This window comes from Pseudomonas ulcerans, assembly GCF_036324125.1.
GTDB classification, from domain to species: domain Bacteria; phylum Pseudomonadota; class Gammaproteobacteria; order Pseudomonadales; family Pseudomonadaceae; genus Aquipseudomonas; species Aquipseudomonas ulcerans.
The window spans coordinates 1-43,442 of sequence record NZ_JAZDQN010000049.1; the positions used below are offsets into that span (position 1 = coordinate 1).

Consider the following 43,442-nt stretch of genomic DNA (forward strand, 5'->3'; position numbering starts at 1 on the left):
TTTTTTGCTAGCCCGGGCGGTGCTCACTCCCGGCGCCGCCACGGCCCCGCGGCCCGGGGGGGCGGGGGTTCACCCGCGATGGCGTCGGTGATGCCACCATCGTAATCGCGGGTGAACCCGCTCCCACAGGGTACGCATTGCCCTTCACTTGACTGCGACAAGCCCGGTGCCGACCTCAGAACGTCCCCTTCAACGTCACCATGAAGTTACGCGGCTCGCCGTAGAAATTCCCCCACGAAACCGCCCCCACGCTCTGGTAGTACTTCTTGTCGAACAGGTTGCTGCCGTTGAGCGCCAGCGACCAGTGATCGTCGATGCGGTAGCCGATGCGCCCGCTCCAGATCGCATACCCGGCCTGGAACGATTCCACCGCCGGCCGCACGTTCGCATCGCGCACCGACACTTCGCTCTGCGCGGTCACCCCGGCGCCCACGCTGAAGCGCTCCAGCGCCCCGCCCAGCTGGTAGTCCGACCAGACCCGGAACAGGTGCCGCGGGAAGTAGCTGACGGTGAAGGTCGGTTCCTGCGGATTGCTGCTGGCGCTTTCCAGGTACCTGGTCTGGGTGTAGGTGTACCCCGCCAGCACCTGCAGCCGGTCGATGACCTCGCCGCTGATTTCCGCCTCGAAGCCCTGCGCCCGCACCTTGCCGGCATCGGTGTAGCAATAGCCGTCCGACGACCCCGGGCATTCGGTGTTGTAGTTGGCCTCGGCGCGATGTTCCTCGGTGGTGCGGAACAGGTTGAAGGCGGTGTTGACCCGGCCTTCCATCAGCTCACCCTTGATCCCCACCTCGTAGCTGCTGCCGGTCTTGGGCTGGATCGGGCTGCCGGACGCATCGGTGTAGGTGCTCTGTGGCTGGAAGATATCGGCGTAGCTGGTGTAGACCGACCACTGTTCATCGAGGTCGTAGATCAGCGCGGCATACGGCGTGACCTGGCCGTTTTCCTGGCTGCGATCGTGCTGCCAGTAGTCCCAGGCCTGGGTGTAGGAGTCGCGGCTGTTGCGGTACCAGCTGACCCGGGTGCCGAGCACGGCGGTCAGGGGCTCCGCCAGCTTCAGGCGCAGGGTCGCGTAGGTGCCGAACTGGCGGGTGTCCGACTCGGTCGGGTACGGGCCACCACGGTAGGAGTTGGGCGCGTAGTAGCTGTCCGGCGGCTCAGGGATGTCGTGGTTGGGGTTGAGCGGATCCTGGCGCGTGCCGAGCAGGCCGGTCATGTTGATCAGCGCCCAGTGATCGCGGGTCTGCGCACGGCTGGCGTTGGCGCCGACGATCAGCTCATGGCGCAGGCCGAAGGCGTCGAACTTGCCGTCCAGGTAGGCATCGAAGCCGTAGTCGGTCTGGTCATAGTCGAACACCCCGGAATACACCCCGGATGGCGCCGTGGTCGCCCCTGGCCTGACACCGCCGCTGGTTTCCGAGAGGGCGTACTTCATGTCCTGATCGTTGTGGGTCCAGACGCCGGCGAACTTTGCCGTCCAGTCGTCGTTCAGGCGGTGCGAGACGTCGGCGAACACCGTGGTGCGCTCGCTTTCCCAGTTGTTCCAGGAGGCACCGAGGCAGGTGGAGCGGCTCAGCTTGAGGTCATTGCCGTTGCTGTAGCGCGGCAGGCCGTGCCAGCACGGCGTGGCGTCGAGCCGTTCGTAGGCGACGCCCAGGCCCAGGGTAGTGTCCGGGGTGATGTCGTAGTCCAGGGCGCCGTAGAGGATCTGGTCGTCGCGCTGACCGAGGTCGTAGAAATACTGGCGATCCTGCAGCGCCACCACCGCACGGCCGCGCAGGGTCCCCGATTCGTTGAGCGGGCCACCGGTGTCCACCTGCCCGCGGTAGTTGTCCCAGGAGCCGGCCGACAGGGTCACGCTGGTGCTGGGCGTTTCCTGCCCGCGCTTGCGCACGAAATTGACCCCGCCTGCCGAACTGCCGGTGCCCTTCATCATCCCCGCCGTGCCCTTGAGCACCTCGACCCGGTCATAGAAGGCCATGTCGCCGGAGAAGCTGTTGGCCTGCACGTACTCGCCGCCGACATCCAGCGGCACGCCGTCGTACTGGTACTGGCCCTGCATCATGAAGCCGCGGGAATAGAAGTACTTGCCGCCCATGGGCGACTCGTACACCGCGATGCCCGGGGTCTTCTCCATGGCCTGGTCGATGGTGGTGACGTTCTGGTCGTCCATGTACTGGCGGGTGAGGACGGTCACCGACTGCGGGGTCTCGCGCAGGGTGTGGGTGCCCTTGCCGATGGTCAGGGCCCGGGCGGCGTAGGCGTTGGTGCCTTCGCTGGTGGCATCCAGGCGCTGGCTGTTGACGGTGGTGGCGTCCAGCTCCAGGGCACCCTGCGCGCTCGGCAGCGGGCGCAAGGCGTAGCTGCCGTTGCTCTGTGGCACGGCCTGCAGGCCGGTGCCCTGCAGCAGCACGGCAAAACCGCGGGCGACGCTGTAGCGACCCTCGAGGCCCTTGGACTGGCGGCCCTGGATCAGCGCGGCATCGAACGACAGGGCATTGCCGGACGCCGAGGCAAAGGCGCTGAGCACTGCGGTCAGGCTACCGGCGGGAATGTGGTAGGACTGCTCGGCGCTGGTCTCGGCGGCGCTGGCGACGCCCGGCAGAGCGGCCGCGCCAAGGGCGCAGAAGGTCAGGCGGATGGCGATCGCGACGGGCGTGAGCCGGCGGGCATGCGGGTACTTCATGGTGTTCCTCCCCAGGATGAAAATGTGCAAACGGCACATATCTGAGGATTGGCCGAGCGGGATGGGCAAACAGTGCAACGCGAACGAGAATTTTTTTCGCGCGGCTTCAGCCTTGGGCCGGCAGCACGCTGACCCAGTAGTCGGTACGCCGCACGATACGCAGGCCGAAACCGCTTTCCAGCGCCGCCAGGGCGCGGTCGGTGTCATCCAGGGGGAAGGCGCCGGAAATCTTCAGCCCGGCGATGGCAGGATCGCAGCGCAGCCAGCCCCGGCGGTAACGCGACAGCTCGTCGAGCAGCTCGCCGAGGGGGCGCTGGATGGCGATCAGGCTGCCACTGCGCCAGGACGCCACCGAGGCATCGCTGGGCCAGGGCGCGCCAAGCCGCGCAGCGTCGAAACGCACCTGCTGACCCGCCTCCAGGCGCAGCACCTGGTCGCTGTCGGCGGGACGCACTTCCACGGCCTTCTCCAGTACCGCCACTTCGCAGAACGGCGCTTCGGTCTGCACGGTGAAGCGGGTGCCCAGTGCGCGCACCGTGCCCTGCGGGATCTGCACAAGGAACGGCCGGCCGAGCGGGTCGGCGGCCGTCTGCACCAGCACCCGGCCACTGAGCAGGCGCAGCAGGCGGCGCTCATTGTCGAACTGCACGTCCAGCGCCGAGTGGCTGTCCAGCAGCAACTGGCTGCCATCGGCGAGCCGCAGCGCGCGCTGCTCGCCGACCTCGGTGTAGTGGCTGGCCCGCAGCGCCCGGCCCCATTGGCTGTCCCAGCCGCTCCAGCCCAGGGTGCCGACACCGGTCAGCACCAGCAGCTGGCGCAGGACCCGACGACGGGACTCGCGGGACTGCTGCAGCGCCGACGCCGCCACCCTGCCCGGCACGCCCTCGACCATCTGCCGTACCGCCTCGACCTGTTCCCAGGCCTGGCGGTGCAACGGGTCGGCGTTGTGCCAGTGCTGCCAGCGGCTGCGCTCGGCCTCGCTGTCCATCCCGGAGGACAGCCGCGCATACCACTGCGCCGCGCTGCGCAGCGCCTCGCGCTCGGCCGGTGCCAGTGGCGGCGTCACAGCAGGCCCATCCGGATCAGGCAGCAATGCTCCATGGCCTTGGCCATATGGTTGTTCACCGTGCGCAGGGAGATGCCCAGGCGCTCGGCGATCCTGGGATAACTCAGGCCCTCGAACTGGGACAGGATGAAGGTCTGGCGCACGGTATCGCCGAGGCTGTCGAGCATGCGGTCGATGTCCATCAGGGTTTCCAGGACGATGGCCTGGGTTTCCTGCGACGGATAGGCGTCCTCGGGCAAGGCGGCCAGGGCTTCGAGGTAGCTCTGTTCCAGGGCGCGGCGACGGAACAGGTCGATCACCAGACCCTTGGCCACGGTGCTCAGGTACTGCCGCGGCTGGCGGATCTCCAGGGCCTGGCGTGCCTTGATCACCCGCACGAAGGTGTCCTGGACCAGGTCGGCGGCATCGCTGCCGCAGTCCAGGCGCTTGCGCAACCAGCCACGCAGCCAGCCGCTGTGGGTCGCGTAGAGGTCGTGGGTGGCGGAGCGCAGGGCGAGGTCGTCGGCGGACATGGGAACAGGTCACTAATGAGAATTAGTTGCAATTTGACCTTTTTGTATCGGGTTTGGCAATGGGGGATGTAGGGCAACGCGGTCAGTGTAGGAGCGGATTCACCGGAACGCCGGACCGCCGCGATCGGCGGCGAAGCCGTCGTAAATCCTGAGTCCCGGTTTTGTCTGATGCACCGAAGAGGCAGGTTTTATGGCCGCTTCGCGGCCAATCGCGGATAAATCCGCTCCTACAGGGTTGTGAGCTGCTCCGGCGTGAATCAGGGCGTCCAGTCCACCTGATGCTCTTCCAGATACACATCCACCGCCGCTCCCACCGTCGGCTGGAACACGTCCCGGCCGATCCGCGCCAGCACTTCCAGGCGCTGCAGCTTGTCCTTCACTGGGTCCTTGACCTCGGCGAAACGCAGCTCGATGCCGTCGGCGCGAAGGATCTGCTCCAGCTCGATGAGCATGTCCGCCGAAGTCACGTCCACGCTGGTCATCGGTTCCGCGGCGATGACGATGCGCCGCACCTGGTCCGGCGCCTGCTGCACCGCGCGCAGCACGCATTTCTGGAACAGGTCGGCGTTGGCGAAGAACAGCGGCGCGTCCCAGCGGAACAGCACCAGCCCGGGCACCCGCCGGGCATGGGGGTGACGGCTGATGTCGTGGTAGCCGCGAATGCCCTCGACCCGGCCCAGGATCGCCGAGTGTGGCCGCCAGCCGTCCCAGAGGAACTCGATCACCGCGATCACCACCGCCAGGCCGATCCCCGGCACCGCGCCGAGCACCACGACGCCGACGAAACAGCTTATCGACAGCCAGAACTCCCATTGCTGGATGCGGTAGATGCGCCGCAGGTCCTTGAACTCGAACAGGCCGATGGCGGCGGCGATCACCACCGCAGCCAGGGCGCTGGTAGGCAGGTGCTTGAGCAGGTCCGGGCCGAACAGCAGCAACAGGGCCACGCCGAGCGCACCAAAGACCCCGGCCAGCTGGGTGCGGGCGCCGGCCGCTTCGGCCACCGGCGTGCGCGACGAACTGCTACTCACCGGAATGCCCTGGAACAGCCCGGTGGCCAGGTTGGCCATGCCCAGGCCGATCATTTCCTGGTTGGCGTTCACCGGGGTGCGGGTCTTTGCCGCGTAGGTGCGCGACAGCACGCTGGTGTCGGCGAAGGACACCAGGGCCACGGCAAAACCACCGACCAGCACGGCCTGCAGGTCATCGAAGCTGATAAGCGGCAAGGCGAATCCCGGCAGCCCCTGCGGCAACGAGCCGGTGACCTTGACCCCGTGCTCGGCCTCCAGCCTGAACAGCCACGCGGCCAGCGTCGCGACCACCACCGCGATGAGAATGCCCGGCACACGCTCGAAGCGCTTGAGCAGGAGAATGATCGCCAGGCTGCCGCCGCCGATAGCGAAGGCATGCCAGTTGGCCTGGCCATCCAGCAGCGCGCGCAGCAGGTGCCAGACATCCTGCAGCGGGCCGTCGCTCTCAACGGAAATGCCGAACAGCCTGGGGGTTTGACTGATCAGCACGGTCAAGGCGATGCCATTCATGTAGCCATAACGGATCGGCTTGGACAGCAACTCGGTGATGAAGCCCAGGCGCAGCAGGCCCGCCCCCAGGCAGACGAGACCGGAGACCAGGGCCATGGCGCTGGCAAGGACGATGGCGCGCTGCGGGTCGCCGCCGGACAGCGGCAGGATCACGGCGAGGATGATCGCCACCAATGCCGAATCGGGCCCCAGCACGAGGATGCGGCTGGGGCCGAACAGCGCGTAGGCCAGCAGCGGCACGATGGTCGCGTACAGGCCGTAGATCCCCGGTACGCCCGAGGCCTCGGCGTAGGCGATGCCCACCGGCACCAGCATGGCGGTGAGCACCAGGCCGGCGAGCAGGTCCTTCGGCAGCCAGGTGGGCGAGTAGCCCTTGAGCAATTGCAATCCCGGCAGCCAGCGGCGCCAGTCGCGCAGGGACGGGGGAACGGACGGTGGGTGATCCATTGGCACTTCCTTGGCAGCACGGAAACAGTCCCTGAATCTAGCAAGGATCCCCTGCCCCTCGCACCCGCCGATTGTTCTACAGCGGCGGGCGAGCCTTGTTCACCCACTCCTGCACCGACGGCCGCTGCCATTGCCGCTCGGCATAGGCCTTGAGCCGCGCCGGGAGCGGATCACCATTGAGGACCAGGCGGTTGAGCATGACCGCCAGTTCCACATCGGCGATCGACCAGTGCCCGGCCAGGTGATCGGTGCCCTCCGGCAGCAGCGCCTCGGCCGCGGCGATCAGCTTGCGTGCCGCGGCCTGGCCGGCAGCGGACAGCGGGCCGGCCTTGACCCCGCAGAACACCACCATGGTCGAGCGCTGCTCGCGGATCGGTACCAGGTCGCTGCGCAGCCAGGCCTGGACCTGGCGCACCCGGGCGCGTTCCTGCGGGTCGCGCGGGTACACCGGATGGCCTGGGTAGAGGTCTTCCAAATACTCGGTGATGGCAGAGGATTCGGACAGGGCGAAGCCGTTGTGCAGCAGGGTCGGGACCCGTTGGGTCAAGGACAGCCGGGCGTAGTCGTCGGCCTGGTTGGCGCCGTCATCGAGGTCGACCAGCACGGTGTCGAAGTCGAGACCTTTCTCCCGGAGGGTGATGTACACCGACATGGCATAGGGACTGACATGGCGGGCGTCGACATACAGGCGGAACTGACTCATGGCGCGATCTCCTTGGTTGAGGTGACCACGCTATGAGGTTTGCGAGGGGAAATACAATCCAACGTTTTCATGGGGGTATTCCAGGGCGGAATACCCACAGGCACCTTCAGGCCTGATCCCGCCAGGTCGTGCATCGCCAGGATGCCGGCGCGCAGCGACGATCCCCGTCGAACAGACGGCCTCCCTGCAGCGCGAGTTCGGCTTCAGCCAGATCGATGAGCAGCGCCGTATCGCCCCCCGTGAACAGGGCACGGAAGGCTGCGTCGAAGCGATCGCCCAGGGACGCGTCCAGTTCGTTCAAGAGACGGGGTGCCCATTTGCCGGTGCCATACCAGCGCCCTCTGCCGCGCAATGCCAGCTCGACCAGCCGGGGGTGGAGCATGGCGCCGATGGCCAGGATCTCGCTGGCGGGCCGATCACCCTGCAAGTCATCCAGCGCATCGGTGATTTCATAGCGCAGCGTGTCCAGGGCCGTGGATGCCAGCGGTGCAGGCCCTGCGGCCAGCAGCGCCGAGGCATGATCGCGCAAGGCTTGCGCAGTACTGCCCTCCTCACCGATGACAACGCCCTCCACGACCATGTTGAGCATGCTCGGGCGCCCTCGTTTTGCATCTTCCTGGATGAACCAGGCGAGGGTTTGCGGATCGTGGACGAATGCCTCGACCGGCACCCCGTCGACCAGGAAGGACTCCCGGTACGCCGCCTCCAGCCGGTCGAACACCACCACAAGATCGATATCGGAGAAGCGGGTACCCTGCCCCCGCATGATCGAGCCCGCAACATAAGCGAACGCCGCCTCGGGATAGCGTGCTTGTACAACCGCCCCGGCAACGGCCAGTGCTTCGCCGGGGGTAAGGGTCTCCTGCTTCATCATCGAGTCGTGTCCATACGTGTGAAAGGTCCAGGGCGCACTATGCACTATCTCCGTGCCGACCGGCCCAGCGCTTTCAGCCTCGGACCACCCCCGAAGCGTCGAAATTGTCCCTAACGCGACGATCGCTGTCCCTCACGCGTTAGACGGGCAGCAGGGCGCCCCGCATCATGGACGCCCCTGTCCGTCACCCGCCCTGTCCCGCCGCCATGAACAGTCCGACGCTGCACCCGCACGACCTTTCGCTGGATGTCCTGACCCAGCTCAAACGCATCGCCGACGCCCTGGAGCGTGCCTATCCGCCGGAAGCGGCGCGGACCTTCGACCCCGACGTGATCGCCTGGCAATGGCAATACCGCCTGCGCCAGGGCGTCAGCCAGGCCACCCTGCTGCCGGTGGCACAGCCGGGGCTGATCGCCTTCGAGCAGTTGCAGAACATCGAGCGGCAGAAGGATCTGATCCGCCGCAACACCCTGCAGTTCCTCCAGGGCAAGCCGGCCAACAACGTGCTGCTGACCGGCTCGCGGGGGACCGGCAAGTCCTCCCTGGTCAAGGCCTGCCTCAACGAATTCCACCCCCAGGGCCTGCGCCTGGTGGAGATCGACAAGGAAAACATCGGCGACCTGCCGGAAGTGATCGAGATCGTCGCGCGCCAGCCAGGACGCTTCATCCTGTTCTGCGACGACCTGTCGTTCGAGGAAGGCGATATCGGCTACAAGCGCCTGAAAACCGTGCTGGACGGTTCCGTGGCCGGCCAGGCGTCCAACTCGCTGATCTACGCCACCTCCAACCGTCGCCACCTGATCGCCGAACGGGCCTCGGACAACCTGTCCATGACCCGTGGCGAAAACGGCGCGCTGCACCCGGGCGAAGAAGTCGAGGAAAAGATCTCGCTGTCCGAGCGTTTCGGCCTGTGGATTTCCATCTACAGCTTCTCGCCGGACGAGTACCTGGCAGCGGTCAACCACTGGCTGGCCAGCTACGGCGTGCCCGAGGACGCGTTCGAGGACGCCCATGTCCACGCCACCCGCTGGGCGATCCAGCGCGGCTCGCGCTCGGGGCGCATCGCCGCGCAGTTCGCCCGGGACTACGCCGGGCGGTTCGCCGGATAGGCCACGGCCCGGCGCGGACTCAGAACTTCAGCTGCCACTGCCCCACGACCGCATGGTTGCGGCTGTTGCTGCCCAGTTCGCCGTTGTAGCCCAGGCTTACCGACTGGGTCGCACTGACACCCAGCTCCAGCCCGGCCTCGACCACCAGGCTGTCGCGGTCCAGCGCGCTGCCTTCGACGCTGAAGGCATCGCCACCGGCGATGAACGCCTGGCGGGTACGGGTATCGACATTGCCGTAGACATGCCGCCAGCCCAGGCTCGCCCGCGGGGTCAGGCTCATGCCGTTGTCCAGTTGCCCCAGGTGCGCGATGCGCACGCCGAAGGTGCTGGTGACGTTGTCCTGGGTATCGCTGTCCACCGCCAGCGCGGCATCCCCGCCCTTCTCCCGGTAGCCATCACGGTGATAACGCTGGTAGCCGAGGTTGGCGAACGGTTCGGCGCTGAAGCGCCCGCTGCCCAGGGCGTAGCCCAGTTCGGCGAAGGCCTGCTGGCTGTCGGCGTCGTAGTCGCCCTTGAGGCGCTCGTTGAAGCCACTGAAGGCCACGTCGCGCTTGCTGTCGCCATCGTGGGCGCTGTACGCCGCACCCAGGCGCAGGGCCAGCGCACCGCTCTGCCGCACCCCGTAGACACCGGCGTGCCAGCTATTGACCTTGCCATCCAGCCCGGTGGCATCCAGCCGCGTGCGCGAATAGCCGCCGAGCACACCCAGGCGCCAGTCGCTGCCGAGCGCCCAGTCCAGGCCCATCACCGCACCGCCGGTGCGCTGCTCCAGCGCACTGCCGCCATGGCTGCCGTCGACCTTGCCGTAGCTGCCCAGGGCCTGGACCCAGAGGCGACCGCGGGCATTCGGGTCGTTGAGGTTGCGCACGCCCTGCGGCAGGCCGGTGGCGGCCAGGACCGGCGTGTCCTCTTCGTTCAGCCCCACCAGCAGCCCGGCATTGCTGCCCATCGACTGCATGGCGCCGAGCATCGTGCCGGCGACCTGGGCGCTGCCGCTCATGGTCGCCGCCGCCAGGTTGGCGGTGTTGCTGCCGGACAACTGCTCGATGGCGCTGCTGGCCGTGCCGGTGGAGGTGTTCAGCAGGGCGTTGTACAGCTTGCTGTCGTTGCCCAGGCTGCCCAGTGCACGGGCCGCGGCACCACCGTTGGCGGTCTGGCTGTAGTGCTCGAAGGCCACGTCGTTGCGGGTGTAGGTGAGGCCGACCGAGGTGGCGTTGTAGCTCAGGGTCGGGGTCAGGAACGCGTAGTCGCTGGTGACCTTGCCGAAGGTGCCATCCACCGCGCCGGCAGTCAGCACGGTGTACTGGCTCTTCCACGGGTACTCGCCCGCCGAAGGCTGTACGTTCAGGGTGGCGCCATTGAGATGGGCAGTACCGGTGACGCTGATCGGCGCACTGCTGCCGTCGGCGTTGACGCCGTACATCAGGCTGGCACCGCTGCCGAAGGACAGATCGCCATTGACCTTGGCCACGCCCAGGCCGGTGTTGGTCAGCAGGCTGCCGTTGACGGTCAGCCCGCCCACCGAACCACCGCCGGCATAGACGCCCCCGGCATCCACCACCATGGCGCCAAGGATGCTGCCCTGGTTGACCAGGGTCGCACCGGCCAGGACGCTGCCCCCCTGGCTGAAATCGTTGACGCTGCTGAGGGTCCAGCGGCCACCGCTGACCACCAGTTTCTCGAAGTTGGCGCTGTTGCCGAAGCTGCCGCTGCCGTCCAGGGTCAGGGTGTCGATGCCCTCGCCCGCATCCACCAGGCCCTCGAACACGCCGCCGGTGAGCACGGTCAGGCTGTCGTTGCCGGCGCCCATGCTCAGGGCCAGGCCATTGCCGCCGTGGATGGTGCCGCCGTTGATCACGGTATCGGCGAAGTCGCCGATCAGCTTGATGCCGAAACCGCCCTCGCCCGCGATACGCCCAAGGTTGGTGATGCTGGTAGCGCCCTCGCCGGAGCCTTCGGCGCCGTCGTCGACGAGGATGCCGTTGTCGACGCTGCGGATCACCCCACTGGCGGTGTTGACGATGCTCCCGCCGCCCATGGCGATGCCTTCGCTGCCGTTGGGCCGGCCGCCGCTGTCGACGCCCTTGGCACCCAGGCCCTGGATGGTGCCTTCGTTGTAGATATGGCCGATCAGGTCGATATCGACGCCATCGCCGTCACCGTTGATCTTGCCGTCGGCAATGGCCCCGGTGATCACCCCGCCGGCGTAGTTGAACACCGTGCCGGAGCCGTCGGAGCCGAAGCCGGAACCGTTGCGCCCGGTGACTTCGCCATGGTTGTAGAGGGTAGTGTCGGTCTTCAGGTCGATGCCATGGCGGTCGGCGCTGATGCTGCCGTAGTTGTACACGGTGACGCCGGTGGAGGTGCCGATCTTGATGCCGTCGAACTTCTGGTCCAGGCCATCCTTGTCCTGCGGCGCGGTGTCGGTGTAGATGCGCCCGTAGTTGGTGACCACGGCGTTGGAGCCGGTCTTGATGGCGTCGTTGCCCACCGAATGAATCACCCCGGTGGCTTCGTTGGTGATGCTGGTGGTGAACTTGACGTTGTTCAGGGCTTCCAGGTCGATGGCCTGGCCATCGACGGTGGACTCTATGGTGCCGGCGTTGACGATCTTCAGGGTGCCGCCGGCGCTGGGGTTGGTCTGGAAACGCAGGCCGTCGTTGGTGCCCTGGATCAGCGCGCCAGCCTGGTTGTTGATCACGTAGGCGCTGACGTCCTCGCCCTCGTCCTTGGTGTCGATGCCGCGGGCCACGGTGGAACGGATGATCCCGGCGTTGGTCACGGTCATGGTGGTGCCGCTGGTGTGCTTGGGCAGGATCACCCCGTCGTCCTTGCTCGACACGATGCTGCCCTTGGCGGACACGCTGAGGTTGTCGCCCTTCTTCAATTCCAGGGTGTCGGTGGTGGCGCTGGTGATCGAATAGTCCTTGGCGAACAGGGATGGCGCGAAGGAGGCGCTGGCGAGGGCGACGCAGAGAGCAAGGCGATGACGGGTGAAAAGCATGGTTGGCGGCCATTGTCGTTATGAGAAGGCCGCCTAATATGGCCAGTCGATATTACGGTTTGATGCTGCTGGCCTCATCGCTGGCAAGCCAGCTCCCACAAGGATCGCGTGCACCGCAAATTGCCAGCGATAGGGCCATCAGCATCAAGCATCCGCCAGGATCAGGTCCGCCCCCTTCTCTGCCACCATCAGCACCGCCGCATGGGTATTGCCCGAGGTGACGTTGGGGAAGATCGACGCATCCACCACCCGCAGCCCGTCGAGGCCGTGCACCTTGAGGCGCTTGTCCACCACCGAGGTCTGTTCATCCGCGCCCATGGCGCAGCTGCCGCACAGGTGGTAGATCGATCCGCAGTTCTCGCGGAAGTACGCCAGCATCTGTTCGTCACTTTCCACCGCCGGCCCGGGCAGCACTTCATCCACGGTAATGCCCTTGAGCGCCGGGGCCTGCATGATCCGGCGCATCAGGCGGCTGCCCTGGATCGCTTCGTCGCGGTCCTTCTCGGTGCTCAGGTAGTTCGGGTCGATCAATGCCGCGTCCCGCGGGTTGCCCGAGGCGATCTCGACATGCCCGCGACTGGTCGGCCGGCACGGGTTGAAGCACAGCAGGAACCCGGAATACGGCTCGGGCTTGAGGCTGGCCTTGTTGTTCTTGGGGATCTGGTACGACAGTGGGTTGAAGTACAGCTGCAGGTTGGGGTTGTGCTCTTCGTCGTTGCCACGGAAGAACCCGCCCGCCTGGTTGACGCTCATGGCCAGCGCGCCCTTGCGCGTCAGCAGGTACTGGATACCCAGCTTGAGCTGGCCGAGCAGCGAACTGAGCTCGTCGTTCAGGGTCGGCACATTGGCCTTGTAGTAGTAGCTGACGCACAGGTGGTCCTGAAGATTCTGCCCCACCGCCGGCAACTGCCTGACCTGCGCGATGCCGTGCTTGTCCAGCAGAGCGCGGTCACCAACGCCAGACAACTGGAGAATCTTCGGCGTGTCCACCGCGCCGGCGCAGAGGATCACTTCCTTGCGTGCGGTGAAGCTGCGGTTGACCCCGTTCTGGCTGACCAGCACGCCGATGGCACGCTGCCCGGCCGCATCGAACAGCACCCGGTCCACCAGGGCATGGTGCTCGACCTTGAGGTTGGCCCGGCCCAGCGCCGGGTGCAGGTGGGCGAAGCTGCTGGAACAGCGCTGGCCATTGCGGGTGTTGACGTCGTAGATACCAGCGCCTTCGAAGCGCGGACCGTTGAAGTCGTCGCTGCGCGGGTAGCCCAGCTCTTCGCAGCCCTTGAGGAAGACGTCGCAGATCGGGTGGGTCTGGCCTTTCATCGGGGTAATGCTGATCGGACCGCTGCCGCCGTGGTACTCGCTGTCGCCCAGCGGGTGGTTCTCCAGCTTTCGGAAGTACGGCAGCACGTCCTTGAAGCCCCAGCCGTCGTTGCCGTTGGCCGCCCAGTCGTCGAAGTCATGGGCCTGGCCGCGCACGTAGATCATCGCGTTGATCGAGCCGGAGCCGCCCTGGACCTTGCCGCGCGGCGCATACAGGGCGCGGTTGGCAAGCTGCTTCTGCGGCTGGCTGTAGTACATCCAGTTGAAGGTCGGGTTGTAGTACATCTTGGCGAAGCCGACCGGGATCCTGAACCAGAACGAGCCGTCCTTGCCGCCCGCTTCCAGCAGCAGCACCGAGTACTTGCCCGAGGCCGACAGGCGATTGGCGAGGACGCAACCGGCCGCACCGGCGCCGGCGATGATGTAGTCGTAAGTCATGCACATTTACCGCGTAAGTCGGGAAAAACCCCGCCCGTCGCCGGGCGGGTAATCGGGGTCAGCCCTTGGCTGGCGAGGTGTCGCGCACGTCCACCGGGTTCGGCGCCATCTGCAGGTGCAGGCGCTGGCCGGTGTACGGCGTGTGCTTGCGCACCACGTCCATGTTCAGCTCGACGCCAAGGCCAGGCTCGCTGGACGGGATGATGTAGCCGCCCTCCCATTGCAGCGGCTTCTTCAACACTTCGGCGTGGAAGCCACCCCAGGTCTCGATGCTTTCCTGGATCAGGAAGTTCGGCGTGCAGGCCGCCAGCTGGAAGCTCGCCGCCGCGCCGATCGGGCCGTTGTACAGGTGTGGGGCGATCTGCGCGTAGTACACCTCGGCCAGGCTGGCGATCTTCTTCGCTTCCAGCAGGCCGCCGCAGCGCGCCACGTTCATCTGCAGGATCGACGCACCGCCGGCCTGCAGCAGCTTGAAGAACTCGTACTTGGTGGTCAGGCGCTCGCCGGTAGCGATGGGGATGCTGGTCTTGCCGGCGACCTGGGCCATGGCGTCTTCCTGGCCTGGCGGGATCGGTTCCTCGAACCACAGCGGGTCGTACTTCTCCAGCCGCCGGGCCAGGCGGATCGCCGAGGACGGCACCATCTGCCCGTGGGTACCGAACAGCAGGTCGCACTGGTTGCCCACGGCTTCGCGAATCCGGCGGCAGAACAGCTCGCAGCGGTCCAGCACTTCCAGCGACAGCTGGTGCCCGGAATAGGCGGTGTACGGGCCGGCCGGATCGAACTTCAGCGCAGTGAAGCCCTTGTTCAAGTTCTGCACCGCGCATTCGGCCGCCAGGTCCGGGTCGTCGTAGTCGTACTCGCCCTTGGCGTTGACCGGGTACAGGTAGGTGTAGGAGCGCAGGCGCTCATGCACCTTGCCGCCGAGCAGTTCGTACACCGGCTTGTTCGCCGCCTTGCCGATGATGTCCCAGCAGGCCATTTCCAGGCCGCTGACCACGCCCATCATGGTCAGGTCGGGACGCTGGGTGAAGCCGCTGGAGTAGGCCTGGCGGAAGAAGCGCTCGACATGGTGCGGGTCCTGGTCGAGCAGATGGCGCTCGAACACGTCCTCGATGATCGGCAGCATGGCCTTGGGGCCGAAGGTGGCGGCGTAGATCTCGCCGACGCCTTCGATGCCGCAGGCGGTGCGCAGCTTGACGAACAGCCAGTACATGCCGCCGATGTGCGGTGGCGGGACGGCGACGATATGGGTTTCGAGGGCGACGATTTTCATCTCAGGCACCTGTGTTCAGAAGACGTTGTTTGCGTTTGACCCGGCCGCGCAGGACCACTGCGGCGAGGGTCCCGACCAGGCCCACGGCGCCGATGTAGCCGAAGTACAGCTTGTAGCCGAGGGCGCCCGGGTAGTGTTCGGTGAGGTAGCCGTTGATCAGCGGGATGAAGGTGTCCGGCAGGTAGCCCACCACCGAGACGATGCCGATGGCCAGGCCGGTGATGCGCAGCGGGATGTCGCAGGTATCCAGGATCGCCCAGTACAGGCCGCGGATGGCGTAGGTCATCAGGCCGATGAAGATCACCGTGGTGATCAGCAGGCCGAGGCTGTTCAAGCCGGGGAACACGATCAGGCCGAAGACGCCCAGGGTGGCCAGGAGCATGGCGACGATCAGCACCGAGACATTGCTGAACCTGTCACCCAGCCAGCCGCCGCCGATACCGCCGAGGGGGCGCATCCACAGCTTGATGGTGGTGATGGTGCCGGCCATGACCGCGGTCATGCCGCTGCCCTGCAGGTAGTCGGAGAAGCTGTAGGTGGCCCAGAAGATGTGGTAGCCGCAGAACACGATGGCAGTGACCAGCCACAGTTCAGGGATCTTCACCAGGGTCGCCAGGTCGCCGAGCAGGTTGTACTTGCCCTTCTCCACCGGTGCGGCTTCCTCCATGGACCTGGGGTCCTTGAGCATCACCAGCACGCAGCCGATGGCGATGCAGGTGAAGGAGTACAGGTAGACCACATGGCGGAAGCCTTCGGCCACCGACTCGCCGCGGGTCTCGGTGGCCATGGCGAACAGCGCCAGGGCCACGGTCGCCAGCAGCGCCTCGACCAGGCCGCGACCACCGTCGAGGATGCCGAAGAAGCGGCCCTGCTCGGAATGCCGGGCGATCATCTTGACCCGCTTGAGCACCGAGGCCCAGAAGGTCAGGCCGGTGGTCAGGCCCCAGCAGCCGAAGATGACCAGCAGGCCGCTCATGCCCGGCGCAGTGGCGTACCACAGGCCGAGGGCACCGGTGGCCACCAGCGAGAAGAAGATCAGGAAGCGCGGGGCGATGCGGTCGGCCAGCCAGCCGCTGGGCAGGTAGCTGAGCAGGAAGATGGTGCCGAGCATGGAATACAGGTAGCCCAGCTCGCTGTGGTTGATCTGGAACACCTCCAGCATGGTGGTCTGGTAGACCTGGCGCAGGTAGAGGATCGGATAGATCGCGCCGGCGGCGAGCACCAGCAGCATCAGTTGGAAATAGCGACTTCCCTTGTCGCTGTTGCCCTCGGAGCGGGCAGCGGATCCCTGGACAGCGGCAGCATTGGCAGCATGCTTGGACATGGATGAGACCTCGGGCACCCTGCGGGGCAGGCGTGCCGGTTAATTGTTTTTATTGAGGGTGAAGCGGCTGCACGCATTGCGTGCAGCTTGGTACGGAATCGTCAGTACTTCATGACCACCAGTCGGGTCTGGGTGAATTCGAGCATCCCGTGCTTGCCGTCGTCGCCGCCCAGGCCCGAGCGTTTCCAGCCGGCGTGGAAGCCCTGGTAGGGGTCGGCCGGGGTGCGGTTGACGTAGAGCTCGCCGGCTTCGATGGCGGCGGCGACCTTCATGGTGGTGCGGTAGTTCTCGCTGTAGAGCACCGAGGACAGGCCGAACTGATGGTCGTTGGCCATGTCCAGGGCCTGGTCGATGTCGTGGTAGCTCAGCAGCGCCAGCACTGGACCGAAGGTCTCCTCCTGGACGATCTCCATGTCCTGGCGGCAGTGGCTGAGCAGGGTCGGCGGGTAGAAATGCCCGGGCCCTTGCGGAATGAAGCCGCCGGTTTCCAGCACCGCACCGGCGGCGACGGCACGCTCGACCATGGCGTGGATGTTGCGCCGGGCTGCCGCGTTGACCAGCGGGCCCATGCGGCTCGGGTCCTGGGCGCGGTCACCGAAACGCACCGCGGCGAACTTCTCCTTGAGCAGCGCCAGCAAACGGTCATGCACGCTTTCGTGGACGTAGACCCGCTCCACCGCCGTGCACAGTTGGCCGCAGTGGGTGGTCTTGGAGCCGACGATGGCGCTGGCGGCCTGTTCCAGGTCGGCGTCGGGCTCGACGATCACCGGCGTCTTGCCGCCCAGCTCCAGCGACGGCTTGGCGATGTTTTCCTTGCAGTAGTCGAGGACGATGCGCCCGGCATTGACGCTGCCGGTCAGGGTGATCAGGCCGACCGCCTTGTGCGTGCACAGGCTGGCGGCGGTGGCGTGGTCCATGGTCAGGATGTTCAGCACCCCCGCCGGCAGGCCGGCCTGCTCCGCCGCGCGGGCAATCTCGAAGGCCGACAGCGGCGTGTTGTTGCTGGGCCGCACCACCACCGTATTGCCGGTGATCAGCGCCGGGGCGATCTTGCGCAGCAGGGTGTAGACCGGGTAGTTGAAGGGGATCAGGCAGGCCACCACGCCGATCGCCTCGCGGTGCAGGAACAGGCGTTCGTCAGGGGTGTCGCTGGGGATGATCTCGCCTTCGACGCGGCGCGCCCATTCGGCGTGGTAGCGGGTGATCTGCGCCGCGTAGCGGGCTTCGTTGCTGGCGTCATCCAGGCTCTTGCCGGACTCGGCGGCCAGGGCCTCGCCGATCGGCACGGCGCGGGCTTCGAGGGCGTCGGCGAAGGCGCGCAGATGCTCGCCGCGCTCGATGCTGGTCAGCTTGCCCCAGGTCTTCTGTGCGCGGGCGGCAGCGTCCACGGCGGCGATGGCCTCCTGCGCGGTGGCGGCCGAGACCTGGCCGACCAGGGCCTCGGTGGCCGGGTCGTACACGGCGATCTGCGCCGTGCCGGCAGGCTCGATGAAGTGGCCATCAACAAAATTTCGCTCGATTCGCATCGCAATCCGCCCATCGTTGTCGCGTTGTTATTGACGGGCAGTGTTGGGATTTGGCGGGGGTTGGACAAACGATGAATTTCGCGGGGGAACATTCGAAAAAGGAATGTTAGTGGGTTTGGGGGTTTACTTTCGGGCCTCATCGTCGCATGGGTATAGACACATCTTGGCTAAAGAAAACGCGGCCCCTGTGGGAGCGCAGACCTGAGAGAGATGTGTAGATACCCCTGCAGCGATAAGGCCCGAAAGAGCACCATCAACCCGCCGGACTGGACGGCTCCAGTTGCCGCTGCGCCAGCCAGATCTCCTCCTGCAACCACTGGTGGAACAACTGCAACTGCGGCGCATCGCGCTGCTCCGGCCGGGTCACCAGCCAGTACGACTGGTGACCGTCGACATGCACGTTCAGCACCTGGGTCAACTGCCCGCTGGCCAGCTCCGGGGCGACCATGTGCCAGTCGGCGATGGTGATCCCCAAGCCATCCACCGCCGCACGAATGGCCAGGTCCAGCAGGTCGAACTCGTAGCCGCCCTGGGTATCCACGCCACTGATCCGCGCCGCGTCCAGCCAGTGTTTCCAGGTCAGGTAGCGCTGGTCCTCGCGGGCCAGCACGTGCAGCAGGGTCATGCGGTTCAGGTCGATGCCCTGCGCATCCTGCTCGCGGCCATACAGCGACGGAGCACACACGGCGATATGCCGTTCCTGGATCAGCAGCGAACTGTCCAGCCCGTCCCACTCGCCATTGCCGAAGCGGATCGCGCAGTCAAGGGTGGCGGTCTCGGCCAGGCTGTCCTGCAACTGCGTGGTGATGCTCAGTTCCAGCTCCGGGTGGGCCTCACGCAGGCGCCCCAGGCGTGGCATCAGCCAGCGCCGGGTGAAGGTCGGCGGCGCGTTGAGGTGCAGGCGGTTGGAGTGGGTCTTCTGCTGGATGCTGCGCACGGTCATCTCGATCTTGTCGAAGGACTGGTGCAAGGCCCGCAGCAGCACGCGCCCGGCATTGGTCAGTTCGAGGTGGTGATGACGACGCTGCAGCAGGTGCTCGCCCAGTTGTTCCTCCAGCTGGCGCACCTGGCGGCTGACCGCGCTCTGGGTGACGTTGAGCAGCTCGGCGGCACGGGTGAAGCTGCCGGTGCTGCCGGCCACCTCGAAGGCCTTGAGGGCATTGAGACCTGGCATCTTGCGTTTCATGGACGGCACTCGGGCAGGGGACGGGAAAGGTGTCGATTATTCCATGAGCCGTAGGATACATCCCACATGCCAAACAGACTTTTCTGGGGGTAACGTGCATTCAGCGAAGGTTTGCCCCGCCATTTAATCGTTTGTGGCCCAGCGCCCCGCTGGCAAAACTGCGCGCGTCTCACATAACAACAACGAGAGCCACGCCCATGCCCTTCCCTGCTTCACTGCGCCTGCAGTCCGTCTGTCTTGCCACCCTGTCCGCCCTCGCCGTCCCGGCCTTCGCCGTACAGGTCACGGACAATCTCGACCTCGGCGGCGCCGTGCGCGCCCGCTGGGACTACGACCCGGACCGCGACATCCAGAAATTCAACTTCGACACCGCCTTCCTCACGGCCAAGTACAACTCCGACACCTGGATCGGGGCGGCCAAGTACCGTTTCTACGGACGCGCCTACCCCTACAAGTACACCAACAATGTCGGTGACATCGCCTTCGCCGAAACCGCCTGGATCGGCTACAGGTTCAACCCCGACCAGCAGGTCCAGGTCGGCCTCAACCAGATCCCGTTCGGCCTGCAGCCGTACTTCGGCAGCACCTTCTTCGAGACCCTGGGCAACGTCATCGGCCTGGAGGACGTCGAGCAGATCGGCGCCAAGTACATCCAGCAGGCCGGCGCCTGGAACGTCCAGGCCGGCTACTACCTGCGCCCGGCCTGGCAAGGCAAGGGCACCAGCAACGGGCGCACCTACTCCACCGTGGTCTCCTCCGCCGACAGCTACGTCGCCGACGGCAGCGACAACCGTGAACGCAACACCGCGGTGCTGCGGGTGGCGCGCTCGGTGGACCTGGGTGCCTGGAAGTCCGAGGTCGGCGTCTCCGGCATGACCTCGACCCTGAAGAACAACGACACCCATGACGACGGCCGGCGCAACGCCGTGGCCGTGCACTACCTGGGCAAGAACGGGCCGTGGGGCGTGCAGTTGATGGCGGCGCGGCAACAGATGTCGCCACGCAACGAAGGCACCGATGAACTGGTCACTTTCGGCGGCTACGACGGCACCTTCAACGTCGCCAGCCGCGGCAACTTCTATGTCGCCGACCTGAGCTACGACGTCGACGGCAAGTACCTGTTCGACCAGCTCAGCGGCATCAAGCTGTACGCCAACTACAGCGCCTTCGACAAGTCGGCTTCGGGCTGGGACACCTCCGAGCGGCTGATCCTCGGCTCGTCGTTCTCTCTGAGCAAACTGTGGATCGCCACCGAGTGGCTGTTCGGCAAGAACGATCCCTACATCGGTGGCAGCAACTACACCCAGAGCCTGGGTGCCGGCGGTAGCGACCAGTGGGAAAACCAGGTATACGTCAACATCGGCTATTACTTCTAAGTCCTTCCTGTTCCGGGGGCCCGTCCATGCGTCAACTGCCCCCGCTCACCATGCTGCGCGTCTTCGAAGAAGTCGCGCGGCATCGCAGTTTCAGCCAGGCTGCCCTCGACCTGAACGTCACCCAGGGGGCGGTCAGCCGACAGATCAAGCAGCTTGAAGATCACCTTGGCGTGGCGCTGTTCGTGCGCACGCCCAAGGGCCTGACCCTGACCGAGGCCGGCCTGGCCCTTTCACCGCAACTGGCGGCCGCCTTCGACCAGATCGACCGGGCCCTGCAGTCGGTGCGCGTGCCCAACCTGCGCCAGCGCCTGCGCATCCTTGCCCCGCCGACCTGGGGCACGCGCTGGTTGTCCTCGCACCTGCGCGACTTCTGCCGACACTACCCGGAGATCAGCCTGAGCATCAGCAACCAGGCCAGCCACGAGCACCTGGCCGAGATCGACTGCCGCATCCGCTTCGGCCTGGGCCCGGCGGAGCACTGGCACAGCGAGTTGCTGGTGATGGAACGGCATGTGGCGGTGGCCAGCCCCGAGCTGTTCGTCGAGGGCGTGGCGCCGGACCTGCGGGCGTATCCGCTGCTGCACATCCTGCATGACGGCAAGCGCCTGCCGGTCTGGGAGAACTGGCTGGGGGCCACGGGACGGGATGATGTGGACGTGGCCAGCGGGCTGGAGTTCAGCACCCTGGACCAGGTGATCCACACCGCCCTGGCGGGCGGCGGGCTGGCGGTGATCGACCGGCAGATGATCGAGCGGGAGCTGCGCGAGGGCAGCCTTTTGATGATCGACTCGCTGGAAGTGCTGGGGCCTTATGGGTATTGGCTGGATGTTGCCGGGGACAAGCAGGGGCTGTCGAAAGTCGGGTTGTTCACTGACTGGCTGCAAAGGGTCACTGGCTGATTTTTCTATTGTTTTTACCGACCTCATCGCTGGCAAGCCAGCTCTCACAGGTTCAGCGGTGCACGCGATTCCTGTGGGAGCTGGCTTGTCGGGGCGCCGAACCGCAGCGATGGGGCCAGGAAAAGCAACTAAGTGGTCAAGCCAGGCACAACCTCGGTTTTCACCCCGTCAGCACTCGGCACCGTACACGCCTGGCTCAAGGTCAGTGCCTTGGTCTCCGGCGCCCAGGCCCAGGAAATCAGCGCCCCGAAAGCCAGGATCGCGGCCAGGATGCCCATGGTCGGACTCAGCCCGATCCCCGCCACGCTCAACGGCAGCAGGAAAGTACTGACCGCCGAGCCCAGCCGGCTCACCGCTGTGGCCAAACCAATCCCGCTGGCGCGCACCGGCGTCGGGAAGCTCTCCGCCGGGAACACCCCGACCAGGTTGCTCACCGCCGACAGCACCAGCGTGAACAGGCCGAACACCAGCACCATCAGCCACGCCGCGCTACCCGGCAGCACCGCCAGCAGGAACAGCGCCGCCGCCAGGATCACGAACGAACCGATGAGGAAGCCGCGCCGCGAGAACTTCACGGTGCACCAGATCCCCAGCAGCGCGCCGATGATCAGCAGCATGTTCAGCATCAGCTCGGTACCAAAGCCCTCGGCCAGGCCCATCTTGGCCAGGATGGTGGGCAGGAAGGTGTAGATGGCGAAGTACGGCATGACGATGCACACGAAGAACAGGCAGTTGAAGGCCGTGCGCTTGCGGTACTCGCGGCTGAACAGCGCCTTGTAGCCGGAGTGACGCTCCACGGTGGGCTCCTCGTCCAGCACCACATGGGCGCCGAGGTGCTTGCGCACGATGGCGCGGGCTTCCTCGATGCGGCCACGGTTGACCAGCCAGCGCGGCGACTCCGGGGTGCCGATGCGCGCCAGCAGGATCAGCCCGGCGGGAATCGCCGAGGACGCAAGCATGTAGCGCCAGGCATCGTCGCCGAGGCTGAGCATGGCGCTGCCGACGAAGGTCGCGGCGACGTAGCCGAAGGTCCAGATCACGCTGAACGACCCGAGCAGCACGCCACGGTGCTTGCGCGGGGCGAACTCGGCGAGCATGGCGTGGCCGACGCTGAAATCGCCGCCCAGGCCGATGCCGATCAGGATCCGGCAGAACAGCAGCGCCGCCGCGCTTTCCACGTAGAACTGCATGACCGAGGCCAGGGTGATCAGGACGAAGCTGATCAGGAAGATCTTCTGCCGCCCGAGGTGATCGGAAATCCAGCCGAAGAACAGGCTGCCGAGAAACAGGCCGATCAGCGCCGAGGCACCGATCAGCCCCTGCCAGAACGCATCCAGTTGCATCTGCGGGCTCAGCAGGGTGAAGGCGATGCCGATCAGGCCAAGGATATAGCCGTCGGTGAAGTGCGCGCCGAAGGTCAGCCCGGCGATTTTCAGGTGGAAGCGACCGATCGGAAGATCGTCGATCTTGACGGGTTTAACGGACATGTTCGTCTCCGGTTATTGTTCTTGAAGTAGAGATGAAGCCGAAAAGCCGCCGGCAAGCCTGCCGGCGGCGGATGCCTGGGGCTCAGAGTCCGCCCATCAGCAGGTATTTGATCTCCAGGTATTCGTCCAGGCCGTACTTCGAGCCTTCACGGCCCAGGCCCGATTCCTTGATGCCGCCGAAGGGCGCGAGCTCGGTGGAAATCACCCCTTCGTTGATCCCGACCATGCCCGCCTCCAGCCCTTCGGCCATGCGCCAGACGCGGCCGATGTCACGGCTGTAGAAGTACGCCGAAAGTCCGTACGGCGTGTCGTTGGCGGCCTGCAGCACTTCGGCCTCGTCCTGGAAGCGGAAGCAGGCGGCTACCGGGCCGAAGGTTTCGTCGCTGGCGATCAGCATGTCGCGGCTGGCCTCGGCGAGTACGGTCGGCTCGAAAAAGGTCCCGCCCAAGGCGTGGCGACGACCGCCGCAGACCAGGCGCGCGCCCTTCTCCAGGGCATCGCCGACATGGGCCTCGACCTTGGCCAGGGCGGCGGCGTTGATCAGCGGGCCTTGCTCGGTCTCACCTTCCAGCGCCGCACCGACGCGCATGGCCTTGACCGCTTCTGCCAGCCTGGCGACGAAGGCGTCGTACACCCCGTCCTGGATGAAGAAGCGGTTGACGCACACGCAGGTCTGCCCGGTGTTGCGGAATTTCGAGGCCATGGCGCCCTTCACCGCAGCGTCCAGGTCGGCGTCGTCGAAGACGATGAAGGGAGCGTTGCCGCCCAGCTCCAGGGACACCTTCTTCAGCGTATCGGCCGCCTGGCGCATCAGCAGCTTGCCGGTGCGGGTCGAGCCGGTGAAGGACAGCTTGCGCACCACGCTGGAGGCCTGCAGCGCGCCGCCAATGGCCACGGCATCGCCGGAGACGATATTGAACACGCCGGCCGGAATGCCTGCCTGCTCGGCCAGCACCGCCAGGGCGAAGGCCGACAGCGGGGTTTCCTCGGACGGCTTGAGGATCAGAGTGCAACCCGCCGCCAGCGCCGGGCCGACCTTGCGCGTGACCATCGCCAGGGGGAAGTTCCACGGGGTGATCGCGGCGACCACGCCGATGGCTTCCTTGACCACCACGATGCGCGCATCGGCCTTGTGGCTGGGGATCACGTCGCCGTAGGCGCGCTTGGCTTCCTCGGCGAACCATTCAAGGAAGCTGGCGGCGTACACCACCTCGCCCATGGCCTCGGCCAGGGGCTTGCCCTGTTCGCGGCACATCAGCGTGGCCAGCTCGCGCTGGTTGCCCAGCATCAGCTCGGCCCAGCGGCGCAGGCGCTGGCTGCGCTCCTTGGCGGTCAGCCCGCGCCAGGCCGGCAGGGCGCGCTCGGCGGCGGCGATGGCCAGGTTGGTTTCCTCCGCGCCCGCCTTCTGCACCTGGGTGATCAGCTCGCCACTGGCCGGGTCGTTGACCGCGTAGGTGGCGCCGCCACCGGACCATTGGCCGTCGATGTAGTTGCCGTTGCGCAGCAATCCGCTCATGCCACCGCCTCCCTCAGCAGGAAACGTTCGATACCCGGGCGCGCGGTACGCAGGATGCGCTTGCCGGCGGTGTAGTCGTTGATCAGGTCGCACGGTGTGTAGTTGCGTTCCAGCTCCTGCAGTTCCTCGGCATCCAGGCGGGTGTCGAGGGCAGCAAGGGCGCTGTCGAACTGCGCGGTGGTGTCGGCGCCCACCAGCATGCAGTCGACGCCGCCATGCTGCAGGACCCACGCCTGTGCCACCTGGGCGTTGGACACGCCGCGGGCACGGGCCACGCGCTGCACCGAGCGGGCGATCTCGAAGGAGGCCTCGTCGGCATACATCTGCTGGGTGAAGAAGTCGGTCTGGTTGCGCGTCGATTGCACGTCGCCGGTCAGCAGGCCGCGGGCCAGCGGGCTGAACACCGAGACGCCGAGGCCCTGGTCGCGGCAGAACGGGATCATCTCGCGTTCTTCCTCGCGGTAGGCGACGTTCAGTTGCAGTTGCATGTTGATCGGCTTGACCCAGCCATTGCGCTCGCAGCACAGGAGGATCTTCGCCAGTTGCCCGGTGAGCATGGTGGACACGCCGATATAGCGCGCCTTGCCGGCTTTGACGATGTCGTTGAGCGCGCCCATGGTCTCTTCCACCGGCGTGTTCACATCGAAGAAATGCAACATGTAGAGGTCGACGTAGTCCATGCCCAGGCGGGTCAGGGACGCATCGATGCTGTCCATGATGTGCTTGCGCGAATGACCGCTGGCGTTGATCCCGCTGCGGGTGCCGTAGCCGACCTTGGTGGTGATCACCAGGTCTTCGCGGCGGGCCAGGCGCTTGACGATGCGCCCCACCACTTCCTCGCCGACGCCGGCGGAGTAGAAGTCGGCCAGGTCGATGAAATTGACCCCGTTCTCCAGGGCGTGGCGCACGATCGGCTCGCTCTGCTTCTCGTCGAAGATCCACGGTTTCCAGTCCGGGGTGCCCATGTTCATGGTGCCCAGGCACAGGCGCGAGACTTCCAGGCCGGAATTGCCCAAACGAATGTATTGCATGGCGGCGACCTCAGGCTTTCGGGGTGTAGAACGGGTTGCTGATCTGGCCGACCACGTCGGCCAGTTGCGCACGTTCCGGCTTGCCGGTCAGGGCGGCGCGGATCGCGGTGCGGCAGGCGTTGTAGTTATTCAGGTAGACGGCGTCGAGGTCGTCGCAGGCGGGGTTGACCCAGTTGGCGGTGACGATGGCCCATTCGTCCTCGGCTTCGGCCGGCAGGGTGCCGTCGAGCAGGGCCTCGGTAACGGCCTTGGCGATCCCGGCCTGGGACGCGCCCCAGGTGGCGTTGCCGTGCAGGTCGCCGTCGATGGCGGCCTTGTTCACGTACAGGGTCATCGGCTTGACCGGGATGTTCGGCTGGGCGATCACCATGAACGGGCAGTGACCCTGGCTCGGCGAGGCGAGGCTGTTGGCGAAGGCCTGGCCGGCGGGACCGTTGCGCGGGCCGATGAGGATGTTGATGTGCGCCGCGTTGACGCCCGGGCCTTCGAAGCCTTCGCCGATGTACAGGTCAAGTTCTTTCATCTGCAAACACTCTTTGTTGTTGGTGGGTGTGTTTGCCGGTTTTGTATCACCGCGCCGGGGCGAGGCTGGAACCACATAAAGTCATGGGGGTATGAGGGAAAGTCATGGCCCCTCGCTTCCCTTGCTCCTACACGTCCGTGCAGGTTCAAACGCAAGGAACGGAGTTCTCCACCCGAACCGGACACCTATCCTGAATCCACCACCGGACCAGGGCCCGAACCATGCAGACCAGCCTCCAGCTTGCCTTTCCCGCCACACCTGCAGAACCGGACTGGCCCGCCCTGCACCAGTCCCTGAACCAGTTCGGCTACGCTCGCCTGCCTGCCCTGCTCGATGCGGGCCAATGCCGTGAACTCGCTGGCCTGTATCGACAGGACGCCCTGTTCCGCTCACGCATCGTCATGGCCCGCCACGGCTTCGGCCTTGGTGAATATCAGTATTTTCGCTACCCGCTACCGGATCTGGTGGAAGGTCTCAGGCAGCGTTTCTACCCCTGCCTGGCCGCGCTCGCCAACGACTGGTACGCCAGGCTCGACAAGCCGACGCGCTTCCCCGCGACCCTCGCCAGCTTCCTCGCCCAGTGCCACGCCGCCGGCCAGCTGCGCCCCACGCCCCTGCTCCTGCAATACCAGGCCGGCGACTACAACTGCCTGCACCAGGACCTCTACGGCGACCTGCATTTCCCCGTGCAGATGGCGATCCTGCTGTCCCGCCCCGGCATCGACTTCGAGGGCGGCGAGTTCTGCCTGACCGAGTATTCCTCGCGGGAACACCGCGCCGAAGTGGTGCCCCTGGAACAAGGCGACGCGCTCCTGTTCGCCGTGGCCGAACGTCCGGTCCCCGGCCGGCGCAACGGCTCGCGCAAGGTGCTGATGCGCCATGGCGTCAGCCGCGTGCTGGCCGGCCATCGCCACACCCTGGGAGTGATCTTCCATGACGCCCGCTGACCTGCTCGAACACCTCGACGAGGACGGTTTTCTCATCCTCCCCGGCTACCTGGAAAACGGTCGCTTCGGCTCGTCCGGCCTGCTGCACACCCTGCAAGCCACCTTCTACCCGGCACTGGCCGAGGTCGCCAACCAGTGGCGCGCGCGCTTCGACCAGCCCGGCCGCTACCCGGAGCAGTTCCTGCAATTCCAGGCGCAATGCCGCGCAGCCGGCCAGCACCACGACCCGTCGCACTTCACCCGCCTGGACGCGCAGGACTACCGACCGCTACGACACCGGGGCACGGACACCCTGGCCTTTCCCCTGCAACTGAGCGCCCTGCTCTCCAGCCCCGGCGAAGACTTCAGCGGCGGCGAACTGCTGCTCACCGAGCAGCGACCGCGCATGCAGTCCCGGCCCGTGGTGGTGCCCCTGCGCCGCGGCGATATCGCCCTCTTCCCCTGCCAGCGCCGCCCCGTCGCCGGTGGCAATGGCTACTACCCGATCACCACCCGGCAGGCCGTAAGCCGGGTGCGCAGCGGCCAGCGCCTCGGCTTGGAGCTTTACTTCCACCTCGCGGCGGCACCATGAGCTGGACCCTGCTAGGGCACAACGGCCAGCCCTTCCCCAGCGAGGTCCGCGGCAGCCTCGGCGGGCACCGGCACAGTCGCATCTACGGCCGCCTCGACTGCCGCGCAGCCCTGCGCGCCATCGCCGCCGGAGGCTATGTGAAACACCGGGTGTTCTTCCTCGACGAAGCCAGCGCCATCGCCGCCGGCTACCGGCCCTGCGCGGTGTGCCTGCCCGAGGCGTACCGTCGATGGCGTGCAACCCGATCAGAATGACCGGCCTGGCCAGGGCTGCCATCTTGATCAGGCGCTTCCGAAGCATCGGCCGGTGCACTACACTCGCCCGCCTTTTTTTCGGCGCAACGGACGGCCCCATGCAACGCATCGTGATACTCGGCAACGCGGGAAGCGGCAAATCGACCCTGGCCCGGCAACTTGGCCAGCGCCTGGGGCTGCCGGTGGTGCATCTGGACCGCTTGTTCTGGGAGCCGGGATGGATCGAGGCGCCGACCGCGGTGTTTCGCCAGCGGGTCAGCGACGGCGTCGCCGGCGACAGTTGGGTCTGCGAAGGCAACTACGCGCGGAAAACCTTCGACCTGCGCCTGCCGCGCGCCGACCTGGTGATCTGGCTCGACACCCCGCGCCTCACCTGCCTGCGCCGGGTGGTGCTGCGCAGCCTGCTGAACCGCCCGCGCGCCGATCTGCCGGACGGCTGCAGGGAACGCCTGGACAAGGCCTTCCTCGACTTCCTCAAGTACGTCTGGACCTACGACGCGGATTACCGTCCCGGCATCGAGCAGGTGCGCCTGGCCGTCGCGCCACAGGTACCGGTGCTGCACCTGCGCGATGCCGCTGCATGCGCGGAATTCCTGGCCGGCCTCGGCTGTGACCCAGCGCTCATTTCCGGCGAATGACTGCCACGCTTTCGTCATATTCGTCGGCGTTAAATGAATTTCCCGACCTGATCAGGGTCTTTGATGAGCTACTGCCAACCCGGCACAGCGACACTCATGGAGGAGCCCACCGCATGCTCGGCGCCCTGCTCGACAAAGTCTTCAACCGCCCGCTCGACGAGAACGGCTTCGCCCGCAAGATGATCGAGGCAGCGCGCAACGCGGGTTATCGGGAGCCACTGGAGTACCTGGCGGACGAATTCCGTATCCGCCATGGCGACGGCGCCTACTTCAACCTGCACAACGCCTTCCGCGACTACCAGAATGCCGAAAAGCAGCAGCGCGCCGCCGTGCTGGAAGGCTACGTGGCGACCTTGCTCAGGTCGCGGGACAAGGCTGTGCGCACCTTCGAGGACGTCCGCCCGCTGCTGCGCCCGGTGATCCGCAACCTGGCCATGCTCGAAGAAGTCCGCCTGCACCATGCCCGCAGCGAAGGGCGCGATGCGGCCTACGACGTGGTGCATCGCCCCCTGGGCAAGGACTGCGTGTTGCTGCTGGCGCTCGACCACCCCGAGTCCACCTCGACCCTGACCAAGGGGCCGGAGGCGCACTGGGGCGTGGGCATGGACGAGGCCCTGGCCATCGCCCGCGACAACCTGCGGGCGGACACTCCGGACAACTTCGAGGAGATCGTCCCGGGCCTGTATATCGGGCGCTGGAACGACGGCTACGACATCAGTCGCGCACTGCTGCCGGATGTGCTGCAACGGGCGCCGGTCAAGGGCCGGCCAGTGTTCATGATCCCCACCAACGATGTCCTGCTGGTGGCCGGTGACCACGACGAAACGGCCCTGCGGCAGATGGTCGAACTGTGCTTCAAGGCGCAGGAGAACGGCCGTGCCGTGTCCGGGCAGATCTTCACCGTACAGGAGCAGCGAATCGTACCGTTCGAATCCACGGACGAAGTCCTCCTGGCGCGCCTGTCGACCCTTCAGCACCTGATGCTGCAAGGTGCGTATCACACGCAGAAGGAACTGCTCGACAGGATCCACGAGGAGCGCGCCGAAGACCTCTTCGTCGCCACCTACATGCTCTACGAACTGGCCGACAGCGATGGCCTGACCTTCTCCATGTGCAGCTGGACCCAGACCGTCGACAGCCTGCTGCCGAAGACCGACCGGGTCGCGCTGGTGGAGTTGGGGGCGGACGGCGCCAGCAATACCCGCCTGGTGGAATGGGCACAGATCGAAGCCCATGCCGCCGGCTTGCTGGAAGCGGTCGAGGCCTATCCGCCGCGCTACCGGACCCGGGGCTTTCCCTCCCGCGAACAACTGGAACGGATGACGCCCCTGAGCTAGCCCCTGGCACTTGCCTGTTCCCAAACCTCGGCACCCTGAATACAATTGCGACCCATTCTTATCCGCATGCGGTGCAATTTCAGGAGTCCCGAGTGGCCAGCGCAACGCCCCCCTCCCCGCTGCAACACCAGCTGCACGGCTTGTACCGCGACCACAACGGCTGGTTGCAGGGCTGGTTGCGCAAACGCCTGGGCGACCGCGAGCGGGCAGCGGACATCGCCCACGACACCTTCCTGCGCCTGCTGGTCAGTGGCCGCCTGCCCAGCGTCGGCGAAGGCCGCAGTTTCCTCGCGCAGATTGCCCGCAACCTGGTCATCGACCAGTGGCGCCGCCAGCGCATCGAACAGGCCTACCTGGACAGCGTCCGCGATCTGCCCGAACCGCAGTCGCCGTCGCTGGAGACCCGCGCCCTGGTCATCGAAACCCTGCTGCAGATCGACAGCATGCTCGATGCCATGCCGGCGAAGGTGCGCGAGACTTTCCTGCTTTCGCAGTTCGAAGGCCTGACCTACCCGCAGATCGCCGAGCGCCTGGGCATCAGCCTCAGTTCGGTGCAGAAATACATGACCCGGGCGATCCAGGCCTGCTACCAGGTGCTGTACGCCGAATGAGCAGCCCATCCCCGGCGCCCATCGCGCCCGCCGTGGTCGAGCAGGCCAGCTACTGGCTGATGCTGCACTGGGGCGGCGAGCTGGATGGCGAGCAACAGCGGCGTTTCGCCGAGTGGCAAGCCGCCGACCCCGAACACCGGCGCGCCTGGCAACGCCTGGAGCACCTGCAAGGCACCCTCGCCGGTGTCTCCGCCAGCACCGCCAGCCGCGTGCTGCGCCAGTTGCCCGATGCGCGCAAGCGCCAGACCCTCAAGCTCCTCGGCCTGCTCCTGGTGGCGGGCGGCAGCGGCTATCTCGCGCAGTCGCAACTGCCCTGGCGCGAAGCCATGGCCGACCTGCGCAGCGGGACCGGCGAACGCCTGCAACGCACCCTGGCCGATGGCAGCCGCCTGAGCCTGAACAGTGCCAGCGCAGTGAACATCCGCTACGACGCAACGCAACGGCGTATCCAGTTGCTCAGCGGCGAACTGCTTCTCGACAGCGGCCATGATGCCGCCGGCAGGCCACTGATAGTGGAAACTGCCGCCGGGGAAATCCAGGCCTTGGGCACGCTGTTCTCGGTGTATGAAATCGACGGCGGCAGCCGCGTCGAGCTGTACCAGGGAGCCCTTGAGCTACGCCCGCGACAGGCCGCGCCCCTACGCCTGGAGGCGGGCCAACGCTGCTGGTTCGCTGCCAGGCGCCTCGGCCCGGTCGGCACGGCGGACCGCAATGCCATGGCCTGGAGCGACGATCGCCTGATCGCCGAGCGCATGCCCCTCGGCCAGTTCATCCGCGAACTGGCCCGCCAGCGTCCCGGCGTGCTGCGCTGCGATCCGGCGGTGGCCGGGCTGCCGTTGACCGGCGTCTTTCCCCTGGCCGACACCGACCGCGTACTGACGGCGCTGCAGCAGTCGCTGCCCGTCGAGGTGCACCGCCTGACCCGCTACTGGGTCACCGTAAGGCCATCGGAAAAATAATTACCGTTGTCGATGTCGTTTTTTCCTACTCGCACGGGATACCTCTTGAAACCAATAACGACGCCGTCCCAAGAGGATCCCGCAGTGCACCATCTGCCCGCTTCCCAGCGCTCGCCGCTGAACCTTTCCATCACCCGCGCGCTGTTCGCCGGCCTGCTCGCCGCCACGCCGTTGCTGCCCGGCGCGATCGCCACGGCGCAGGCGGCGCCGGCCGAACAGAGTCGCGCCTATGCCATCCCCGCCGGCAATCTCGACCAGGCCCTGAACCGCTTCGCCAGTGAAGCCGGGATCCTGCTCTCGGTGGATTCGCGCCTGACCGCCGGCAAGCGCAGCCCGGGACTGAGCGGCAGCTTCACGGTGGACGAAGGCTTGGTGCGCCTGCTGGCGGGGACCGGCCTGGCACCCATCAACGCGGGCGGCAACTACGCCCTGGAGCCTGTTTCCAGCCAAGGCGATGCCCTGGAACTGGGCGCCACCAGCGTCAATGCGCAAGGGCTGGGTGCGACCACCGAAGGTACCGGCAGCTACACCACCGGCTCGACCAGCACCGCCACCAAGATGAACCTGTCGATTCGCGAAACGCCGCAGACCATCACCGTGGTCACCCGCCAACGGATGGACGACCAGCACCTGGGCAGCATGACCGAAGTGCTCAACCAGACGCCCGGCATCACCATGTCCCAGGACGGCGGCGAGCGCTTCAACATCTACTCGCGGGGCAGCGGCATCAACACCTACCAGTTCGATGGCGTCACCACCTACCAGGACAACCAGACCCGCAACATGCCCAACACCCTGCTGGACATGGCGCTGTACGACCGGATCGAGATCGTCCGCGGTGCCACCGGGTTGATGACCGGCGCCGGCGATCCCAGCGCGGTGATCAACGTGATGCGCAAGCGGCCGACCCGTGAGTTCAAGTCCCATGTGCAGGCGGGCGTCGGGTCATGGGACTACTACCGCGCCGAAGCCGATGTCTCCGGCCCGCTGACCGAGGACGGCAAGGTGCGCGGACGCTTCGTCGCCGCCGAGCAGGACAACCACACCTTCATGGACTGGTACAGCCAGGACCGCAGCGTGCTCTATGGCGTACTGGAGGCGGATGTCACCGACAGCACCCTGGTGCGCTTCGGTATCGACCGGCAGACCTACAAGGTCAACGGCGCACCCGGGGTGCCATTGCTCTACACCAACGGTGAAAAGACCCACCTGTCGCGCTCGAACAGCTCGGATGCCCGATGGGGCTACGACGACTACGAAACCACCAACTACACCCTCAACCTGGAACAGCAACTGGCCAACGACTGGCAATTGAAGGTCGCCGCCAACTACATGGATGTGGATCGCAACACCTTCTCGTCCTATGTATCGACCCGCACCAACCGCTCCTACCTCGACCCGGACGGCTCGACCTCCATCAGCGCCGGCGTGGCCTCGGCCGACCAGTACCAGAAAGGCATCGACGCCAACCTCCAGGGCCCGTTCGAGCTGCTCGGCCAGACCCACGAGCTGATCGTCGGCTTCAACTACCTGGAGTATCAGAACCAGCACCGCGAATATGCCGGGCCCGACCAGGACATCAACTATTTCACCTGGCGCAACCAGACGCCCAAGCCGGGTGACGCGGAGCTCTCGCCCAGCATCAAGTACGACGTGTTCAATCGCCAGAGCGGCTACTTCGCTGCCGGTCGCTTCAACCTCTCCGACAGCCTGCACCTGATTCTTGGCGCGCGCGTCTCGAACTACCGGTTCGACTACAGCCTGGGCATCATCGACAGCCCCGTCGCGCCGGATACCTATTCAATGCACGAGCGTGGCGTGGTCACGCCCTACGCCGGGGTGGTCTACGACCTGACCGGCGAACAGTCGGTCTATGCCAGCTACACCGAAATCTTCAAGCCGCAGAGCAACGTCGACATCAGCGGCAGGCCGCTGGATCCGGAAGTCGGCAAAAACTACGAAATGGGCTGGAAAGGAGAATTCCTCGACGGTCGCCTGAACGCCAGCGTGGCCGTCTACCTGGTCCAGCGCGACAACTTCGCCGAGGCCACCGAGTACCAGGCCCCCAACGGGGCGACGGCCTCGAAAGCGGTGGATGGCGCAGAAACCAAGGGGGTGGACCTGGAACTGTCGGGCGAGGTGCTGCCGGGCTGGAACGTCTACACCGGCTATAGCCACACCCGCACCGAAGACGCGGACGGTGTGCGCCTGACCTCGCAACTGCCGATGGACACCTTCCGCTTCTGGAACACCTGGCGCCTGCCGGGTGCCCTGGACAAGCTCACCCTCGGCGGCGGGGTGAACTGGAACTCGGCCTCGTCGCTGTATTTCTCCCGCTACGACAGCCGGGTCACCCAGGACGATTACTTCGTCGCCAGCCTGATGGCCCGGTACAAGGTCAACGAGCACCTGGCCGCGACGCTGAACGTCAACAACCTGTTCGACGAGAAGTACTACGCGGGGATGGCGGGAAGCTATGGGCACTACGGTGCGCCGCGCAATGCCACGGTCAGCCTGCGCTACGACTTCTGACCTGTCCTGAGGCCTCGCCGCGTTCCGACATGCCAATGTCGCTCTCGCACATGAACGCGGCAAACCCAGGCAACAGACACCTCGCCGATCGGCCTAGCTTCGACGGACGGACGCGGTGAGTGATCCGACCGCGTCCTGTAGTGCCATTTCATAACAAGTCCAATAACAAAAGGCCTTCAGGATGAATACACCTTCCACGAAGCGTGATCGTGCAGAACTGGCGCAGGGTTTCAAGCCGCGCCACGTCACCATGCTGTCCATTGCCGGGGTGATCGGCGCCGGCTTGTTCGTCGGTTCCGGACACGCCATCGCGGCGGCCGGCCCGGCCGCCATCCTCGCCTATGTCATGGCCGGTGCCCTGGTGGTGCTGGTGATGCGCATGCTCGGCGAAATGGCAGTCGCCAGCCCCGACACCGGTTCCTTCTCCACCTACGCCGACCGCGCCATCGGGCGCTGGGCCGGATTCACCATCGGCTGGCTGTACTGGTGGTTCTGGGTGCTGGTGATTCCCATCGAGGCGATCGCCGCCGGCGTGGTCCTCAACGCCTGGTTCCCCCATGTCGACGCCTGGCTGTTCGCCCTCGGCCTGACCGTGCTCCTTACCGCCACCAACCTGGCCAGCGTCGGCAAGTACGGCGAGTTCGAGTTCTGGTTCGCCATGCTCAAGATCATCGCCATCGTCGCCTTCATCGGCCTCGGTTTCTTCGCCCTGCTCGGTGGCCTGCCGGGCCGCGAGGTGAGTGGCCTTAGCCAGTTGCTGCAAACCCAGGGCGGCTTCCTGCCCAACGGCTGGACGGCGATCATCGGCGCCCTGCTGACCACCATGTTCAGCTTCATGGGCACGGAAGCGGTGACCATCGCCGCCTCGGAATCCAGCAACCCCGCCGGCAACATCGCCCGCGCCACCCGCTCGGTGATCTGGCGCATCAGCGTGTTCTACCTGCTGTCGATCTTCGTGATCATCTCCATCGTGCCGTGGAACGACCCGCTGCTGCCGCTGCAGGGTTCCTACCAGCGCGCCCTGGAAATCATGCAGATCCCCTACGCCAAGCTGCTGGTGGACGCGGTGGTGCTGGTGGCGGTGGCCAGTTGCCTGAACTCGTCGATCTACATTTCCTCGCGGATGGTCTTCTCCCTGGGCAAGCGCGGCGATGCGCCATCCCTGCTGCAACGCACCTCGGCCAAGGGCGTGCCGCGTGCGGCGGTGATCGCCAGCACCCTGATCGGCATGGTCGCCACGGTGGTCAACTACTTCGCCCCGGCCCATGTGTTCCAGTTCCTCCTGGCGACCTCGGGGTCCATCGCCCTGCTGGTGTACCTGGTGATCGCCTGCTCGCAACTGCGCATGCGCGGGATCCTGCAGCGCGAAGGCAAGGCGCTGGCGTTCCGCATGTGGCTGTTCCCCTGGCTGACCCTGGCGGTGATCGCCTTCATCGTGTTCGCGCTCGGGGTGATGTTCGTGATGCCGGCGCACCGCATGGAAGTGACGGCGACGCTGGCACTGGCGGGGGCGATTGCGTTGCTGGGAGTGATGCGTTCGCGGCGGCAGGTCGCCGTTAGCCAGGTCTACGGGCAGGCATGACCTTCCATTGCTGATATCGCGAGGTCTAGCCTGCCCCACACACGCCCGCCTGGGGCACCAGCTGGATATCTACCCGCCGGTTGGCAGCCCGACCCAGCTCGTTGTCATTACTGGCAACCGGCTGGCTGTCGGCGGCGTCACGGATAGCGAAGCAGTCATCCGGGATGGGGCTCATGCGCTGCATCCAGTCCCTCACCGCCAACGCGCGATCCCGCGACAACGCCTGGTTACGGGTGCTGTTACCCGTGTTGTCGGCGTGCCCGGTAATCACGATCAGCCAGCCCGGTTTCACCTTGAGCTGCACCAGGGCATGCATCAGCGGCTTGGTCGCGTCGTCCCTGAATTCGGCGCTGCCGGCATCGAACACGGCAAGGCTGTCCAGGCTCACGGCCTCGGGCAGACGCATGGCCTCGCGCAGCTGCGCCTGCCAGTACGCCCCTCCCGCCAGGACCACCAGCAATCCTGCGACGCCAAGCCCCCAGGCGATGCGAGCCTTACGGCGGCGCGGCGCGATGAAGACCGGAGCAGGCGCAGGAGCCGGCGGCAGGATGAACACAGGCATGACCCGCTCCGGTTCTCCCGCGCGAAATGTCGGCGGCAACCCCGGTAGCGGCAGCCGGCCGCGCTCCAGTTGCTGCAACAGGGCGGCGATGTATTGCTGCAAGGAAGGCCAGGTTGCCGGCAGTTGGTCGACGTGTCCGAGCAGCAGGCCCTGCACCCGGTGCACTTGCGTCTGAAGCTGCTGCAGCGAGGCCACCCCGGTGGCCAGCCCCCCCAGCCCGCGGAGCAGGACAAGAACCTGCCGATACAGCCAGTCGAGGATTTCCAGACGTGTTGCGTCAGTCGTCGGCCAGATATCCGGCCATTGCCCTGCCAACCCTTCGAGCAGGGCGAAGCCTTGCACCAGCCCCTCTACGCCGCGCAGGTTGCCTTGGGCGAGCGTGAAGGCCACGGTGCTCTGGAGATCGACGCCGTTTTCCTTGAACACCACAAGGCACAAGCTTTCGACCCGCAGCCAGTCCACATCCGGGCAGGCGGGATGGCTCAGCCTTTCCAGCTCGCGACACAAGTGCTTGAACGCGTCGAGGTGACGCGGATCGCCACCGATCCGCGCCGATGTTGCGAATACTGCTGTCATCCGGTGTTCCTTGCTTCGAGGACTCAGGGAGTCGAGAGTTGATCCTGCTGTTTCAGGTGCCGGACCAGCACGCGACCGCCGCTGCCCAGGCGGGTGCCGAAGGTTACCGGCTGGCCGTTCTTCAAGCGTGCGTGGAGGATGTAGTGCAACTGACCTGGCCGGTCCTGGTCGACCGGGTCGACGCGCAGGTCGTGCAAGCGGGGTTCGTAGAGATTCACCGTGCGCTTGATGCCAGCGACCACGCCATTGGCGGCCGGCCCCAGGCTCTGCATGACCTGCCCCATGTCAGGCAGGCCGAGCTCGGGCAGATGGGCAAGGCTGCCGGCACGGCTGTTGAACAGGCGCTGCAGATTATCCAGCACCGACAGTACGTGCTGGTCCTGCTCATCGACCTGATGCAGGTCCAGCTCGCCGCTGAAGTTGCCCAGCAGCACTTCGTACAGCGAGGGCGGATGATCGCTCATGGCTCACCCCTCCTGCGGCCGCAGGCTCAGGTGGTTGTCGCCCAGTTCGACGAGCCGGGCCCGGTCCGGATCAAGATCGTCGCGCTGCAACACCAGGCGCCAGGTACCGGCTTGCGGCTCGGGGAAACGGAACAGGGCGACCACGGCCACATGCTTTGCCTCCCGGTGCAGCGGCATGCTCAGTTGCGCGCCCTGCTCCGGCGTGACCACCAGGGCACGCTGGTCCAGCAGGTCAGCGCCGAGCATCTGCTGGCTACCGTCGAGCAGTTCCTCGTAGCTGGCCTTGTCCAGCGCCTTGCGATCGCGCAACTGGTACACCCGCACCAGGGCCGGGACCGACAGCAGGTTCATCTCCTGGAAGTCGGTGTTCAGCGCCGAGCGGCCACTGAAGTCCAGGTGCAGGGTCTTCACCTGCTTGTAGAACACTGCATGGGTGGTTTCACGGGTGCTGTCGGCAACGCTCTGGAACAGCCCGCAGCCGCCCAGGGAAACAGCCAGCATCATGGCCGATGCTCTAGAAACGGTACGCCACATAGTCGATCTTCCTTTCCTGCGGATTCTTCTTCAGGCCTTCGTAGCGGCCCAGGTTGATGGTGATATGCGCCTGCGGGTCGCGCCCCAGCGGCCCCATGACGGCGGTCATGCCCAGCAATGCCGTGCTCGCTCCCAGTGCCGCCGGCACCAGGCTGGCCAGCGGTAGCGACAGTTGCAAACGCGCGGTACAGCGCCAGCCCAGGTACACCCGCAGCAGCACCAGCAGGTCGCCGTGCAGTTGTCCGCCAGGCAGCCAGTCGCGGGCTTCCCCGGCGTCCTCGGTGGCCAGCACCAGCCGCAACTGGCTGCTGGCATCCCGGGCCAGCGGCCCCAGTGGCGTGCTCTGGTTCAGGGAGGCCGAATGACCGTGGCCCAGGCCCGGTGCAACCGCCAGGTGGATATTGCGCGGCCAGTGGCCCTGTACCCGCACCTCGGTACGTGGCGCCAGCAGCTTGACCAGGGCGGTGATGCCCTCGGCATTGCGGGTCGGCAGGCGCATCACCGAGAGCAGCGCGAGAAAGCGTGAAACCGGGGTGGCGATGCGCTCCGCGGTGCCGGGAATGCCAAGGCCGATCAGGCCCAGCAAACATTGGGAAGTGGCATCCCGCCCCACCGTCTCGAAACTGGCCGGGTAGGAGTACTTGCGCCAGATCCGGTAGAACTGGGTGAAGATCCGGTGGTTGAAGATATCCAGGAAGGCTTCCAGCGCTTCATGGCCCTCGCGGCGACGGCTGATGTCGTCCAGGTAACCGGTGGGCAGCGGCGAATCCACGCCGTAGAGCCCCAGCAGGCGGGTACGTACCGTGGCCGGACGCTGGGCACCCCGGGCATCGAACTCGATGGCGCGCAGTTCGCCGGCAGGAAAGCCCATGCCCGGGTCCGGACGAAAGCGCACCGGGTCATCGTTCGGATCACTGCTGCTGCCCAGTGGCGGCAGGCCGGGCGAAGCCTTCTCGAGCAACTGGCAGAAGCGGTACAGGTCGGCCTCGGCCACCCGCCCTTGCAGGGCCCGCAGCAGTTCCACGGCGTTCAGCCGGGGATCCGCTGGCTGTGGTTCTCGTTCCATCGCAGGGTCTTCCCGGTCGGTTGCAGGATCAGCGTGAGCTGGTTGAACAGGTGGATATCGGCGTACAGGGCGAAGAAGCGGTTGAGCAGTTCGCCGAACAGGGCAATGTCGCCTTCGCCGCAGAAACCATCGGCGTCGAGGGTCACCTCGATATCGACGCCGCGCAGCAGGAAGCCTTTTTCAAAGCGCTGGACCAGGTGATGGCGCACATCGACGATGGCCGCCAGACGTCGACGGTTGAGCTCGTTGTCGCTCCAGTCGTAGAGCGCCAGGGTGCCGCGCAGGACCTCGGCGCTATCGAGCATGGGCAGGAAGTTCGAACCCAGGTGACTGAGGACGCGCCAATGGAAGCGATCGCGGCTGGGGGGATAGCAGGGCAGCGTCGGCGCGGTCAGGTTGCGCACCCGCAGGCCGTGCTTCTCGTCCGTGCGCAAACTGTCCAGCAGCGTACTTTGCAGGGCCTTGCGCGGCAGCTGGCCGTTGGTGCCGGTCAGGGTCAGGGAAACGCTCTGTCCGCCGTCATGCTCCAGGCTCTCGAAGCCTTCGCCCCCCAGAATCAGCCAGGTGTCGTGCAGGCCACTGGGGCCACGCTTGACCCGGCTATGGAAATAGCACTCGGGCGCCTCGTCGCGGAGCATGCCGCCCTTGTGCCTGAAACTGCTGAACGGCACGTACTGGGTACTGTCCTCGCGGTTGGCAACGCTGACCTGGTCCACCGAGTAGATCTCGGTATGACCGTCCTGCAGGCGCATGGGACGCAGCAGGTACTCGGACTGCAAGGGATCGAGGTTGATCGGGTCCGCCTCGATGTGGAACAGGTTGATGACCGGCACCGCATTCAGGCGAATGTGCTCCACCGCCGGGTTCACCCCATGGGACCAGGGCTCGGCCAACAGCACCTCCAGCTCGAACCACGAGGTGTCCGGGGCAATCGTAAGTTCCTCCAGGCCGTGCAGGGTCACGAACATGAATTTCTCGCGAAAGTTGAAGTACTCCAGCAGCAGTTGATAGCCGCTGAAGGCACTGTCGCCCTTGGTCCACAGACGGTCCTGCTCGGCGAAGCCCCGGGGCGAAAAGTGCCCGTCCAGGCGCTGGCGCTGCACATTGCCCGAGTGACGGACATACAACTGAAGCTGGCCCTGGGTCAGGGCCTGGTGCAAGGCGCTGGCCAGCGCGGGTTCGGCGCTCAGGTAAAGCTCCAGCTCCCGTGGCCCGCGTTCCTGCTTCAGCGCACGGCAGTCGAAACGCAGGCGCAGCAGCCGGCGGCCATCGGCCTGGTAGTCCAGGCCGACGGCACTCACGGCCAGGGGCTGCAAGGGCATGTCGCGGGTGGTGGTGTAGCTGCATTGGGTGCGCCTGGGGCCTATCGGCTGCGACAACACCTCGAAGCCCTTGGCGATCACCCGGTCCTTTTCGACAGTGGCCAGGTCCGGGATCAACTCGACGATCGCCAGGGAGGGAATGGTCCGCAGGTAGTGGGGCCAGAGCAGGCTGACCAGCCCCTCGGTCAACTCGGGCAGGTCGTCGTCGAGCTTTTCCCGCAGCCGCCCCATGAGAAAGGCGAAGCCCTCCAGCAAGCGCTCGACGAAGGGATCCTCGGCGCCGTTTTTATCCAGGTTGAGTTGCGCCGCGCGGTCTGGAAACGCCTCGGCGAATTCCTTGCCGGCCTCGCGCAGGTAGCGCATTTCGGCATCGAAATAGCGCAGGGTCAGATTGTCCATGGTCAAGAGAGTCAGGTTCCGTTCTAGGGATAGTCAGCCGCACAGCACGGCGGCACGTACCGGGTCGATGGCAACCAGCGCCGCCAGCTGGGCATCCATGCGCCGGGCCAGTGCGGCACGATCGACATCGCCGCGCTGGGCCTTGAGCCGCAGCAGCCGGAGCAGGCGCGCCTTGATCTCGAAATGCAGCTCGGGCTCCCAGTCACGCAGGGCCTGGCGCTCGCCGATCTGATCCAGCTCGCCCAACAGATGCAGGGCCAGGTCGGTCTTGCCGTACTGCTCGGCAATCCGCGCCATCAGCAAGCGCAACAGCCAGCGCTGGCGTCCCGAGCGCAGGTCCGGGCGCTGCGCCAGCCAGGCCAGGGCCTGCTCCACACCTTCACTGTCGGCCTGGGCAAGGGCTTCGCTTTCCAGCGACAGGATGTCGTCCGCCGCCGCCGTGGCTTCGTTGCCCGGCGCCGGCAGCCAGTTCTGCGGGCGGTTGCCGCTGACCTCGCGGGCGATCCATTCGCGGGTCTGGTCGTCGGCCAGCGGCGAGCCGTCCTCCCAGCAGAGCATTTCCAGCCCCGGCAGGCGTTCGAGGAACATGCCCAGGTCGCGCTTGACGATCCCGGCCCAGGAGCGTCGAGGCTCCGGCAGGTTGCTGAGGGCCTGGTGCAGGTACCAGTGCAGGTCCAGCCAGAAGTGATTGACCGCCTCGGCGAAGGCATCCTCGACCTGCTCCAGCAACTGCTCCCAGTGTTTGCGCGTATGCAGGCGCTTGAGCTGGGTCAGCAGTGGGCCGCGTGGCGCGTACAGGTGGGTGAGGCCGTCGGTATCGTGGGGCGGGGTTTCGTGCAGGGTGTCCCAGCGCAGGCTGCGCATCAGCCGGTGCGCCGCGAGCCAACCGTCGGGTTGCTCGCGCAGCCAGCCGGCCAGGCGGCGGCCGTTGTCCAGCAGGTCGCGGCCGGACTTGATCGGCAAGTCCTTGTCCGGGGTCGCCTGCTCTTGCTGCGAAGTGTTCTGCGGCACCACGGCAGCGACTCCACCGGACTGGCCCAGGCGCGCTGCCAGCGCCGAATGCAGTGCCGTCAGTTCAGGGCGGTGCGCCTCGGGCCAGGCCTGCATGCCCTGGTCCAGCCAGGCCAGTGCCGCCACGGTGCGCTCGGCCTCCTCCTTCACCACCGCCGGAAACTGCGCCAGGCCGTCCAGCACCTTGGCCGTCGCCAGCCACTCCAGGGCCATGCGCCGGCTGTTGGGGCGCGCGGGCCACAGGTCGTCGGGAAAGCGTTCGAGCAAGGCCGCCAGCAGGCAGAGGCCATCGGCCAGGCCCGGCTCGCCGTCCAGTTGCAAGCGTGCCCAGAGGTAATAGGTCGCGACACGCAGGTCCTTGCAACGGGTGGTGAACAGGTCTTGGGCCAGTTGCACCACCCTGGACGGATCGGCACCGGACAGTTTGTTGACCTCCTCGCGCATTTCCTGGAAGTCATCGTGGTAGGCAGGGTCTTCTCCCACTGCCGATGCTTCGCCTATGGGTTGCAGCCAGTCGTGCCAGCGGGTTGCGTCTGCGCGGGCCAGGGGCAATGGGTCACGGTCGCCGAAGCAACTTGTGATGAGCAATGGCAGGGTCATGTATTTCCCTCGCAACAGATTTTATAAGTTTCAAACCGAGACTTTCGGCAGGAAGGAAATATCGACGTAATAGTTCTGCGCATCACGTTTATCCATGAATACCCGAATCGTTCTTTCAAAGATATAGCGGGACGGATCGAACCCTATATTCTCACTTCTGAACACGTGAACCTGAGAGTTCTGTGGATCCACCCAGCGGCATACGATGAAGAACGGACTGCTGCCATTTTCCAAAATACGGTGATTGCGCCGAACCACCATAAACTCTGCTCTAACCTCCATGCCGTACTTTTGCAGATATTGACTTTTACGTACGCGCCGCCAACTGGTTTTCATCATGTAGTAGCTGAGCAACAGAAACGGCAGCACCATGACGACCTGAATGAGACTGCCAAGCCAAAGGTTGAAGAAACTATCCACTTGGGCTTCTTCAGAGCGCCCCGGCAAATACAGGACAGGCACCCTTTCACCTTTCTCATAGTCAGGAGAACCTCTGGTCAAACCTGGAGAAAAGGTTACCCTCTGGCCATTTTCGTTCCTGAATGCAACTACCGGATAAAAGTACTTCGCACTTTCCCCATTTCTTTCCTTCACTTCGACGACCACACCTGTAGTAGCCATCGCATTGGCAACGAACTCCCTGCTTTCCAGGTAATCGCCTATTGCCTGAGCCATGAATATCACTACGAACAGCATCATGAAACATATAGCGAAAGCCGTCCTCACCGTTCCTTCCTTGTAATGAAATTAAAAATCTTGCAAAAAAACCTACAACAACCCCTTGCTAGCAAAAGGCTCTGTCAAGATGGATATTTTTCAGGCGCCTGACAGTAAATGATCTCAATGCAGACTTCCACCTCTCGACGCCACTCTGGGATATTTCCAATCTTATTAAGGAATATTCCTACAAAATCTTGGACGCAATCTCCTTATTGGACTTTTCACTCAGGAAGATCTGCGCCGGCAACTTGAACCCCCGCAACCGCAGCAACGCCAGCGGCCCCTCCCCCAGCTCCGTGCGCAGATGCCAGGTCAGTTCCTTGCCATCCGGCGCCCGTACTTCCAGGTGATAACGGCTGGCGCCATCGTCCAGCAGCGTCACCTTGGCGTTCTCCAGGAAACGGATCAGCCCCCAGGTGCCCTGGTAATCCCCGTACATGCGCAGGTCGCTGCCCACGCTGGTCCACAGCACCCGAGTGCCCGGGTGGCTGCCCCGTCCCGGCCAGTCGAAGCGCTGCCAGCGTTCCTTCTGGTTGAAGTAGTGGTGCTTCTCGCCATTGAGGATGAACTGGGTGTCGATCACGTTGCTCACCGGCTTGCCGCGCAGTTCGAAGCTCATGCCCAGGCCGCCTTCGGGGCTGTAGAGCACGTCGGAGAGATGGCTGAGCTGGTTGATCGCTTCGAGGAAACGCGGGTTGAAGCGCAGCCCCTGGCTGTGTTGCGGATCGGCCACCCAGCGGCTGCCTTCCTTGCGCAGCACGCCATCGAGCTGGCTGCCGAGGAACTGGTCGATGCGCCCGGAACCGCCGCGGATCATCTGCCCAAGCATCGCCAGCGAGACATCGCTGTCGGTGCCGGCGAACGGGTAGCGGCCATCGAAGGAGCGTCGCCATTCATCGACGATGGAGCGTTG

Annotated in this window: 36 protein-coding genes; 12 read left to right on the top strand and 24 right to left on the bottom strand. The window is 65.7% G+C overall.

Features of this window, described 5'->3' with window-relative positions; translation table 11 throughout:
• Positions 1–175: 175 nt before the first annotated feature.
• The 6 genes from V0R59_RS27650 to V0R59_RS27675 all read right to left on the bottom strand — a co-directional run bounded on the left by V0R59_RS27650 (position 176) and on the right by V0R59_RS27675 (position 7,826).
• The gene (locus V0R59_RS27650; protein WP_330077771.1) at positions 176–2,686 is read right to left on the bottom strand and encodes a TonB-dependent siderophore receptor; all 2,511 of its coding nucleotides are present in this window, start codon (positions 2,684–2,686) and stop codon (positions 176–178) included.
• 106 nt (positions 2,687–2,792) lie between these two features.
• Positions 2,793–3,752, bottom strand: a complete 960-nt coding sequence (locus V0R59_RS27655) for a FecR domain-containing protein (RefSeq protein WP_330077772.1) — start codon at positions 3,750–3,752, stop codon at positions 2,793–2,795.
• A complete protein-coding gene (locus V0R59_RS27660) occupies positions 3,749–4,264 on the bottom strand; it encodes a sigma-70 family RNA polymerase sigma factor (protein ID WP_330077773.1) in 516 nt (171 codons plus the stop codon). The genes V0R59_RS27655 and V0R59_RS27660 overlap by 4 nt, the downstream gene beginning before the upstream one ends.
• A gap of 257 nt (positions 4,265–4,521) precedes the next feature.
• A complete protein-coding gene (locus V0R59_RS27665) occupies positions 4,522–6,252 on the bottom strand; it encodes a SulP family inorganic anion transporter (RefSeq protein WP_330077774.1) in 1,731 nt (576 codons plus the stop codon).
• Positions 6,253–6,328: 76 nt separating this feature from the next.
• Entirely contained in the window at positions 6,329–6,955 is a 627-nt protein-coding gene (gene yfcF / locus V0R59_RS27670; protein ID WP_330077775.1) for a glutathione transferase, read from the bottom strand.
• A gap of 106 nt (positions 6,956–7,061) precedes the next feature.
• The gene (locus tag V0R59_RS27675; protein ID WP_330105849.1) at positions 7,062–7,826 is read right to left on the bottom strand and encodes a nucleotidyltransferase domain-containing protein; all 765 of its coding nucleotides are present in this window, start codon (positions 7,824–7,826) and stop codon (positions 7,062–7,064) included.
• A gap of 209 nt (positions 7,827–8,035) precedes the next feature.
• On the opposite strand from V0R59_RS27675, the gene V0R59_RS27680 reads away from it, so the two are divergent.
• A complete protein-coding gene (locus V0R59_RS27680; RefSeq protein ID WP_408005258.1) occupies positions 8,036–8,938 on the top strand; it encodes an ATP-binding protein in 903 nt (300 codons plus the stop codon).
• Positions 8,939–8,957: 19 nt separating this feature from the next.
• Here the strand turns inward: V0R59_RS27680 and V0R59_RS27685 are convergent, their stop codons facing one another.
• From V0R59_RS27685 to V0R59_RS27710, 6 genes are all read right to left on the bottom strand, one after another.
• Positions 8,958–11,942: an autotransporter outer membrane beta-barrel domain-containing protein gene (locus V0R59_RS27685; protein ID WP_330077778.1), complete on the bottom strand. Its 2,985-nt coding sequence runs from the start codon at positions 11,940–11,942 to the stop codon at positions 8,958–8,960.
• A gap of 144 nt (positions 11,943–12,086) precedes the next feature.
• Entirely contained in the window at positions 12,087–13,700 is a 1,614-nt protein-coding gene (locus V0R59_RS27690; RefSeq protein ID WP_330077779.1) for a GMC family oxidoreductase, read from the bottom strand.
• Positions 13,701–13,758: 58 nt separating this feature from the next.
• Complete coding sequence (locus tag V0R59_RS27695) at positions 13,759–14,976, bottom strand: mandelate racemase/muconate lactonizing enzyme family protein (protein WP_330077780.1); 1,218 nt, start codon at positions 14,974–14,976, stop codon at positions 13,759–13,761.
• 1 nt (position 14,977) lies between these two features.
• On the bottom strand, positions 14,978–16,300 hold the full coding sequence (locus V0R59_RS27700) for an MFS transporter (RefSeq protein WP_330077781.1): 1,323 nt from the start codon (positions 16,298–16,300) through the stop codon (positions 14,978–14,980).
• A 101-nt stretch (positions 16,301–16,401) separates the two neighbouring features.
• Positions 16,402–17,826 (bottom strand): aldehyde dehydrogenase, encoded by a 1,425-nt coding sequence (gene aldA, locus V0R59_RS27705; protein ID WP_330077782.1) that lies wholly within the window; start codon positions 17,824–17,826, stop codon positions 16,402–16,404.
• Positions 17,827–18,079: 253 nt separating this feature from the next.
• Positions 18,080–19,012: a LysR substrate-binding domain-containing protein gene (locus tag V0R59_RS27710; RefSeq protein ID WP_330077783.1), complete on the bottom strand. Its 933-nt coding sequence runs from the start codon at positions 19,010–19,012 to the stop codon at positions 18,080–18,082.
• Between the two features lie 197 nt (positions 19,013–19,209).
• Between V0R59_RS27710 and V0R59_RS27715 the strand changes: the two genes are divergently transcribed.
• Together V0R59_RS27715 and V0R59_RS27720 are read left to right on the top strand one after the other, a co-directional pair.
• Entirely contained in the window at positions 19,210–20,388 is a 1,179-nt protein-coding gene (locus V0R59_RS27715; RefSeq protein WP_330077784.1) for a hypothetical protein, read from the top strand.
• A 26-nt stretch (positions 20,389–20,414) separates the two neighbouring features.
• The gene (locus tag V0R59_RS27720; RefSeq protein WP_330077785.1) at positions 20,415–21,287 is read left to right on the top strand and encodes a LysR substrate-binding domain-containing protein; all 873 of its coding nucleotides are present in this window, start codon (positions 20,415–20,417) and stop codon (positions 21,285–21,287) included.
• A 128-nt stretch (positions 21,288–21,415) separates the two neighbouring features.
• Here V0R59_RS27720 and V0R59_RS27725 read toward each other — a convergent pair whose 3' ends face one another.
• From V0R59_RS27725 to fae, 4 genes are all read right to left on the bottom strand, one after another.
• Positions 21,416–22,774, bottom strand: a complete 1,359-nt coding sequence (locus V0R59_RS27725; RefSeq protein WP_330077786.1) for an MFS transporter — start codon at positions 22,772–22,774, stop codon at positions 21,416–21,418.
• Positions 22,775–22,856: 82 nt separating this feature from the next.
• A complete protein-coding gene (locus V0R59_RS27730; protein WP_330077787.1) occupies positions 22,857–24,290 on the bottom strand; it encodes an NAD-dependent succinate-semialdehyde dehydrogenase in 1,434 nt (477 codons plus the stop codon).
• Entirely contained in the window at positions 24,287–25,321 is a 1,035-nt protein-coding gene (locus V0R59_RS27735) for an aldo/keto reductase (protein WP_330077788.1), read from the bottom strand. The genes V0R59_RS27730 and V0R59_RS27735 overlap by 4 nt, the downstream gene beginning before the upstream one ends.
• A 10-nt stretch (positions 25,322–25,331) precedes the next feature.
• Positions 25,332–25,844: a formaldehyde-activating enzyme gene (gene fae, locus V0R59_RS27740; RefSeq protein ID WP_330077789.1), complete on the bottom strand. Its 513-nt coding sequence runs from the start codon at positions 25,842–25,844 to the stop codon at positions 25,332–25,334.
• Between the two features lie 221 nt (positions 25,845–26,065).
• On the opposite strand from fae, the gene V0R59_RS27745 reads away from it, so the two are divergent.
• The 9 genes from V0R59_RS27745 (at position 26,066) to gabP (ending at position 35,275) form a co-directional block, all read left to right on the top strand.
• Positions 26,066–26,791, top strand: coding sequence for a 2OG-Fe(II) oxygenase (locus tag V0R59_RS27745; protein ID WP_330077790.1), 726 nt, complete (start codon positions 26,066–26,068; stop codon positions 26,789–26,791).
• A complete protein-coding gene (locus V0R59_RS27750) occupies positions 26,778–27,362 on the top strand; it encodes a 2OG-Fe(II) oxygenase (RefSeq protein ID WP_330077791.1) in 585 nt (194 codons plus the stop codon). Before V0R59_RS27745 ends, V0R59_RS27750 begins: the two co-directional genes overlap by 14 nt.
• The gene (locus V0R59_RS27755) at positions 27,359–27,616 is read left to right on the top strand and encodes an Ada metal-binding domain-containing protein (protein WP_330077792.1); all 258 of its coding nucleotides are present in this window, start codon (positions 27,359–27,361) and stop codon (positions 27,614–27,616) included. The genes V0R59_RS27750 and V0R59_RS27755 overlap by 4 nt, the downstream gene beginning before the upstream one ends.
• A gap of 98 nt (positions 27,617–27,714) precedes the next feature.
• Positions 27,715–28,254 (top strand): P-loop NTPase family protein, encoded by a 540-nt coding sequence (locus V0R59_RS27760; protein ID WP_330077793.1) that lies wholly within the window; start codon positions 27,715–27,717, stop codon positions 28,252–28,254.
• Between the two features lie 113 nt (positions 28,255–28,367).
• Positions 28,368–29,591, top strand: a complete 1,224-nt coding sequence (locus tag V0R59_RS27765; RefSeq protein ID WP_330077794.1) for a hypothetical protein — start codon at positions 28,368–28,370, stop codon at positions 29,589–29,591.
• Positions 29,592–29,683: 92 nt separating this feature from the next.
• Positions 29,684–30,202: a sigma-70 family RNA polymerase sigma factor gene (locus tag V0R59_RS27770; RefSeq protein WP_330077795.1), complete on the top strand. Its 519-nt coding sequence runs from the start codon at positions 29,684–29,686 to the stop codon at positions 30,200–30,202.
• Positions 30,199–31,161 carry a FecR domain-containing protein gene (locus V0R59_RS27775; protein ID WP_330077796.1) on the top strand — a complete coding sequence of 321 codons (963 nt, stop codon included), beginning with the start codon at positions 30,199–30,201 and terminating at the stop codon, positions 31,159–31,161. Before V0R59_RS27770 ends, V0R59_RS27775 begins: the two co-directional genes overlap by 4 nt.
• Positions 31,162–31,245: 84 nt before the next feature.
• On the top strand, positions 31,246–33,693 hold the full coding sequence (locus V0R59_RS27780; RefSeq protein ID WP_330077797.1) for a TonB-dependent siderophore receptor: 2,448 nt from the start codon (positions 31,246–31,248) through the stop codon (positions 33,691–33,693).
• A 181-nt stretch (positions 33,694–33,874) separates the two neighbouring features.
• Entirely contained in the window at positions 33,875–35,275 is a 1,401-nt protein-coding gene (gabP, locus tag V0R59_RS27785; protein ID WP_330077798.1) for a GABA permease, read from the top strand.
• A 25-nt stretch (positions 35,276–35,300) separates the two neighbouring features.
• On the opposite strand, the gene V0R59_RS27790 is transcribed toward gabP, so the two are convergent.
• The 8 genes from V0R59_RS27790 to V0R59_RS27825 all read right to left on the bottom strand — a co-directional run.
• Entirely contained in the window at positions 35,301–36,413 is a 1,113-nt protein-coding gene (locus V0R59_RS27790) for a type VI secretion system ImpA family N-terminal domain-containing protein (protein WP_330077799.1), read from the bottom strand.
• A 23-nt stretch (positions 36,414–36,436) separates the two neighbouring features.
• Complete coding sequence (gene tssE / locus V0R59_RS27795; RefSeq protein WP_330077800.1) at positions 36,437–36,877, bottom strand: type VI secretion system baseplate subunit TssE; 441 nt, start codon at positions 36,875–36,877, stop codon at positions 36,437–36,439.
• Between the two features lie 3 nt (positions 36,878–36,880).
• Positions 36,881–37,411 carry a type VI secretion system lipoprotein TssJ gene (gene tssJ / locus V0R59_RS27800; RefSeq protein ID WP_330077801.1) on the bottom strand — a complete coding sequence of 177 codons (531 nt, stop codon included), beginning with the start codon at positions 37,409–37,411 and terminating at the stop codon, positions 36,881–36,883.
• Positions 37,392–38,477 (bottom strand): type VI secretion system baseplate subunit TssG, encoded by a 1,086-nt coding sequence (gene tssG, locus V0R59_RS27805; RefSeq protein WP_330077802.1) that lies wholly within the window; start codon positions 38,475–38,477, stop codon positions 37,392–37,394. The genes tssJ and tssG overlap by 20 nt, the downstream gene beginning before the upstream one ends.
• Positions 38,441–40,204 (bottom strand): type VI secretion system baseplate subunit TssF, encoded by a 1,764-nt coding sequence (gene tssF / locus V0R59_RS27810; RefSeq protein WP_330077803.1) that lies wholly within the window; start codon positions 40,202–40,204, stop codon positions 38,441–38,443. The genes tssG and tssF overlap by 37 nt, the downstream gene beginning before the upstream one ends.
• A 27-nt stretch (positions 40,205–40,231) precedes the next feature.
• Positions 40,232–41,809 carry a type VI secretion system protein TssA gene (gene tssA, locus V0R59_RS27815; protein WP_330077804.1) on the bottom strand — a complete coding sequence of 526 codons (1,578 nt, stop codon included), beginning with the start codon at positions 41,807–41,809 and terminating at the stop codon, positions 40,232–40,234.
• Positions 41,810–41,839: 30 nt separating this feature from the next.
• A complete protein-coding gene (locus tag V0R59_RS27820) occupies positions 41,840–42,508 on the bottom strand; it encodes a DUF3592 domain-containing protein (protein ID WP_330077805.1) in 669 nt (222 codons plus the stop codon).
• A 205-nt stretch (positions 42,509–42,713) separates the two neighbouring features.
• Positions 42,714–43,442 (bottom strand): type VI secretion IcmF C-terminal domain-containing protein (locus V0R59_RS27825; protein WP_330077806.1); only part of this gene is annotated, 729 nt, incomplete at its 5' end.

Coding starts and splice junctions, on each gene's coding strand:
- V0R59_RS27660 (WP_330077773.1), bottom strand. CDS start 4,264: ATGTCCGCCGACGACCTCGCCCTGCGCTCCGCCACCCACGACCTCTAC.
- V0R59_RS27720 (WP_330077785.1), top strand. CDS start 20,415: ATGCGTCAACTGCCCCCGCTCACCATGCTGCGCGTCTTCGAAGAAGTC.
- V0R59_RS27650 (WP_330077771.1), bottom strand. CDS start 2,686: ATGAAGTACCCGCATGCCCGCCGGCTCACGCCCGTCGCGATCGCCATC.
- V0R59_RS27750 (WP_330077791.1), top strand. CDS start 26,778: ATGACGCCCGCTGACCTGCTCGAACACCTCGACGAGGACGGTTTTCTC.
- V0R59_RS27760 (WP_330077793.1), top strand. CDS start 27,715: ATGCAACGCATCGTGATACTCGGCAACGCGGGAAGCGGCAAATCGACC.
- V0R59_RS27680 (WP_408005258.1), top strand. CDS start 8,036: ATGAACAGTCCGACGCTGCACCCGCACGACCTTTCGCTGGATGTCCTG.
- tssA (WP_330077804.1), bottom strand. CDS start 41,809: ATGACCCTGCCATTGCTCATCACAAGTTGCTTCGGCGACCGTGACCCA.
- V0R59_RS27690 (WP_330077779.1), bottom strand. CDS start 13,700: ATGACTTACGACTACATCATCGCCGGCGCCGGTGCGGCCGGTTGCGTC.
- yfcF (WP_330077775.1), bottom strand. CDS start 6,955: ATGAGTCAGTTCCGCCTGTATGTCGACGCCCGCCATGTCAGTCCCTAT.
- V0R59_RS27710 (WP_330077783.1), bottom strand. CDS start 19,012: ATGAAACGCAAGATGCCAGGTCTCAATGCCCTCAAGGCCTTCGAGGTG.
- V0R59_RS27745 (WP_330077790.1), top strand. CDS start 26,066: ATGCAGACCAGCCTCCAGCTTGCCTTTCCCGCCACACCTGCAGAACCG.
- V0R59_RS27790 (WP_330077799.1), bottom strand. CDS start 36,413: ATGACAGCAGTATTCGCAACATCGGCGCGGATCGGTGGCGATCCGCGT.
- V0R59_RS27665 (WP_330077774.1), bottom strand. CDS start 6,252: ATGGATCACCCACCGTCCGTTCCCCCGTCCCTGCGCGACTGGCGCCGC.
- V0R59_RS27695 (WP_330077780.1), bottom strand. CDS start 14,976: ATGAAAATCGTCGCCCTCGAAACCCATATCGTCGCCGTCCCGCCACCG.
- V0R59_RS27725 (WP_330077786.1), bottom strand. CDS start 22,774: ATGTCCGTTAAACCCGTCAAGATCGACGATCTTCCGATCGGTCGCTTC.
- tssJ (WP_330077801.1), bottom strand. CDS start 37,411: ATGTGGCGTACCGTTTCTAGAGCATCGGCCATGATGCTGGCTGTTTCC.
- V0R59_RS27685 (WP_330077778.1), bottom strand. CDS start 11,942: ATGCTTTTCACCCGTCATCGCCTTGCTCTCTGCGTCGCCCTCGCCAGC.
- fae (WP_330077789.1), bottom strand. CDS start 25,844: ATGAAAGAACTTGACCTGTACATCGGCGAAGGCTTCGAAGGCCCGGGC.
- tssE (WP_330077800.1), bottom strand. CDS start 36,877: ATGAGCGATCATCCGCCCTCGCTGTACGAAGTGCTGCTGGGCAACTTC.
- V0R59_RS27675 (WP_330105849.1), bottom strand. CDS start 7,826: ATGAAGCAGGAGACCCTTACCCCCGGCGAAGCACTGGCCGTTGCCGGG.
- V0R59_RS27730 (WP_330077787.1), bottom strand. CDS start 24,290: ATGAGCGGATTGCTGCGCAACGGCAACTACATCGACGGCCAATGGTCC.
- gabP (WP_330077798.1), top strand. CDS start 33,875: ATGAATACACCTTCCACGAAGCGTGATCGTGCAGAACTGGCGCAGGGT.
- V0R59_RS27735 (WP_330077788.1), bottom strand. CDS start 25,321: ATGCAATACATTCGTTTGGGCAATTCCGGCCTGGAAGTCTCGCGCCTG.
- tssG (WP_330077802.1), bottom strand. CDS start 38,477: ATGGAACGAGAACCACAGCCAGCGGATCCCCGGCTGAACGCCGTGGAA.
- V0R59_RS27820 (WP_330077805.1), bottom strand. CDS start 42,508: ATGATGCTGTTCGTAGTGATATTCATGGCTCAGGCAATAGGCGATTAC.
- V0R59_RS27715 (WP_330077784.1), top strand. CDS start 19,210: ATGCCCTTCCCTGCTTCACTGCGCCTGCAGTCCGTCTGTCTTGCCACC.
- V0R59_RS27775 (WP_330077796.1), top strand. CDS start 30,199: ATGAGCAGCCCATCCCCGGCGCCCATCGCGCCCGCCGTGGTCGAGCAG.
- aldA (WP_330077782.1), bottom strand. CDS start 17,826: ATGCGAATCGAGCGAAATTTTGTTGATGGCCACTTCATCGAGCCTGCC.
- V0R59_RS27765 (WP_330077794.1), top strand. CDS start 28,368: ATGCTCGGCGCCCTGCTCGACAAAGTCTTCAACCGCCCGCTCGACGAG.
- V0R59_RS27700 (WP_330077781.1), bottom strand. CDS start 16,300: ATGTCCAAGCATGCTGCCAATGCTGCCGCTGTCCAGGGATCCGCTGCC.
- V0R59_RS27755 (WP_330077792.1), top strand. CDS start 27,359: ATGAGCTGGACCCTGCTAGGGCACAACGGCCAGCCCTTCCCCAGCGAG.